The sequence below is a fragment of the Bradyrhizobium genosp. L genome, assembly GCF_015624485.1.
Taxonomy (GTDB): domain Bacteria; phylum Pseudomonadota; class Alphaproteobacteria; order Rhizobiales; family Xanthobacteraceae; genus Bradyrhizobium.
On sequence record NZ_CP061378.1, the window covers coordinates 7,226,129 to 7,282,081 of the forward strand.

Genomic DNA, 55,953 nt, shown 5'->3' on the forward strand with positions numbered 1-55,953 from the left:
AGCGCCAGGATGATCTCGCTGACTTCGGCCGCATGGGCGCGCGCCACCAGTTGATCGATGGTGAGATCCTGCGGGCCGACGCCGTCGAGCGGCGACAAGGTCGCGCCCAGCACGTGATAGCGGCCATTGGTCGCATTGGCGCGTTCCAGCGCCCAGAGGTCGGCGACATCGGCGACCACGACGATGATCGAGGGATCGCGGCGCGGATCGGTGCACACCGTGCAGGGGTTTTGCGTATCGATGTTGCCGCAGGTCTTGCAGACCTGGATCTTCTCGATCGCCACCTGCAACGCCGCGGTCAGCGGCGTCATCAGCGCTTCGCGTTTCTTGATCAGATGCAGCGCCGCGCGGCGGGCCGAGCGCGGGCCGAGCCCGGGCAGCCGCGCCAACAGCTGGATCAGCCGTTCGATCTCGGGACCGGCGACGCTTGCAGCCATTTACAAACCAAACCCGGGCGGCAGGCCGAGCCCGCCGGTCAGCGCCGCCATCTTCTCCTGCATCGCGGTCTCCGCCTTGCGGCGGGCGTCGCCATGCGCAGTGACCAGCAGGTCCTCGAGCACCTCGCGCTCTTCTTCCTTCATCAGCGAGGGATCGATCTTGACGCCCTTCACCTCCATCTTCGCGGTCATCCGCACCGCGACCAGCCCGCCGCCGGAAATGCCCTCGACCTCGACGTTGCCGAGCTCTTCCTGCATCGCCTGCATCTTGGATTGCAGCTGCGCTGCCTGCTTCATCATGCCGAGAAAATCAGCCATGCGTATGTCCTTGTGGCCAGATCAATCGTCGTCGCTGTCGGGAGGTTCGATCGGGTCTTCACCGGTGGCATCCGACGCCGGCAGCTCGGCGGCGAGACGGCGCACCTCGACGACCCGCGTGCCGGGAAACCGCGCCAGCACTTCCTGCACGCGCGGATCGGCCTCGGCGGTGCGCTGGTGCTCGTTGCGCGCCAGCTCGTTCTGCGAGCGCACCGTCGGCTGACCGGCCTCGTTGGAAATGATCACGGTCCAGCGCCGGCCGGTCCATGATTCGAGCTTGCGCGAGAGATCGGTGACGAGGCCGCGCGAGGCCTTCGGCTCGAGCGCGATCTCGAGCTGGCCGTCCTCGATGCGGACCAGCCGCACGTCGGACTCCAGCGCGCCCTTGGTCAGGACGTCGCGCTTCTCGCCGGCGAGCGCGATCAGCTGCGGAAAGCTCGTGATGCGCAGCGCCGGCGCGGCGTTCGCTGCCGGCGCCACCATCTGCGGACGCGCGGCGACATCGGCGCGCGGCGCACCCTGCGGGGCGCGGAATGATGTGGGCGGCATCGCGGACATCGTCGATGTCGGCGCGCCGCGCGACGCAGCCGAGCCGCCCGACGTCGCCGGCGCGTTGCCACCGCCATTCTGCTCGATCATCCGGATCGCCTCGTCGGGCGTCGGCAAGTCGGCGACATAGGCGATCCGCACCAGCACCATTTCGGCCGCGGCGGCCGGGCGTGTCGCGGTCTGCACCTCGGTAATGCCCTTGAGCAGCATCTGCCACATCCGCGACAGCACCCGCATCGAAAGTTTCGCCGCGAACTCGCGCGCGCGCACGCGCTCGGTCTCGCCGAACGCGACATTGTCAGCGGTGGCCGGCACCACCTTCACGCGGGTGACGAAATTGACGAACTCGGCGAGGTCGGACAGCACGACGACCGGATCGGCGCCGACGTCATACTGCGCGCGGAACTCGGCGAACGCCGCGGCCAGATCGCCGCGCGCCAGCTGTTCGAAGAGATCGATGACCCGGGTGCGGTCGGCGAGGCCGAGCATCTGCCTGACGGCATCGGCCTTCACGTCGCCTGCGGCATGCGCGATCGCCTGGTCGAACAGCGACAGCGAATCGCGCACCGAGCCTTCGGCGGCGCGCGCGATGATGCCGAGCGCCTCGGGCTCGACCGCGACGCCTTCGTTGATCGCGATGTTGCCGAGATGCTTCATCAGCACGTCGGCCTCGACGCGGCGCAGGTCGAAGCGCTGGCAGCGCGACAAGACGGTGATCGGCACCTTGCGGATTTCGGTGGTGGCGAACACGAACTTGGCGTGCTCCGGCGGCTCCTCCAGCGTCTTCAGGAAGGCGTTGAAGGCCGCGGTCGACAGCATGTGGACTTCGTCGATGATGTAGACCTTGTAGCGCGCGCTGGCCGGCGCGTAGCGCACGCTGTCATTGATCTGGCGGACATCGTCGACGCCGGTGTGGGAGGCGGCGTCCATCTCCAGCACGTCCATGTGCCGGCTTTCCATGATCGCCTGGCAGTGCACACCGAGATCGGGCATGTGGATGGTCGGGCCCGGCACCGAGCCGTCGGCCTTCTCGTAGTTCAGCGCGCGGGCGAGGATGCGCGCGGTCGTGGTCTTGCCGACCCCGCGCACGCCGGTCAGGATCCAGGCCTGCGGAATCCGCCCGGTCTCGAACGCGTTCGAGACGGTGCGCACCATGGCCTCCTGGCCGATCAGGTGCTCGAAGCTGGACGGGCGGTATTTGCGGGCGAGGACGCGGTAGGGTTTTGCGGCATCCGGAGCCCCGCCGAGATCGAAGCCGCTCTGGCCGGCGCCGTCGGACGGATTCGAGGGGTCGCCAGCGTCATTCATGCGTCGATCCGCAACTTGATCTCTTTCGGCAGCCGGCGTGCGGATGGGAGCCAAAATCGAGCGTGCACAAGAACTGCCCAGCCGCGGGGACCGCCGATCCAGCGCGATTCGCTCGGAAAAAACAGGTAGGAGACTGACGAGCGACCCGATCCGGACCTCGTTAGGGCTGCTTCCTTCCGGACCTGACCCGGTTGGCGAGTGGCTCGTCCACCGCCAATCTCCCGGTCCCTATTTGGGGCCAAAAGCGCCGGAAAGCAAGCGCTCCGACCCAGGTTATAAGGTTGGGTTTGTGGGACTTGTACGGGAACGCGGAAAGGCATTACTTGCCCCTCATGCCCGCCTCAGACTGGACGCTGCATTCGCAGCTCAAGAAAGACACGATCGACATCGGCGACCTGCCGCTGTGCAAGGTGCTGGTGATCAAGGATGCGCATTATCCCTGGCTCCTGCTGGTGCCCCGGCGCGCCGACGCGGTCGAGATCATCGATCTCGACGAGGTCGAGCAGGCGCAGCTGATGACCGAGGTCTCGCGCGTCGCGCGGGCCCTGAAAGAGATCACCAAATGCGACAAGCTGAACATCGCAGCGCTCGGCAACCTGGTGCCGCAGCTTCACGTCCATGTCATCGCCCGCCGCACCAGTGACGCTGCATGGCCGCGTCCCGTTTGGGGCGTGATGCCGCCGCTGGCGCATGATGCCGAGGAAGTGCAGAATTTCATCAGCGCGCTTCGCCGCAAGATCTGGTTGGGTTGAAATTTCATGTCAGCATTCGATTCCTTTCCGCTCGGCCAGCCGGCCTTCGTCACCCATGCGCTGGATCGCGCGGCGCATCTGCGCAGCAATGATGAAAAGCTGTTCGCGCTGGAGGGCCATCGTGAGGCTAGAGCCTATGTGGTCTATCGCGACTCGCTGGTGGTGAAGCAGGAGGATGGCGGCGCCCGCGCGCTGCTCTCGCTGGACGAGGCCCGCGGCTACGGCGCCAACCCCGGCACGATCTTCCTGGGGCTGCGCGACAGCGCGCCGATTTTCGGCATGGGCATCGCGCCGCAGGCGGCGGAGAAGCTGGTCGGGCGCGGCGACGTCGCGGTCACCGAATTGCGCGGCATGGCGATGCAGGGCGCGGTGCCGGCGGAACAGCTCTCGGCGATCGCGATGGCGAAGTCGATGGTGAGCTGGCACCAGCGCCACGGCTTCTGCGCCAATTGCGGCACCCGCACCGCGATGAAGGACGGCGGCTGGAAGCGCGAATGCCCGAGCTGCAAGGCCGAGCATTTTCCGCGCACCGATCCGGTCGTGATCATGCTGGTCACCCATGGCGACAGGGTGCTGATGGGCCGCCAGAAGCAGTTCATGCCCGGCATGTATTCCTGCCTCGCCGGCTTCGTCGAGGCGGCCGAGACCATCGAGGACGCGGTCCGCCGCGAGATCTTCGAGGAGTCGGGCATCCGCTGCACCGACGTCGCCTATTACATGACGCAGCCCTGGCCCTATCCGTCCTCGCTGATGATCGGCTGCACCGCGCGGGCGATCAACGAGGACATCGTGGTCGACCGCACCGAGCTCGAGGACGCCCGCTGGTTCGACCGCCATGAGGCGACCCTGATGCTCAAGCGCCAGCATCCCGACGGCCTGGCGGGGCCGCATCCCTTTGCAATTGCCCATCATTTGCTCGGACGATGGGTGCACGGAAATGCCGCTGACAAATAGCGGAACCGGACTTGATCCTGCCGATTAAATCTGGACACAGGTTCTGGCAGATCACGGAACCAGCATGGTGGATTCTGCATGAATTTTCAGACCGGCGCCCCCAAGATCGCCCCCCGCATCCTCTGCATCGGCCTCCCGGTGCGGGACCTGACCTTCCGCGTCAACGTTCCTGCGCGCGGCTCCAAGACGCATGCGACGCATTTTGAGGAGATTTGCGGCGGCAACGCCCTGAATGCCGCGATCGGCATCGTCCGGCTGGGCGGCCGCGCCTCGATGTGCGGCCCGATGGGCGATTCCCGGGAAACCTCGAGCCGCTACATGTTCGACAAGCTCGCGGAAGAGGGCATCGAGACCAACCATCTCATCCACTTGCCGAACCTGGTGACGCCGATCTCGGCGATCATGATCGACGACACCGGCGAGCGCACCATCGTCACCTTCCGCGATCCGGAATTGTGGAAAGTGCGGCTGCCGCCGACCGAGCTGCTGCTGGAGGATTGCGCGGCGATCCTGACCGAGAGCCGTTGCGCGCCGTTCTGCACCGAGCTGTGCGCCGAGGCCGTCAAGCGCGGCATTCCCGTGATCGTCGACGTCGATCGCGCGATGTCGATGAGCGAGGGCCTGCTGACCGCCTCCTCGCATCTGGTATTCTCCAGCGAGCCGCTGCAGGAGACCGCTGACGTCACCGACGACGGCCAGGCGTTGCAGAAGCTCGCCAGGCTCACCCCTTCCTTCCTGGCCGGGACGCGCGGGCCGCGGGGCACGATCTGGCTCAACGAGCAGGGAGGGTTCGAAGAAACCCCCGCCTTCCCGGTCCATACCGTCGATACGCTCGGGGCCGGCGACGTCTTCCACGGGGCGTTCGCGCTGGCGGTCACCGAGGGGCAGGAGCTGCGCGAGGCGCTGCGCTTCGCCTCGGCCGCCGCAGCGCTGAAATGCACCCGCTTCGGGGGCGCCTATGCCGCACCGCAACGTGCTGAAGTTGAAGAGTTTTTGGGCCAGCACGCCGAGGCCCGGTAGGTCTGGCGGGTCACGAACCGCTTGCACGAGAAGATTTTTCTCTATATGAGGGATATCAGCCCTTCATATGGAACATTCTTCTATGTCCGACGTCGCCGTTCAGCTTCACGACAATAGCCGCCGCCTCGACGCCATCGATCGCAAGATCCTGACCGTGTTGCAGGAGGACGCCTCGCTCTCCGTCGCCGAGATCGGCGACCGGGTCGGGCTGTCGTCGACGCCGTGCTGGAAGCGCATCCAGCGGCTGGAAGCCGACGGCGTGATCCTGCGCCGGGTGGCGCTGGTCGACCAGAACAAGATCGGGCTCGGCATCTCGGTGTTCGTCTCGGTCGAGAGCGCCGATCATTCGGAAGCCTGGCTGCGCAAATTCGCCGACGCCGTCAGCGCCATGCCCGAGGTGATGGAGTTCTACCGGATGGCCGGCGACGTCGACTACATGCTGCGCGTCGTGGTCGCCGACATGCAGGCCTATGACGTGTTCTACAAGAAGCTGATCAGTGCCGTGCCGCTGAAGAACGTCACCTCGCGCTTCGCGATGGAGAAGATCAAGTCGGTCACCGCGTTGCCGGTGCCGGCGGCGTAACCTTTCTGTCGTCGCCCGCGCAGGCGGGCGACCCAGTATTCCAGAGACAGTCGTTTTCAGTCGAGAGGCCGCGGCGTACTGGGTCACCCGCCTGCGCGGGTGACGACAGCGTTATTGCGGCGGTCGCCACGCTCAGATCTTCTGATTATACTCGCCGACTTCGGGATGCGTGCGCAGCACGGAATCCATCGCCTCGAACATGTCGCGCATGCGCTGCTCGGCGACCGGGCTTTCGACCACGACAACGAGCTCCGGCTTGTTCGAGGACGCCCGCACCAGGCCCCAGCTGCCGTCCTCGACGGTGACGCGCACGCCGTTGACGGTGACGAGATCGCGGATCTTCTGCCCTGCGACCTTGCCGTCTTTCTGCTGCAACGCCTCGAAATGCTTCACCACGGCATCGACCACGCCGTATTTCGTCTCATCGGCGCAGTGCGGCGACATGGTCGGCGACGACCAGGTCTTCGGCAGCGCGTCCTTCAGGTCGGCCATCGACTTGCCGGGCGCGCGGTCGAGCATCTCGCAGATCGAGATCGCCGACACCAGGCCGTCGTCATAGCCGCGGCCGAACGGCTTGTTGAAGAAGAAGTGGCCGGACTTCTCGAAGCCGGCGAGCGCGCCCATCTCGTTGGTGCGGCGCTTCATGTAGGAATGGCCGGTCTTCCAGTACGCCGTCTTCGCACCCTGCTTTTGCAGCACGGGATCGGTGACGAACAGCCCGGTCGACTTCACGTCGACCACGAACTGCGCATCCTTGTGGATCGCCGACATGTCGCGCGCCAGCATCACGCCGACCTTGTCGGCAAAGATCTCCTCGCCGGTGTTGTCGACCACGCCGCAGCGGTCGCCGTCGCCGTCGAAACCGAGCCCGACATCGGCCTTGTGCGCCAGCACGGCGTCGCGGATCGCGTGCAGCATCTCCATGTCTTCGGGATTCGGATTGTATTTCGGGAAGGTGTGATCGAGCTCGGTGTCGAGCGGAATCACCTCGCAGCCGATCGCCTCCAGCACCTGCGGTGCGAATGCGCCCGCGGTGCCGTTGCCGCAGGCGGCCACCACCTTGAGCTTGCGCTTCAGCTTCGGCCGGTTGGTAAGGTCGGCGATGTAGCGCGCCGGATAGTTCTCGTGGAACTGGTAGGAACCGCCGGCCTTGTTGTTGAATTCGGCGTTGAGCACGATCTGCTTCAAGCGCGTCATCTCGTCGGGACCGAAGGTCAGCGGACGGTTGGCGCCCATCTTCACGCCGGTCCAGCCATTGTCGTTATGCGAGGCGGTGACCATCGCGACGCAGGGCACGTCGAGATCGAACTGCGCAAAGTATGACATCGGGGTGACGGCCAATCCGATATCGTGCACCTTGCAGCCGGCCGCCATCAGGCCGGAGATCAGCGCGTATTTGATCGAGGCCGAATAGCCGCGGAAATCGTGGCCGGTGACGATCTCCTGCTTGACGCCGAGTTCCGAAATCAGCGCACCGAGCCCCATGCCCAGCGCCTGCACGCCCATCAGGTTGATTTCCTTGTTGAACAGCCAGCGCGCGTCATATTCGCGAAACCCGGTCGGTTTCACCATCGGCTCGGATTCGAAGGCATAGGTGTTCGGAACCAGCACGGGTTTCGGCTTGGGAAACATCAGGAATGGCCTCGTGGAGATGCGGAGGAACTATGCCGCTGGCTTTAGCGAATGCATCGCCGCGGTGGAAGGCAGGATTGATGGCTTGTGGCTGATAATTGCGGCAGATTTGGCGTCGGCGAAATACTGGTTTTCGGCAGGGGGGCGCCAAGGCATGGACAGGATTGCCGTGCGGTTGCTATTTCAACCGCTCCCGGCGCTCCGCAATCTGCGCGTCGAACAAATCTGCGCGTCGAATAGTGTCGATAGTTGACACGTCGGGCAACTCACCGATCCATTTTCATCATCGCAACAATTTAGCCCGCACCGGAAAATCCGCTGCGGGCTTTTTGAATCAGACAGGCCGCTGTCGGCCAATCCACCGCCGAGCGCGCCGAAATTGGCCACCGCAGCGAACCGAACCGGCTGACAGCCAGGGCCCCTTGCTTGAACATGGTAAGATTGACAGCTATTTTTCGCTAGAAACTCGACTGGCACCCCGCCAGAGGGCCCTCAGGTTACTACTGCCAACCGTAATCTCACAATCACTGCCACTGATAACGCCAGATCCACGAATTTCGGTGGGGTTTATGGACATACGCTAACGTTCTCAGAACCCGGCAGCAATAATTTGAGAATAATCACCGCTACCGACCCAACTGGTTTGTTGGTGGCGACCCCGGTTGAAGGGAATCCAAACCTCCTGAGTGTCAGAGAGTACAAGGGCTATTGAATAACCGCGGTCGAGGTCGTCCCCGCAAGCGCGCCTCGCAGCCTTTTGGGCAGCATCGGTTGATGGCGGTCCATTCAAATCGCCAAGTTCGCACCGCATGATTCGAGGCTTCGTTCTGAAACTTGGATCACGCTTCTGGAAGCGCCATCAAATGGTCCGTAGCACAGCCTTCAACGCGAGGAATTTTCTTTCGCTTTCGGCGCAATAGTGACGTGGTCCGAATTTCTGCCGATCTGGGGACATGGTCCGCATCACAGGGGAAGACGTGGAGAGGTCTTATGAAGCTTCTGAAGACCGGGATACTCGTACTTTCGCTAACCGTGACGGCGAACGTTGGGCTGGCTGCGGATTACGAAATTTGCGCTGAGTTTGCGACTGTGGAGACTGGTGTAAACCATTATGCTGTCGAACGCCTCGACAACAAGAACCATAAGCTTCATCACTGCACCGCAATCCTCGACGCCGAGACTAAGCAATTAACCGGTCAATGCACCGAGAGGCCCGGCTTTCCGGAGAAACCGATCGGCAAAGGACCTAACGTACAGGGAGGGGTTTCAAACATTTTTGGCGGATTGCCAGTGTTAGGCTCTTGGAAAATCGACCAGATTACCGGGAAAACTGAGTTCTGTATTTCAGACCCCGCTCAGTGCGTGGATGTAACTCCACAATAGACATTTACGAAAAATGCCAAGCTGGCCCAGTCAAAGCCGCAAGGCCCGCCGCAGCAATAGCCAGCAACGGGAACCGGTCAGCCCGATGCCGGTGCGCCCGCTGCAGGCGACGGTGTCGACCGCACCGGAAGTGCCCCAACCCGGATCAAGGCGCAGCCAAAGCTGCTCCCTTTGGTGGCTACGCTAATCCGACGCCAACGGCGTCTCTCGTCAATCAGGCCAAGACGGATGATCCGTCGGCCCTCACGCGTCAGAAAATAGTCGAAGCGGCACAGAAGCAAATTGGATCGGGGGATTGGCATTTCCCGGAAGCGACACTTCCGCGTCCTCGCGCAAGCCATCCTTCAAACACGTGCCTTCAAACATCTAAAGCCAACCCAGCCCTCTCCGCGAGGTGCGGTCACGCACGGGCTCACCCGAAGGGCGTCCGCAATATCTGTAGGTAATGATCAATGCCTAATTACTCCCTGGTGCCGGTGGACCATCAGCCGGATTTCGATGACTACTCGCTCCTTCCCGTTGACCACGATCCGTTCGCCGCGGATGGCGTAACTCAACCGGTGCAGATTCAACAGCCGCCGACACCGACTCAACTAGCGCAAACGCAGCTGCAGCAGCCAGCGACGGAAGCGGGACAGCCCGGCGTCAACGGGCCGGCGACTGGCAACAGCCCCAGCGGATCGGGTGGCGTCGCTGGCGTCAAGCGCTTTGGCGGCGCCGAAGGTGGCGACTATCCGAGCCGCAATACAGGGATCGGTTTCGAGAGCGCGGAGCGCGCATGGGATGCTGCCCTCAAGGAAATGAGAGACCTTGGTGCCCAGCATTACCCGGAAGAGACCAAGAGCAGGGGCTTTATCCCGGAACTGGGCGTGGAAATCTACAAGCGCAACGGACTATATTACTACGATCAGATCGCGCGGGGATTCCAAGACGGAGCGCTAGCCGGTGGTGTGGGGCTTGGCGATAATGGTGCGGTCGCACGTGGGCACATGCACTGGGATAATCAGCTCGAGAGTGATGGAGATATAAACAATGCGAAGGCTTACTCCCAGAAAACTCCCGATTATCGAGCGTGGGTTGGATCTTGGGATGGGAGCTATTTGTATTGGCGACACGGCAAGCCAACAGGAGCGAGAATGCCTGATTGGAATCGATACAAATATTGAGTCAGGCCCATGAAAATGTTCGCGCTCGCGGGAGCCTTATGCCTTCTGCTCTCCAGTTCAACGGCATGCAAAGCAAACTCCGGCCCCTGGTGTAAGCCGGATGTCGTGACTTGGACTTTCAAAAATCAACAAGGTGGGGATCTTGCGAGGATCGAACTTCGCACCCTCAAGGCAGTTTGCGACCGAAACCCGGAAAAGAAAGGTTTTGGGGTAGGCCTGGAACGGTCGATGCGCATTGAACACAATGGGCAATGGACCGATGTGCCGAAAGAGTGTCTGTCCGTTTTTCCTTTTGGGGAAGATGAGGTGTCGCTATCGGGTGACGGTGCCGGTCTAGGCATAGCCATTATTGGGAAACCGACGGAGAAAGGCGATCGTTTAAAAGTCACGATATTCAAACACGGGGACGAAGTACTTTGCTATCAGGTCGTGCGCTGCCCGAATGTCGACGATCCGCCCGACTATATTAGAGAATGCAGCAGGGATTTACGGTGAGTACGCCGGGAGACCGGCAAGGAACAGGCGGCGGAAGCCCACTGTGATGAAGGACTAACGACCTTGGTGGCCTCCGGCAGGGGCTGCTTCAGTGTAAAATGCCGCTTACTGCTCCAGCACCAGCTTGCCGCCGGTGTATTCGAAGCGCTTGAGCTTCGACAGGAACGACAGGCCGAGCAGGTTTTCGGACAGCGCTTCGTCCGGCAGCACCATGACGTCGACGTCGCGCACGATGAGGCCGCCGAGCTCGATCATCGCGATACGAGAGCGCGCGGCCTTGATGGTGCCGTTGGCGGTGGAGATGCGCAGCTTGTAGTCGCCCGGCGTCGGACGCAGGCCGAAGCGGGCGGCGGACTTCTCGTTCAGCGCAACCAGCGACGCGCCGGTGTCGACCATGAAGTCGAGACGCTGGCCGTCGATGCGGCCGTCGGTCGCGAAATGACCGCGAGGATCGGGTGCAATGGTCAGCGTGCGGGCGCTGGCCTGCGCCACGGTGATCGCGGGAGCTGCAGTCTGCTTGACCGGGGTCGCGGCGGCAGGGGCCATCTTGCTCGCAAGCTGGGACATGCCGGTGCCGAGCCCGACCAGGATGGCTGCGAGGATGATCAGGTTACGCATGACGCCACACTCGGAAAACCGGACACGCAATTTCACCACGCCGCGCGTCTTGTCGCGAGCGCGCGCGAGGCCGCGAGCCCGCCATTTTGCCGAAAAGGATGAGCGAAGGGTTAATGCAGGCGCACAGATGCGGGCGAAGCGGACCGAACGACATCGGCCGCTTCGTTCCGGATGCCTATCCGGGCGTTCAGGCGGTCTTCGCGACCGGGCTCGGCATCGCCATCCGCAGCGCGTAGTAGACCGCGCCGGCGATCCCGACGCCGAAGAACCAGCCATAGACCGCCCACCACGCCGGCAGCAGCGAGGTGAAGTTCGGCAGGATCGACGAGAACAGCGCGCCGATCGCCGCCGCGATCAGCGCGCTAACGTTCCAGCCGCCCTGGAAACGGTACTCGCCATCCTCCTGATACAGCGCCGGCACGTTCACCCGCCCCTTCGCGATCAGATAGTAATCGACCATCATGATGCCGAACACCGGCCCCATGGTCGCGCCGATCAGTCCGACGAACGACGCGGCGTTGCCCTCCCAGGGCGCGAACGGATACAGCACCAGCGCGATCAGCGCCGCGATATAGCCGCCCTTCTTGAAGTCGATATGGCGCGGAAACACATTGGAGAAATCGAACGCCGGCGAGACGAAATTGGCGACGACGTTGATGCCGAGCGTCGCCACCGCGAAGGTGACCGCGGCCAGCAGTGCCAGGAACCAGCTGTCGAACTTCGCCGAGATCTGGTCGGGATGCAGCAGCACCTCGTGATAGACGTTGAACGCGGCGATGGTGGTGACGCCGGCGACCAGCGAGAACAGGATCAGATTGACCGGCAGGCCCCAGATATTGCCCTTGCGCACCGCGGCCGGGTCCGGCGCATAGCGCGAGAAGTCGCAGAAGTTGAGATAGAGCGCGGCAAAGTAGGTGATCCAGGTCGCAGCGACGGCGCAGAGAGCCGGGAATGTGCCGGGCTCGCCGGGAACGCCGGCTTCCTTGGTCTTCTCGAGCAGCACATCCTGCGGGATCGGCGCGGTCAGCGAGATGCCGCCGGCCTGGACGCAGAGATAGATCGCGAGCACCAGCATCATCAGCCACACCGCGGGGCCGGCCCAGTCCTGGAAGCGGCGCACCGTCTCCATGCCGCGCTGGATGATCAGGAGTTGCAGCGCCCAGATCACCACGAAGCAGATCACCTCGAGCGTGGAATGGCCGAGCATATGGGAGGACTGGTGGAAGGCCTTGAACGAGTCCATCCGGGTCAGCAGCGCGACGATCGCGCCCGAGGCGGCCGCGGTCTGCGCGCCGTACCAGAAGCAGGCGACGATGGCCCGCACCAGCGCCGGGATGTTGGCGCCCCAGACCCCGAACGAGGCGCGCGCCAGCACCGGATAGGGCACGCCGGTTCGCACGCCGGCATTGCCGATCAGGCTCATCAGCACGAAGATCACCAGCGAGCCGACGCCGATCGCCAGGATGAAGTTGATGAAGCTGCCGCAGAGCAGGAACAGGCTGGCGGCGAGATAATAGCCCCACAGGCTATGCACGTCCGAGGTCCAGACGTTGAAAATGCTGAACGCGCCCCAATTGCGTTCCTTGGCCGGCGCCAGATCCTCATTGTACAACGACGGCGATGCGTTCTTGATCTCCAAGCGAGCCTCCCCAAAGTGCGAGCCCGTGATCCCGGCCCGCAAATCTAATCACTCTTTGGAGACGCTCGCCAGCGCAACTTACCCAGTTCGTCATGCCCGGCCTTGTGCCGGGCATGACGACAGAGAGCCGTTCTCAGACGTCGGACACTCACGTGCCGCGCGGTTTCACCCGCCTTGTCGGCATCGCGCTCGCGGGATCCTCCGGCCAGGGGTGGCGCGGATAGCGGCCGCGCAGGTCGGAACGGACCGCGGCGTAGCTGCCGCGCCAAAAGCCGGGGAGATCGCGGGTGACCTGCACCGGCCGCTGCGCCGGCGACAGCAGTTCCAGCACCAGCGGCACCGCGCCCCTGGCAATCGAGGGATGGGTGTTGAGCCCGAACAGTTCCTGCAGCCGAACCGCAATCGTCGGCCCCTGCTCGGCCTCGTAGTCGATCGCAAGCTGGGTCCCGGTCGGCGCCTCGAAATGCGTCGGCGCCTCGCGGTCGAGCCGCGCGCGCAGCTCCCAGGGCAACAGCGCCGTCAGCGCGTCAGACAGATCGCCGGCGGAAAAATCCTTCAGCGCGCTCTTGTCGACCAGCGCCGGCACCAGCCAGTCGTCGGCGCGGGCGGCGAGTGCGGTGTCGGACAGATCGGGCCAGCTCTCGCCCTCGGCCTTGCGCAGGAACATGACGCGGTCGCGCCATTGCCCGGCATGCTTCGACCAGGGCAGCCGGTCGAGTCCCGCGGCGATCAGGCCCGCGGCGAAGATCCGCGCAGTCTCCGCCGACGGCGACAGCGGCATCGGCGCATCCGCGAACGTGATCGCGTGCAACGAACGCCGGCGCCGCGCGCGCAGCGCCATCGCGCTCCGGTCGAACGTCACCTCTTCGACGGTCTCGATCTGATCGGCAAAGCGCTGCTCGATCTCCTCCTGGCTGATCGGCGCCGCCAGCAGGATGCGGCCGCTCGCCGCCGTGCCGGTCAGCTCGCCGACCGCGATATAGGGTGCCCGCGCCAGGCTTGCGGTCTGCTCGACGGCGGCGCCGCGGCCATTGGCCAGCACGAAGCTGCCATTGCCGCGGTTCCTGGCGACGCGATCCGGGAAGGCGAAGGCCAGCATCACGCCGGTGGAGAGGTCCTTCTGCTCGGTCACGGGTGCCTTCACCTGCGCAGCCCAGCGCTCGGCCATGCTGCGCGCGCTCGATGCGCGCTGCGAGCGGTCGCGGCGGAACTGGTCGAGCCTGACGTCGAGGTCGACGCTGTCGCCGCCGAGCCCGCGTTCGCTGAGGATAGCGGCAATCTCGGCCGCCTGCTCCGCGGCGCCGAAGCGGGCCGAATCCACGATCATGCGCGCCAACCGCGGTGGCAGCGCCAGCGCACGCAGGCTCTTGCCCTCTGCGGTGAGGCGGCCATCGCCGTCGAGCGCGCCGAGTTCGGATAGCAGCGACCTTGCTTCCTTCAGCGCCGGCGCCGGCGGCGGATCGAGAAAGGCGAGAGCGGAGGGATCGCTGACGCCCCATTGCGCGAGGTCGAGCACCAGCGAGGACAAGTCGGCGGCGAGGATCTCCGGCGCGGCGTAGGCGGCCAGCGAGGCGGTCTGCGGCTCGTCCCAGAGGCGGTAGCAAACGCCGGGCTCGGTGCGTCCGGCGCGGCCGCGGCGCTGATCGACGGCCGCGCGCGAGGCCCGCACCGTCTCGAGCCGGGTCAGCGCGATGCCAGGCTCGTAGCGCGGCACCCGCGCCAGGCCGCAATCCACCACGATGCGGACGCCCTCGATGGTCAGTGAGGTCTCGGCAATGGAGGTCGCCAACACCACCTTGCGCATGCCCTTCGGTGCCGGCGAAATGGCGCGGTCCTGCACGGATGCATCAAGCGCGCCGAACAGCGGCACGATCTCGACCGACGGATCCTGCACGCGCTCGGCCAGGAAATTCTGCGTGCGGCGGATCTCGGCCGCGCCGGGCAGGAAGGCCAGCACCGAACCGGAATCGGCACGAAGCGTGGCCGCTATCGTGTCGGCCATCTGCCGCTCCAGCGGCGCGTCGACCTTGCGGCCGACATAACGGGTCTCGACCGGGAAGGCGCGGCCCTCGCTTTCGACCACCGGTGCATCGCCAAGCAGTCTGGCGACCCGCGCGCCGTCGAGCGTCGCGGACATCACGAGGATGCGCAAATCCTCGCGCAACCCGGTCTGCGCGTCGCGCGCCAGTGCCAGTCCGAGATCGGCGTCGAGCGAGCGCTCGTGGAATTCATCGAACAGCACCGCGGCAACGCCGGTGAGCTCGGGATCATCGAGAATCTGGCGCGAGAAGATGCCCTCGGTGACCACCTCGATCCGTGTCGCGCGCGACACCTTTGAGCCGAAGCGGACGCGATAGCCGACGGTCTCGCCGGCGCGCTCGCCGAGCGTCTTCGCCATTCGCTCGGCGCTGGCGCGCGCCGCGATGCGGCGCGGCTCCAGCACGATGATCTTCCTCCCCCTGGCCCAGGGGGCATCGAGCAGCGCCAGCGGCACGCGCGTGGTCTTGCCGGCGCCGGGCGGCGCGACCAGCACCGCGGCGTTGTGGCCGTCCAGCGTGCGGTCGAGATCGTCGAGCACGGCGTCGATGGGGAGGGGCGTATCGAACTTGCGGGGCAAATACTTTCACCACGTCGTCATGCCCGGGCCTGTCCCGGGCATCCACGTCTTCCCGGCAGGAAACAAGACGTGGATGGCCGGGACATCTTACGCGAAGACGCGCTTCGCGCTCTAGCCCGGCCATGACGGAAATGACGTATTTAGGCCTTCGTCACCGGCGCGCGGCCGATGCTGTCATAGGCGAAGCCGTGGGCCGCCATGTCCTCGGGGCGGTAGACGTTGCGCAGGTCGACCACGACCGGCTGCTTCATCTCGGCCTTCAGCCGCTCCAGATCGAGCGTGCGGTACTGCACCCATTCGGTGACGACCACCATCGCGTCGGCGCCCTTCACGCAGTCATAGGGATCGTCGCAATACTCGATCTCGGGCAGTTCCTTGCGGGCCTGCTCGATGCCGACCGGGTCATGCGCGCGGACCTTGGCGCCGAGGTCGAGCAGCCCGGTGACGATCGGGATCGACGGCGACTCGCGCATGTCGTCGGTGTCGGGCTTGAAGGTCAGGCCGAGCACCGCAACGGTCTTGCCGCGCAGATTGCCGCCGGAGAGGTTGGCGACCTTGCGCGCCATCGCGCGCTTGCGGTTGTCGTTGACGCCGAGCACGGCTTCGACGATGCGCAGTTGCACGTCGTAATCCTGCGCGATCTTGATCAGCGCACGGGTGTCCTTCGGGAAGCAGGAGCCGCCGAAGCCCGGCCCCGCATGCAGGAATTTGGAGCCGATGCGGTTGTCGAGGCCGATGCCGCGCGCAACCTCCTGGACGTCGGCGCCGACCTTTTCGGAGAGATCGGCGATCTCGTTGATGAAGGTGATCTTGGTGGCGAGGAAGGCATTAGCCGCATACTTGATGAGCTCCGCGGTGCGTCGCGCAGTGAACATCAGCGGCGCCTGGTTCAGCGACAGCGGCCGGTAGATGTCGCCGAGCACCTTGCGTCCGCGCTCGTCCGAGGTGCCGACCACGATGCGATCGGGGAATTTGAAGTCGCGGATCGCGGCGCCCTCGCGCAGGAATTCCGGATTGGAGGCGACCACCACGTCGGCCGCGGGATTGGTCTCGTGGATCAGACGCTCGACCTCGTCGCCGGTGCCGACCGGCACGGTCGACTTGGTGACGACGACGGTGAAGCGCTTCAGCGCCGCCGCGATCTCGCGCGCGGCGCCATAGACATAGGTGAGGTCGGCATGGCCGTCGCCGCGCCGCGACGGCGTGCCGACGGCGATGAACACCGCGTCGGCCTCGGCAACCGCTGGCGCCAGATCGGTGGTGAATTCGAGCCGCTTGGCCTTCACATTGGCCTCAACCAGCGCATCGAGGCCGGGCTCGAAGATCGGGATCTCACCGCGATGCAGAGCGGCGATCTTGCCGGCATCCTTGTCGACGCAGATCACATGGTGACCGAAATCCGAAAAGCAGGCGCCCGACACCAGCCCCACATAACCCGTGCCAATCATGGCGATGCGCATGAAACAACCCGTTTCCTATTGGTTAACGACCCCTGGATTGGTGCGCCTCTTAGAACATTTGCCGCCTCAGGGAAATGCGGAAAACGGCGGCTTCGGCGGCATGTCGTTTGTATGAATAAAGGGGAAAGCAACAGATCGGGCCGATGATGGGCGCGATCCCGCCGAAACAGGACAGAGATGACCACAAACGGCACAGCCGCCGCCACAGATCGTTCCGCCGCAAGCGGCGGACGCGTGGATTGGGTCGACTATGCCAAGGGCATCTGCATCGTCATGGTGGTGATGATGCATTCGGTGCTGGGGGTCGAGAAGGCCGCCGACCAGACCGGCTTCATGCATTATGTGGTGATGTTCGCAAAGCCGTTCCGGATGCCCGACTTCTTCATGATATCAGGGCTTTTCCTCGCGGTCGTGATCAACAGAGACTGGCGCACCTATCTCGACCGCAAGGTGATGCACTTCGCCTATTTCTATGTGCTGTGGGTGACCATCCAGTTCGGCTTCAAGGCGCCATCGCTGGCCGAGAACATCGGCTGGGGTCAGACCGGGCTGTTGTACCTGGAATCCTTCATCGACCCGTTCGGTACGCTCTGGTTCATCTATCTGCTGCCGATCTTCTTCGTCGTCACCAAACTGACACGCAACGTTCACCCGCTCGTCATCTGGCTGATCGCGGCGGCGCTCGAAACGATGCACGTGGCGACCGGCTGGACCGTGATCGACGAATTCAGCGCGCGCTTCGTCTACTTCTTCACCGGCTATGTCATGGCCGATGCCGTGTTCGCGCTGTCGAACCGCGCACGGGCGCGGCCACCGCTTGCACTTCTCGGGCTCGGGCTGTGGGCGCTGGTCAATGGCGGGCTGGTCTCGCTCGGGTGGAGCGAATTGCCAATTGTTTCGCTCGGGCTCGGATTTGCCGGTGCCTGTGCGATCGTCGTCATCGGCACGTTGCTGGCACGCGCGCGCTGGCTCGACGGCTTGCGCTTCTGCGGCGAGCATTCGATCGTGATCTATCTCGCCTTCTTCCTGCCGATGGCGGCGACGCGCACGGTGCTGCTGCGCAGCGACCTGATCCACGACATCGGCCTGATCTCGCTGATCGTGACCGCGGTCGGCGTCGCCGGTTCCCTCGTGATCTGGCGGCTGGCGCTGGCGGCACGGGCCAATTTCCTGTTCGAACGGCCCGACACGTTCTGGATTGCCCCGAAAAAGGCAGCGCCCACGCTGCAGGCGGCTGAGTAAGCCCGCCAGACGCCAACAGCGCCTTCGGGCGAAGACGGGATTACAGTGCCAAAAGTCATGACCCGGATTCGTTCCATCCAGGTCGTCATCGGCCTGCAGAATTCCCGTCCATTGAAATTATTGGATTTTTGATCCCGAATGTTTCGTCGCGGCGGCAGCGACGAAACAATTCTCCCGCTCATGAAACCATTTTCCGCTTTTGGCGCAGACATCCAGAAACCGGCCGTAACTAACAATTCTCCCAACGAACCGCCGCCCAACGGCGAACTGGGAGCCTGTCATGTCGAACGTCATCGCCATCAACGCCGCAGCCAAGCAGCACATTGCCACTGCCCGCGCGACCTCGGATGAAATGCTGCTCGAGAGTATCGGCGGTGGCGACCGCACCGCGATGCACGTGCTCTATTCCCGGCACAACGTCCGGGTCTACCGGTTCGTGCTGCGGATGGTGCGCGACACCACGATGGCCGAGGACCTGGTCAGCCAGGTGTTCCTGGACGTCTGGCGCACCGCGACCCAGTTCGAGGGCCGCTCCCAGGTTTCGACCTGGCTGCTGTCGATCGCCCGCTTCAAGGCGCTGACCGCACTGCGCCAGCGCAAGCACGAGGATATCGACCAGGACGACGTGCTGGAGATCGCCGACGGCGCCGACACGCCGGAAACCTCGCTGGACCGTGCCACCACCAGCCAGATCCTGCGCGCCTGCGTCGCCAAGCTGTCGCCGGCGCACCGCGAGATCATCAACCTGGTCTACTACCATGAGAAGTCGGTCGAGGAGGCCGGGCTGATCATCGGCATCCCGCAGAGCACGGTGAAGACCCGGATGTTCTATGCCCGCAAGCAGCTCGCCGACCTCCTGAAGGGCGCTGGCGTGGACAGTGTCGCGGCATAAACATAATAAATTCAATTACTTAAATAGAGATCGCGCAATCCCGGCAGTTGTCCACGAAGCCAATAAAGTCCGACGACGAAACAATTGAAACAGACGACGACATCACCCGGAAAAACGCAGCCTCTAAACCTCCAGCCAACGACGCAACGCCAACCGCCGAACAGGAGAGAGAAATGTTGAAGCCTTCCCTTCGCTTTTTCATCGTCCCGCTCGGCGCGGTCGCTACCCTGGCCTCGCTGTCCAGCCAGCAGATTGCCCCTCGCGGTCACCGCGACGGCACCATGCAGGTCCGCGAGCAGGTGGTCGACTGCAGCACCAAGACATCTGCGGAGGTCTGCGTGATCTCCACCAGCGGAGCCCGCTGACCGAATTTCGAGACCATCTACGTTCCAACCTCCCAAGTGACCTCCAGCGACCCGGCCGGGATGCCCCCCAGCCGGGTCGTTCTCTATTTGGCGGGCTAACGCGCGATAAGGTTGGCTTGGTCCGGCCGGCATCGGAAGTGCCACCTCTCCCTTGGGAGAGGTGAAGCGAACCTATGCTCTAGAAGCTCCAGCCTTTCGAGGTGGCCCAGTCCAGCATGAACTGCTCGGTCTCCTGGCCGGCGTCGGCGAGCCAAGCGGTGAAGTCGGCGATCGCCGCCGCACTCTCGTTGTCGGCGAGGTAGAACGAGCGGTACTCGCGCTTGCGCAGGCCGAGATCGCCGAACGGCAGGCAGAGCTGGCCGGCCATCAACTCGTCGATCACCAGGAACAGCGGAAACAGCCCGATGCCGATCCGCTCGATCGTCGCCTGCAGCGCAAAGAACATCTGCTCGAACCGCAGCGTCTCCTGGTCCGCGCTCATCTCGGCACCGGCCTGGGCGAGCCAGCGCGGCCAGTCATAGGGCTCGGTGAGATAGGTGATCAGGGTATGGTGCCTGAGGTCATCGGGGGTGACGAGCCGCCCGCGCGTCAGCAAATCGACGTGGCAGACCGGCGCGATCATCTCGGTCATGAAATGCTGCGACACCCAGCCGACGGGCTCACCGACATTGCCGCGGATCGCGACGTCGAACGAGCGGTCGTTGACGTTGAGCGGCCCGATCGAGGTCAACAGCCGCAACTCGACGTCGGCGCGGATGCGCTGGAACGAGGCGATGCGCCGGATCAGCCAGCGCATCGCAAAGGTCGGCGGCGCGCTGACGCGCAGCACCGACGGCGTGCCGTATTGCTTCATGTCCATCGACGCCAGCGCCAGCCGATCCAGGATCGCCGTGACCTCGCGATAATAGATTTGCCCGGCGGCGGTCAGCGTCAGCTGCGAGGGTGCGCGGCGGAACAGCTTGACGCCGAACCACTCCTCGAGAAGCGCGACCTGGCGGCTGACGGCGCCGTGGGTGACGAGCAGCTCTTCCGCGGCCTTGGTGAAGCTCACATGCCGCGCGGCTGCCTCGAATGTCCGCACCGCGTTGAGCGGTGGCAACTTCCTCATGGTGGTGTCGCGTCTCCGGAAGGATCAGGAGGATAGCGTGGAGGCGTCCGGATTGTCGAGGGCGCGGGCGAACTGGGCGCGGTCGAGATCGCCTTCCCAGCGCGACACCACCACGGTCGCCACCGCCGTGCCGATGAAGTTGGTCAGCGCACGCGCTTCCGACATGAAGCGGTCGATGCCGAGCAGCAGCGCGATGCTTGCGACGGGCACATGGCCGATCGAGCCCAATGTCGCGGCCAGCACGATGAAGCCGCTGCCCGGCACGGCGGCGGCGCCCTTCGACGTCAAGAGGCAGACCACGACGAGGCCGATCTGCTGCATCAGCGACATCGGCGTGTCGGTGGCCTGGGCGAGGAACACGGCGGCCATGGTGAGGTAGATGCAGGTGCCGTCGAGATTGAAGGTGTAGCCGGTCGGAATCACGAGGCCGACGGTCGATTCCGCGCAGCCGGCCGCCTTCATCTTGTCGATGAACCGCGGCATCACCGATTCCGAACCTGACAGGCCGAACACCAGCAGCAGCTCTTCCCGGAGATAGCGGATCAGCTTGAAGATGCTGAAGCCTGCGAGGCGCGACACGATGCCGAGGCCGACGATGATGAACAGGAGGCACGTGAGATAGAACACCAGCATGAAGTGCGACAATGCGACGATCGAGCCGGCGCCGTACTTGCCGATGGTGAAGGCCATGGCGCCGAACGCGCCGATCGGCGCGATCCGCATGATCATGCCGATCAGGATGAAGAGGATCTTCGACAGCTTCTCGATCGCCACCAGCACCGGCTTGCCGTTCTCGCCATAGCGCTGCAGCGCGATGCCAAAGAACACGGCGAAAAACAGCACCTGGAGCGTATCGCCGCTGGTGAACGCGCCGCCGATGGTCGACGGGATCACGTTCATCAGGAAACCGACCACGGACTGGTCGTGCGACTGGGTCACGTAGGAGGCGACCAGGCGGGAATCGAGCGAGGCCGCCGAGACGTGCATGCCCTCGCCCGGCCGCGCCAGATTGATGACGATGAGGCCGAGGATCAGCGCCGCGGTGGTGGCGACCTCGAAATACAGGATGGTCTTCAGTCCGATCCGGCCGGCCTTGCGCATGTCGCCGAGGCTCGCAATGCCGTCCACCACGGTGAGGAAGACGATCGGCGCAATCGCCATCTTGATCATCTTGATCAGCGCGTCACCGAGCGGCTTCAGCGCCGCGCCGACATCGGGCCAGAGATAACCGACGAGCGCGCCCAGCGCGATGCCGACCAGCACCTGCACATAGAGACGCGCATGCCAGGGCGTCGCGACGGCATCGAGACGGGTGGCGCCGTCATTGGTGATCGTGGACATGGGCGTCGATCCTCGGATGTCTTGCTGTTGGCCGCGCGGGCGAAATCATCGGCAAACGCCGATCCGGCAGCGCTTGAACGTTGGCGAGCGATCGCGCAAAGCGCAAACGAGTTAAGCTCAGGCAGCGTGACCTCAGCTCACAGGCTGACGCAGGCCGAAACGACGCGATCGGCGACAGAGGCAGTCTTGTGCGGCGCGACAATCACTGTGGCGCAGAGTTCTCGACGAGCCGCGTGAGCCCACCTCACGCTCCGTCAGCATTACTCGTTTGCGGGTGCGGCCGGCTTTGAACGACAAAGGCGGGGAAGCCGGTCGCCAAACCGGCCAAGCTGTGAGGAACGACAATGAGCAGACTTTCAGTGGCGGTGATCGGCGCCGGCATGGGCGGGCTTGCCTCCGCCGCGGCCCTGAGCCGCGCAGGCGTCGATGTCACCGTGTACGAGCAGGCCCAGCGCTTCACCCGGCTCGGCGCCGGCATCCAGATCGGCTGCAACGCCATGAAGGTGATGCGGGCCTGGGATCTGGAGCCGCTGCTGCGCCGCCAGGCGTTCTATCCGCGCTCCTGGAACAACAAGGAGTACGACACCGGCGAGGTGCGCTTCGACATGGTGTTCGGCCCCTCCGCCGAGGAGCGTTACGGTGCGCCTTATCTGCTCGGGCATCGCGGCGATTTGCATGCGGCGCTCGCCAGCGCCGTGCCTGACGATCTCGTTCGCCTCGATCACAAGCTGACCGCGATCGAACAGCGCGCGGACGGTTCGGTCGCGCTGGCCTTCGCCAACGGCCACACCGCGACCGTCGACGCCCTGGTCGCGGCGGACGGCGTGCATTCCTTGGTCAAGGAGCGTCTGTTCGGCCGCAACGAACCGAACTTTACCGGCCGCATCGCCTATCGCACCGTCTTCCCCGCGTCGCTGCTGAACGGCTATCCGATCGACGACTGCACCAAATGGTGGGGGCCGGATCGCCACATCGTCATCTATTACGTCAAGCCCGACCGCAGCGAGGTCTACTTCGTCACCAGCCAGCCGGAGCCGGGGTTTACCGTGGAATCCTGGTCGGCGACCGGCGACGTGCGCGAATTGCGCAAGGCGTTCGAAGACTTCCATCCCCAGGTTCGTCACGTGCTGGACGCCTGCCCATCGGTGCACAAATGGGCGCTGGTCGACCGCGATCCGCTGCCGCGCTGGAGCGAGGGCAACATCACGCTGCTCGGCGACGCCTGCCATCCAATGACGCCCTACATGGCGCAGGGCGCGGCGATGGCGATCGAGGATGCCGCGGTGCTGTCGCGCTGCCTGACCGGCGTCGACCGCGATGGTGTCTCTGATGCCTTCCGCCGCTTCGAGGCGACGCGCAAGCCGCGAACCTCGCGCGTGCAGGGGAGTTCACGGACCAACACCTGGCTGAAGAACCCGACCGATCCGGCCTGGGTCTACGGCTACGACGCCTGGAACACGCCGCTCGCCTAGCCGGCGCTGGCCTGACCTCACTTCAAACGGAGACGATGATGACCGACGCAAATCCCCGCGGCGAGAAATTCGAGCGCGGGTTGCAGACCCGCCGCAGCGTGCTCGGCGACGCCTATGTCGAGCGCTCGCTGAAGGCGGCCGATGATTTCAACTGGCCGATCCAGAAGCTCGCGACCGAATATTGCTGGGATGAGATCTGGAACAGGCCGGACCTCGACAAGCGCAGCCGCAGCCTGCTCAACCTCGGCATGATCGCGGCGCTCAACCGGCCGCACGAGCTCAAGGTGCATATCCGCGGCGCGCTCAACAACGGACTGAGCAAGGCCGAGCTGCGCGAGGTGTTCCTGCAGATCGCGGTCTATTGCGGCATGCCCGCCGGGCTCGACAGTTTCCGCATCGCCAAGGATGTTTTTGCGGAGATGGGTCTTGTCGACTGAACCGGCCCCGATCGTTACCGCCGCATGGCACGGCTTTGTCCGGCAAGATGTACTGGGCAAGGCCGGGCGGCTCAGCCTGCGCATCGGCGGCCCTGAGCAAGGCAAGCCGGTGTTGCTCTGCCATTCGATCCTGACCAGCAGCGCGATCTGGCACCGTCAGGCGATCGCGCTCGCCGCCCGCGGCCACCGCGTGCTCGCGCTCGACAGCCGTGGCCACGGACAATCCGAGGCGCCGCGCGGTCCCTACAGCATGGACGACCTGGTGGCGGATGCGGTCGCCGTGCTCGATCATTTCAGCATCGCAAAGGCTCACGTGATCGGCGTCTCGCAGGGCGGCATGACGGCGTTCGGGCTCGGCGTGCGCCATCCCGACCGCGTGCTCAGCCTGTGCGTGCTCGCCGCACGCGCCGATGCGCCGCCGCCCTTCGCCGCCGCATGGGACGACCGGATCGCGCTGGTGCGCGAGCGCGGCATTGCGCCGCTGGCGGCGCCTACCGCCGAGCGCTGGTTCGGACAGCCCTTTCTCGAGGCGCATCCTGCGATCGCGACCGCATTGCTCGACTGTATCAACGAGACCGATCCCGAGGGCTTCATCGGCTGTGCCCGCGCGATCCAGGGGCTCGCCTATCTCGACGGCGTCAAGCAGCTGAAGGTGCCGCTGACGATGATCGTGGGCGCGCTCGATACGTTGCTGGTGCAGCCGATGCGAGACCTGGCGACGATGCTCGGCTGCCCGCTGGTGACCATTCCCGACGCCGGGCACCTGCCCCAGGTGGATCATCCGGACGAGGTCGATGCCGCGATCAACCAACACCTCCGCGCGTTCGCGTGAAACCGGACACGGCCGGCCTCACGCGGACGTGACGCCGCTCGGGCCCCGATCACCGTAACGGCCCAGGCCAGCTCGCGAAGAACATCACATGCACCTGGCGCGGCCGCTTGGCGCGCTTGGGTCTTTGATGGACGGATCGCGATGCTCAGCCTTGCCCTTGCCCTGCTTGCCGGTGTTGCGACCGTCGCCGCCCCCTGCACCCTGCCGATGCTGCCGATCCTGCTCGGGGCATCGATAGGCCAGACCCGCAAGGCGCGGCCCGCGATGATCGCGCTCGGCTTCGTGATGTCGTTCTCTGTCGTGGCATTGCTGCTGAGCGCGATCACGCGCGCCTTCGATTTCGATCCGAATCTGCTGCGCACCGGGGCCGCCATCCTGCTCGCCGGCTTCGGCCTGCTGATGCTCTGGCCGGCGCCGTTCGAATGGCTGGCGATCCGCCTCACCGGCGCCGCGGGCGGGGCCGGCAGCGCCGCGCCGTCGCAAAGCCTGTTCGGCGGCTTCGTGCTCGGCAGCACGCTCGGCCTGGTCTGGACGCCTTGCGCGGGTCCCGTGCTCGGCTCGATCCTGACCATCGTCGCGACCTCGAAGGATACCGCATGGGCGAGCCTGCAGCTCGTCATCTACGCGATCGGCGCCGCGATCCCGATGCTCGCGATCGCCTATGGCGGCCAGGCCGTCACCACTCGCGTCCGCAGCATCGCGCGTTTCGCGCCACGCCTGCAGCAGGGCTTCGGCGTCGTGATCATCGCCTTCGCGGCGCTGTCCTATCTGCAATACGACACGCTGATCGTGGCGTGGCTGACCCAATTCTATCCCAACGGCCAGATCGGCCTGTGAGCCCCTCGCAAGGAGGTATCGATGTCCAAACGCCTGTTCGCCGTATCCGCCCTCGTCGCCGCTCTCGGCATCGGCGGCGCCGTTATCCCGGGTCTTTGCTCGGAGGCCGATGCGCCGGCGCGGCCGGTGACCTTTGCCGCGGCGGCCACGGCCGGGCAAAGCCAGACCGCGCCCGATTTCGTCGGCATCAGCAACTGGTTCAACTCGCAGCCGCTGAAGCTTGCCGATCTGCGCGGCAAGGTCGTGGTGGTCGATTTCTGGACCTATGGCTGCGTCAACTGCGTCAACACGCTGCCGCATGTCACCGAACTTTACTCAAAGTATCGGGATCGCGGCCTCGTCGTGATCGGCGTGCACACGCCGGAATTCCCGTTCGAGCACTCCGCCTCCAACGTCCAGGCGGCGCTGAAGCGCCACGGCATCCTCTATCCGGTGGCGCAGGACAACAGCTCCAAAACCTGGGACGCTTACCGCAACCAGTATTGGCCGGCACAATACATCATCGACCAGAACGGCAAGATCGTCTTTCAGCATGCCGGCGAAGGCCAGTATGACGAGATCGACCGCACCGTCGCACGGCTGCTGAACGCCAACAGTTGATTTGGACAATCCGCCCCGTATTGTCGTCATCCCCGGCGTGGTAGGCTCCGCGCCGGGTCGACAACAGATGGTGCGTGATGTTCGGAGGCTGGGATGCCGTCGCGCTCGCCCGGGCGCAGTTCGCTTTCACGATGTCGTTTCACATCGTGTTTCCCGCATTCTCGATCGGGCTTGCGAGTTTTCTCGCGGTGCTCGAAGCGCTGTGGCTGATCACCAAGCGCGAAGTCTTCATCAGCCTGTTCCAATACTGGCTGAAGATCTTTGCGGTCGCCTTCGGCATGGGCGTGGTGTCGGGCATCGTGATGTCCTACCAGTTCGGCACCAACTGGGCGGCCTTCGCCGACAAGACCGGGCCGGTGATCGGCCCTCTGATGGCCTATGAGGTCTTGACCGCGTTCTTCCTCGAGGCCGGCTTCCTCGGGGTGATGCTGTTCGGGCTGGAGCGCGTCGGTCCCAGGCTGCATTTCGTCGCGACATTGATGGTCGCGACCGGCACGCTGATCTCGGCGTTCTGGATCCTGTCGGCCAATTCATGGATGCAGACGCCGACGGGCTATGCCGTGAATGCCGACGGGCAGTTCGTCGCCGCCGACTGGCTGAAGCTGATCTTCAATCCGTCCTTCCCTTACCGACTCGTGCACATGGTGCTGGCGGCCTATCTCACGACGTCGCTGGTCGTCGGCGCAGTCGGTGCCTGGCATCTCCTGCGTGATCCGCACCTCGCCGGTCCCCGCGTGATGTTCTCGATGGCGATGTGGATGGCCACGCTGGTGGCGCCGATCCAGATCCTGGCCGGCGATCAGCACGGGCTCAACACGCTGGAGCATCAGCCGGCCAAGGTGATGGCGATGGAAGGCCACTTCCAGAGCCACCCGAACGGCGCGCCGCTGGTGCTGTTCGGCTGGCCCGACATGGCGGACGCCAAGGTGAAATACGCCATCGAGGTGCCGAAGCTGTCGTCGCTGATCCTCAAGCATGACATCGACGCGCCGCTGAAGGGTCTCGACACCGTGCCGCGGGAAAACTGGCCGCCGGTGCCGATCACCTTCTGGGCATTCCGTATCATGGTCGGGCTCGGCTTCCTGATCATGGGGCTCGGCCTGCTCAGCCTGCTGATGCGCGTGCGCGGAAAACTGTATCAGTCCGAGCTGCTGCACCGCTTCGCGGTCGCGATGGGGCCGGCCGGCTTCATCGCGGTGCTCGCGGGCTGGATCACCACGGAGACCGGACGGCAGCCGTTCACGGTCTACGGCGTGTTGCGCACCGCCGACTCCGTCTCGCCGCTGGCCGCGCCCGCGGTCGCCTCCTCGCTGATCGCCTTCATCATCGTCTATTTCACCGTCTTCATCGCCGGCGTGGTCTACATCCTCCGGCTGATGGCGCAGCCGCCGCAGCCCGGCGAGCAAGGCCCGCCGACCACCATCCCTGCCCGCGCCGCCGGTATCACGCCGGCGCCGGCCGCAGCCGCAGCGGAGGCCACGCAATGAGCCTTCCCGTCGACCTCGCCACGCTCTGGGCCTTCATCATCGCGTTTGCCGTGTTCGTCTATGTCGTGATGGACGGTTTCGATCTCGGCCTCGGCATCCTGTTTCCGCTGTTCCCGCAAAAGGCCGACCGCGACGTCATCATGAACACGGTGGCGCCGGTGTGGGACGGCAACGAGACCTGGCTGGTGCTCGGCGGCGGCGGCATGATGGCGGCGTTTCCGCTGGCCTATGCGGTGCTGATGCCGGCGCTCTACACGCCGATCATTGCAATGCTGCTCGGCCTCGTGTTCCGCGGCGTCGCCTTCGAATTCCGCTGGCGGACGCGCAAGACCAGCAACACCAACAAATGGGACATCGCCTTTACCGGCGGCTCGCTGGTCGCGACATTGGCGCAGGGCATTGCGCTCGGCGCCGTCCTGCAAGGCGTTCATGTCGAAGGGCGGCACTACGGTGGCGGCTGGTGGGACTGGCTGACCCCGTTCAGCATCCTGACCGGCGTCGCGCTGGTGATCGGCTATGCGCTGTTGGGTGCGACCTGGCTGGTGATGAAGACCGAAGGCGGATTGCGTGAGCGTTCCTACGTGTTGAGCTGGGTGCTGCTGATCGCGATGCTGTGCGCGATCGGCGTGGTCAGCCTGGCGACTCCGTTCCTCGCCGTGCAGTACACCCATCGCTGGTTCGCCTGGCCGAACATCATCCTGACCGCGCCGGTGCCGATCGCGGTCGCCGCCGTCACGGCGCTGCTGCTGCGGGCGCTCAGCAACCGCTACGATTTGCAGCCGTTCTTCCTGACGCTCCTGCTGTTCGCGCTGTCCTATGCCGGGCTCGGCATCAGCATGTATCCCTACATCGTGCCGCAGAGCATCACGATCTGGCAGGCGGCGGCTCCCGAGAACAGCCAGGTCTTCATGCTGTTCGGGGTCTCGGTGCTGATCCCGCTGATCCTCGGCTACACCGGCTGGGCCTATTGGGTGTTCCGCGGCAAGGTGCGGCCCGGCCACGGGTATCACTGATGCCGCCGGATCCGCCGCTGCGCCCGCTCGGCCAGCGCCTGCTGTGGTTTGTCGCGCTGTGGCTCGGCGGGGTCGGGACCGTGACCTTGGTCTCATTCATCTTGCGGCTCTGGATTGCGCCGAAATGAGTCGCATGACATCGGCGCCGGTGACAAAAAATCAAAGTATTCCCAGTGATATACTGGCCGAGCCCGCCCCAAACTTGCCATCAAGCTGCCGCTGAGATTTGATGCTGCCGTGATTTGGGCGGGGCAAGCATTGGCGACGCCAACAAGGAGAGCTTTGCAATGACGAAACTTCGTCACCTGGTCTGGATGTTGATCGCTGCGTTCTCGCTCGTGCTATCGACATCGCAAGGCTTTGCGCAGAGCCGCCCTGATGCCGACGAGCCCGGACTGGTCCCCGACGCGAACTACCAGCTCGATCCGGAATGGCAGAAGCAGGTGGTGTACTACCGCACCAACGAGGCGCCGGGCACCATCATCATCTCGACGGCCGAACGCCATCTCTACCTCGTGGAGGGCAACGGCCGGGCGCTCCGCTACGGCATCGGCGTCGGCCGCGACGGCTTTCAGTGGCAGGGCCTGGTGAACATCACCCGCAAGGCGGAATGGCCCGACTGGACGCCGCCGCCGGAAATGATCGCGCGCCAGCCCTATCTGCCCCGCTTCATGGCCGGCGGCCCGGGCAATCCGCTCGGCGCCCGCGCCATGTATCTCGGCACCACCGTCTACCGCATCCACGGCACCAACCAGCCCGACACCATCGGTACCGCGATCTCCTCCGGCTGCTTCCGCCTGGTCAACGCCGACGTGGCCGACCTCTATGACCGCGTCCCGGTCGGCACCAAGGTGATCATCCGGCAGAAACCGCAACTCTAGCCGCAAGCCCGCTTCGAGAGCCCTCCCTTTTCCCGATCCATCGCGAGAGAGAACCCATGCGTACATTTCGAGGCGGCCTGACGATCGGGCTCGCGGTCGCCGTGCTGATCGCGGCCGCTGCCATCACCTATGAGCGCTACGACACAAGGACGCTGAAGCGCACCATCCGCCGCGGCGAGGTGCTGTGCGGCGTCAACAAGGGCCTGCCGGGCTTCTCGATTCCGGACGACAAGGGCAACTGGAGCGGCTTCGACGTCGACTTCTGCCGCGCCGTGGCCTCCGCGATCTTCGACGACCCGACCAAAGCGAAATTCGTCCCGCTCGACGCCAGCGAGCGCTTCAAGGAGCTGCAAGCCCGCAAGGTCGACATCCTCTCGCGCAACTCCACCTGGAGCATGTCGCGCGAGGTCAATTACGACCTGTATTTCCCGGCGGTCGCCTATTATGACGGCCAGGGCTTCATGATCCCGCGCGGGCGTAACATCGATACCGCGCTCGGTCTCGACGGCAGCAAGGTCTGCGTGCAGTCCAACACCACGACCCAGCTCAACCTCGCCGACTATTTCCGTGCCAACAACATGAAGTACACGGAGATGAAGTTCGACAAGCTCGACGACGTCGTGAAAGCCTATGATTCCGGCCAGTGCGACACGCTGACCTCGGATGCCTCCCAGCTCTACGCGCTCCGCCTCAACCTCTCGAAGCCGAGCGATCACATGATCCTGGCCGACATCATCTCCAAGGAGCCCCTGGCACCGGTGGTGCGGCTGCGCGACGACGACTGGATGATGATCGTGAAGTGGACGCTCTACGCCATGATCAACGCGGAAGAGCTCGGCATCACCTCGAAGAACATCGACGAGGCGCTGAAGTCGAAGAAGCCCGAAGTGATGCGGCTGGTCGGCACCGAAGGCACCTATGGCGAGGACCTCGGCCTGACCAAGGACTGGGCGGTGCGCATCATCCGGCATGTCGGCAATTACGGCGAGGTCTACGACCGCAACGTCGGCGCCGACTCCAAGCTCAAGATCCCGCGCGGCATGAACCAGTTGTGGAATGCCGGCGGCGTGCAATACGCGCCGCCGATCAGATAAAAATCACCACTGTCGTCCTCCGCGAAAGCGGGGGACCCAGTATTCCAGAGACAGTTATCCTTGAGCCGATAGGCCTCGGCGTACTGGGTCGCCCGGTCAAGCCGGGCGATGACACCGCGTTTGTGGCCGGCTGCGTGGACCTCAATACCCCTTGCCGCGCGCCAATTGATCCGCGTGGAAATTGGCATCGCCGAACAGTTCCTGGCAGACCCGGGCGCGCTTCATGAAGAAGCCGATGTCGAACTGGTCGGTCATACCCATGCCGCCATGCATCTGCACGCCCTCCTGCACCGCCCGCGTCGCCGTGGTGCCGGCGCGTGCCTTGGCGACCGACACCGCATTCGCGGCCTTCTCGACATCGGCATCGAGCGCCTGCAGCGCCTTCAGCACGGCCGCGCGCGTGATCTCGATGTCGATATAGAGCTCGGCGGCGCGATGCTGCAGCGCCTGGAATTCGCCGATCGCCTTGCCGAACTGCTTGCGTTCCTTGAGATAGGTCACGGTGCGGCCGAACACCTCCTCGCTCAGGCCGACCATTTCGGAAGCGACCGCGCCGCGGCCGATATTGAGCACGCCTTCGAGCAGTCCGAAGCCCTGGTCGACCTCGCCGAGCACGCTGTCGGCATCAACCTCGACATTGTCGAACACGATGCGCGCCGCATTGTGCGAATCGACCATCGCGGTGTGCTCGACGGCGAGCCCCTTCGCCTTCGGATCGACCAGGAAAAGGGTCAACCCGTTGCTATCGCCGGCGCCGCCTGCCGTGCGCGCCGCGACGATCAAGAGATCGGCCGTGTGGCCGTCGACGACAAACGCCTTGTCGCCCGAGAGCTTGAACCCGTTGCCGGCGCGCGCGGCCTGCAACTTGGTTTGCAGCGGGCGGTGCTTTGCGCCCTCGTCGACCGCGAACGCCGCAAGCAATGAGCCGTCTGAAATGCCAGGCAAATACTGCGCCTGCTGCGCCTCGCTGCCGCCGCGCGCCAGCGCCGATGCCGCGACCACCGAGGTCGCAAGGAACGGCGACGGCATCAGGGTGCGGCCGATCTCCTCCATCACGATGCCGGCCTCGACACAGCCGAGCCCGCTGCCGCCGAATTTTTCCGGCACCAGCAGGCCGGAGAAGCCCATCTCGGCGAAGGTCTTCCAGAGCTCGCGGGAGAAGCCGGTGGCATCCTTGCCGTCGCGCAGCGCGCGTAGATGCGACACCGGCGCCTTGTCGCTGATGAGGCCGCGCGCACTGTCGCGCAGCATGGTTTGTTCTTCGGTGAGGACGAGGGCCATGGATGGGTTCCGCTCTTCGATAGTTCAGACGATGTTGAATGCGTCATTCCGGGATGGCCCGAAGGGCCAGGCCCGGAATCCATACCCCCGATCGTGGTTATGGATTCCGGGCTCGCGACTGCGTCGCGCCCCGGAATGACGCATGGTGAAATTGCGCTTCACGCCCCCGGCAGATCCAGGATGCGTTTCGCCACGATGCCGAGCATCACCTCCGACGTGCCGCCCTCGATCGAGTTGGCCTTGGTGCGCAGCCAGGCGCGCGGGCGGGCGCCGCCGCGGGAGCGGTCGCTCTCCCATTCCAGCGCGTCGATGCCGCCGGCCGACATCAGGATCTCGTAGCGGCGCTTGTTGAGCTCGGTGCCGTAATATTTCATCGCCGAGGAGAACGCCGGATGCGACTGGCCCGCCTTGGCAAGATCGACCGCTCGCTCCGCAGCCGCGGCAAGCGCGGCCTCGTCGACCTCGAAGCTCGCGATCTGGCTGCGCAGCTGCGCATCGTCGAGCCTGCCTTGCGCATCCGCACCGACCGAGTCGGCCGCGATCTGGCCGAGCGGCCGGCCGACGCCGCGCTCGCCCATGCCCGAGATCATCGCGCGCTCATGCTGCAGCAGGTATTTCGCGACATCCCAGCCGCGATTGACGGTGCCCACGACATGCGACTTCGGCACGCGAACGTTATCGAAGAAGGTTTCGCAGAACGGCGAATAGCCGGAGATCAGGAGAATCGGCTTGGTCGACACGCCTTTCGAGGCCATGTCGAACAGAATGAAACTGATGCCGTCATGCTTCTTCGCGGCCGGATCGGTCCGCACCAGGCAGAAGATCCAGTCGGCATAGTTGGCATAGGAGGTCCAGATCTTCTGGCCGTTGATGACGTAGTCGTCGCCGTCGCCGACCGCGCGGGTCTGCAGCGAGGCGAGATCGGAGCCGGCGTTCGGCTCGGAATAGCCCTGGCACCAGCGGATCAGGCCCGCGGTGATCTTGGGCAAATGCTCCTTCTTCTGCTCCTCGGTGCCGTATTTCAGCAGCGCCGGCCCGAGCATCGAGATGCCGAACGAGGTCAGCGGCTGCCGCGCGCCCATTGCGGCCATCTCCTGGCGCACGATCTTGGCCTCCTCGCCGTCGAGGCCGCCGCCGCCATATTCCCTGGGCCAGTGCGGCACGGTCCAGCCCTTGTCGCGCATCCGCTCGAACCAGACGCGCTGCGCGTCGGACGAAAATTTGGTGTTGCGGCCGCCCCAGAAGGTGTCGCCATCCGAGGTCATCGGTTTGCGCATCTCGGGAGGGCAGTTCTGCTCGAGCCAGGCGCGGGTCTCGCTGCGGAATCTTTCGAGGTCAGCCATGGTGCGTTTCCGGTCAAATCGACGAATTGGGAATCGACCTTAGCCACCACCTCGTGGAATTCAATATGTCTCGCGGCCGCGCCATGCTCTGGCGCCGGTGGTCACCGCGCACCATCGGGTGTATCGGCGAGGTGGGGTAACGATTGAAAAACAAGAGGAAACGGACATGCGGCTGAAGCTCCTTCCGCCTGGCGAAATGAACGCCGCACAAAAAGAAACCTACGACGAATCGATCGCCGGCAAACGCGGCGCCCCGCCGGCGCCAATGATGGCCTGGCTCAACAGTCCCGAGATGGCGCGGCACGCGACGCGGCTCGGCGAGGTGCTGCGCTTCGACACCGTATTTCCGGCCAAGCTTTCGGAGATCGCGATCCTCGTCACCGCGCGGCACTGGACCGCGCATTACGAATGGTACGCCCACAAGCGGCTCGCGCTGAAGGGCGGCCTCGATCCAAAAATCATCGAGGACATCCGCGTCCGCCGCACGCCGACTTTCGACGACCACAAGGCCAAAGTGATCTACGACGTCGCCAAAGCGCTGCACGAGGGCCACGGCCTGCCCAAGGCGCTCTATGACGAGGCCGTCGAAGTGCTGAGCCTGCGCGGCCTGGTCGAAATCATCGGCCTCTGCGGCTACTACACGATGGTGTCGATGACGCTGAACACCTTCGAGTTCGAGCTGCCCGGCGGGGAGTTGTCGGAGCTGGCGTAGCTCCACCGATCAGGTTGCGTCCGGAAACGCTGCGTTTCAGGATCGATGGCTCGGGTGGCGGCCAATCCGGACTATATCAGCGCGAGAGGCCTGCCGTGACGGCAAGGCACTGACGCGAACGGAGCCGTGGGCATGTCGCAAAATCCACCCATCATCGCGGGCACGCGGATCGGGCATGTCCACCTCAAGGTCGCCGATCTCGACCGCGCGCTCGGCTTCTATTGCGGCGTGCTCGGCTTCGAATTGCAGCAGCGCATGGGCTCGGGTGCCGCGTTCATTTCGGCCGGCGGCTATCACCACCACATCGGGCTCAACACCTGGGAGAGCAAGGGCGGCCGTCCCCCTCCATCAGGCACTACCGGCCTGTTCCACACCGCGATCCTCTATCCGACGCGCTCCTCGCTCGCCGACGCGCTGCACCGGGTGCTATCGGCCGGCATCGAGCTCGACGGCGCCAGCGACCATGGCGTCAGCCAGGCACTTTATCTGCGCGATCCCGACGAGAACGGCGTCGAGCTCTATTGGGATCGTCCCGAGGCCGAATGGCCGCGCGACGCCAACGGCGGGCTGGCGATGGTCACGCGGCGGCTGGACGTCGAGGACCTGCTGAAGCAGCGCGAGGCGTAATTCCCTATCCCGGATTACGCTGTGCTCCATCCGGGCTAGGCGCGCCCGCGAACCATGATCGTCAGTGCCGCGATCAACTCGAGCCCGATGCAGCCGTAGAACGGCAGCGCGTAGCTGCCCGAGACATCGTGCAGCAGCCCGATCACGCCTGGACCGAACGCATAGGTGATCTGGTTGATCGCGGTGATCAGGCTGACCAGGACGCCGAACGCGCGCGGGTCGAACTCGCGCTGGATGATCAGCGACGGCAGCGTGATCAGATTGCCGACCGAGAAGCCGAACAGCGCGCAGGCGGCGATCTGCGCGATGTCGTTGTGCACGTTGATGATGACGGCAAGGGCGACCGCCTGGCTGACGAACGACAGTGCCGAGGCCACGCGCTGGTTGAGCTGGTCGATCACGAAGGAGAACGAGACGCGGCCGACCACGGCCATCGCGGTCAGCAGCGCCATCGCCACGGTCGCGCGCTCGCGGCCGATCACCTGATCGAGATAGGCGATCAGGTGGACGATGAAGCCGACCTGCGCGAACAGCACCAGCGCGAATGCGATCGAGACCGACAGAAACTTGATATCGCGCAACGCCCGCGCACGGAGCTGCGTTGCCGACGGCGCATCCGCGGCCGCCGCAGTGACCGCATGCAGATGCACCGGCGGCCGGCCGACGAAGATCAGGATCACCGGCAGCATCACCACGACCAGCAGCGCGGCAGCCGCGCTCATCGCGCCCGGGAAGCCGAAGGCGCCGATGCCAGTGACCAGCAGCGGCACGCCGACGATGCCGCCAAAGCTCGCGCCGTTCAGCGCCAGGCTGATCGCCATGCCGCGCTTCTTGTCGAACCACAGGCCGAGCGTGTTGGTGATGATGCCGAGGCTGGTGCCGGCCCAGCCGAATGCCAGCAGCGCATCGGCGAGATAGAGCTGCCACGGCTCGCGCACCTCGCCGATCGCGACGCCGGCCAGCGCCATCGCGAGCGTGCCTGCGATCAGACAGGCCCGCGCGCCGAAGGCCTTGATCGCCTCGCTGACGAAGGCGACCAGCGCCGCGCCGAACAGATAGAAGAACGTGGTGCCCGACGAGATCAGCGAGGCCGGCCAGCCGTGCAGCCGCTGCAACTCGGCGACATAGACGCTCTGCCCATAGAAGCCGAGCCCCCAGCCGAAGGTCGCAAGCAGGAAGCAGACGGCGACGATGCGCCAGCCCTCGTAGCTGAGCGCGCTTTCGTCGGGCGTGGTAGATGAGGATGCGTCCAATAGGTTCTCTTTACGTCGTCATGGCCGGGCTTGTCCTGGCCATCCACGTCTTCACCTTCAACGGAAAGAAGGACGTGGATGGCCGGGACGAGCCCGGGCATGACGGCATTGTATTGGGCGGGGCGAGTCAATCAATTCGATTGCAGTCGAACTGTCAGCACATGGCAGCAGACGGTCAGAGGCTCGGATCGGGAATTTCATCCACCGCGCGCAATTTCGCCCGTCGCCGCGCAAATGATGCGAGCGACAGCACGATGAGGCCGAGCACGACCGGCGGGAACACCACCATGTTGACGGCGTCCCAGCCGTAATGGGCGAGCAATTGACCGGACGAGAACGAGCCGATCGCCATCATGCCGAAGACGAGAAAGTCGTTGAAGGCCTGTACCTTGTTGCGCTCCTGCGGCCGGTGCGTCTCCAGCACGAGGGCGGACGCGCCGACGAAAGCGAAATTCCAGCCGACGCCGAGCACGAACAGCGTGGCCCAGAAATGCAGTGCGGTGATACCCGACAGCCCGATCGTCGCAGCCGCCGCCTCCAGCGCCAGCCCGAGCGCGACGACGCGCGGCGCGCCCAACCGCGCGATCAGCGAGCCCGTGAAGAAGCTCGGGCCGTACATCGCCACGATGTGCCACTGAATGCCGAAATTGGAATCGCTGACCGTAAGCCCGCACATCTTCATGGCGAGCGGCGCCGAGGTCATCACCAGGTTCATCATCGGATAGGAGATCACGCCGCACAGTGCAGCCGCGATGAAGCGCGGTTGCCGTGCGATCTCGAGCAGCGGGCGACCGCCATGCAGGTCGGCAGCCGCGGGCTTCGGCGCGTCGACGCCCGACAGCACCGCCATCGCCACCAGTGCGACCACCGCCTGCATCACGAAGGAGAACGCGAACAGATAGGGCGGCCAGACGTCCATGGTCCATTGCACGAGCTGCGGCCCGAGCACGCCGGCGAACACGCCGCCGGCCATCACCCAGGACACCGCCTTGGGCCGGAACGACGCACTCGCGCCATCGGCTGCGGCGAAGCGATAGGACTGCGCCACCGAGCCGTAGAGCCCGCCAAGGAAAGTCGCGGCGCAGAACAGCCAGAACGCGGAGTGCAGGATTGCCCAGGCGCCGAGCGCGCCGGTGAGCGTGCCGCAGAAGGTGCCGATGATGAAGGCCGTGCGCCGGCCATAGGCGCGCGAGATCGCACCGGTCGGCAGCGTGCCGGCGGCCATCCCGAGCACGTACATCGAAAGCGGCACGGTCGCGAGCGAGACCGACGGTGCCAGCGTCGCGCCGACGATCGAGCCGGTGGCGAAGATGACGGCCGAATTGGCGCCGGTCAGCGCCTGCGCCGCCGCGAGCCGCCACACATTGCCGCGCGCTCGCGCGTCGTCGGCCGTCCCGTCAGAAGCAGTCACGTCGATCATCGGTGGTCCCGTTGAAGCCCCGGCGGGAGCCCCGTCTGGCGGGCACTATGGAGAGGCGGGCTGTGCCGATCAACCGATGCAAACGGACGAAGGCCATGCGACGAGCGCACGAGGGATGGGCTGGTCGACGACGCGCGCTCCGGCGTCGTCCTGGCTTTCGCCAGGACGACATCGCGGGTGTCGCACCGCGCATCACCTATCGCGTCCCCTTCCCGCCCGGCCGCTTCTCGGCGCGCAGCGCGCCGGTCTTGTGCACCTTGGAGCGCGGCCCGACCGGGGCGCCGCGCGGAAAGCCGCCGGGCCACTCGAGCGCGAGCGAGCTTGCGAAACCGAAGAAGCTCGAGCGGCTCATGCCGAGCTCGGCGGCGCGCTTGTCGATCCGCGTGATCAGGCTCTTCGGCAGGTAGACGTTGACGCGCTCGGAGGGATCGGGCGGATCGACGCCGACCATGAAGAAGGCGGCAACGTCGGATCCCTTCGGCGGCACGATGCGCTCGATCGGCGTCGGCTCCGGCAGCGCGTGGCCCTGCTCGACCCAGCCGTCGACCGCCTGCGCCAGCGCATGCTCGGCGCGCTCGATCGCCTCCTCCTGCGACCTGCCGCCGGCGACACAGCCCGGGAAGTCCGGGAACCAGGCGCCGAACGCCCCGCGCGACCCGCGCTCCAGCACGGCCGGATAAAGCCGCCTCTTCATTCTGGCCTCCGTCGTTGAGGTATGCTATTTCACACACGTGAGTGTGTCAAATAACACATCATGAGGCAGATTACACGGCGGTGGATGAGGCCTACGGCGATCCGGCCTACGATTTTCGTGCGAACATCAGGATCATGTTGTTGGCGGGCAGATCGAACGTGCCTGCCAGTTTCAGCTCGACGCGATCCGCCAGCTTCTCGATATCGGCGATATCGCGCACGCCCCATTCGGCATCGCGGTCGCGCAGCGAGGTGTCGAACACGGCATTGCTGAGCGCGGTGTGCTTGCCGTCGCGCTTGAAGGGGCCGTAGAGAAACAGCCGACCATCGGCACGCAAATGCCGCGCGGCACCGGCGAACAGGCCCTCGGCGACCTGCCATGGCGCGATGTGGATGACATTGGCGCAGAAGATCGCGAGCAGTTTGTCCGGACCTTTGCCGTCCGGCAGCGCCGCCGACCATGTCGGATCGGAGAGATCGATCCGCTGCGGCGGCTGGATGTTGGCAACGCCGGCATGCGCGCGCCAGGCCTCGATGCTGCGCAGATGCGCGGCATGAAGATCGCTCGGCCACCAGGTGATGTCAGGTGTATGACCGGCGAAATGCACGACATGCTGGCCGGTGCCGCTGCCGGCCTCCAGCACGTCGCCGGACTGCCCGGCGAGGAAGCCGTTCAGGACCGCCCAGATCGGCTGATGGTTGCGGTGGTACGCGGCTGCGTCGAGCCGCCCGTCCGCCTCGACCGGGCTGCCATCCTTGCCGAACTCGACGACAAATTCCGCCACTGCACTCTCCTGTCGACCGCTCGTAGACACGATACGCGGGTGATGACACTGAGCAAGCCCGCTTGCCACACCCATTCTCCACATTGCCAGCCGATGGCCTTTGTGCTTTCCACTCTTTATATTGCGATGGGATCATCGAGATTGAAGCCTGGGAAACGTCCTTGATCGCCACCTCCTTCAAGCCAGCCCTCGTCCTGGCGCTGCTCGCAGGCGCCGCAATGGCTGCGCCGGCGCAGGCCCAGTCCGCCGCCGAGGGCCAAAAACTCGCCTTCGACCGCGGCAAGGGCAATTGCCTGACCTGCCATGTCATCAAGGGCGGCGAGCTGCCCGGCACGATCGGCCCCGAGCTGACCGGCCTGAAGGCAAGATACAGCCGCGACGAGCTGATCGCGATCGTCACCGACGAGACCAAGCGCAACCCGCTGACCGTGATGCCGCCGTTCGGCCGCAACCGGATCCTGTCCGAGAAGGAGATCAACGCGGTGGTCGATTTCCTGCAGACGCTGTGACGCCGCCGTCGCTTTGGGAGATGACGTGATGAACACCACGAGCCACGAATTTTCGCCGACACGCCGCCTGGTGCTCAAGGGCGCCGGCGTCGCCGCGCTGTTCGGCCTCGGCGCCGTTCCATTCGGCGCGCCGCCGGCGCTCGCCGCCAACGACCCGTATCCAGCCGAGGCGTTCAAGCAGAAGAATGAGGCCGACGCGATCAAGGCACTCTACGGCAAGACGCCCGAGGTCTCGGACAAGGTCAAGATGGACGCCCCCGAGATCGCCGAGAACGGTGCGGTGGTGCCGATCTCCGCCACCACGACGCTGGCCGACGTCACCTCGATCTCGTTTTTGGTCAGCGAGAACCCGATCGCGCTGGTGGCCTCCTACAAGATCCCGGCGGGCACGCTGCCGAGCGTCGCCAACCGCATCAAGATGGCGAAGACCAGCAACGTCACCGTGATCGTCGAGGCCGGCGGCAAGCTCTACAGCGCGGTCAAGGAAATCAAGGTCACCGTCGGCGGCTGCGGCGGCTGATCATCAACAACAGGAAACAGACCGATGGCATCGAGCATTCGCGTGCGCGCCACCGCAAACGGCGACACCACCGAGGTGCAGGCGCTGATCCAGCACCCGATGGATTCCGGCTTCGTCAAGGACGCCAAGGGCGAGATCATTCCGCCGCATTTCATCCAGCAACTGACCTTCGAATATGACGGCAAGCCGGTATTCCTCGCCGATTGGGGCGGCGGCGTCTCCAAGGACCCCTACGTCAAGTTCGCCTTCAAGGGCGGCAAGAAGGGCGATGACCTGAAGGTGAGCTGGACCGACAACAAGGGCGCCTCCGACAGCACCACGGCGAAGATTCAATGACGGCGCGCCTCGCACTCCGCGCGGCCGCGGGGCTTGCACTGGGCGTGCTCGCGTTCGCGCCGGCTGCGCGCGCGGCTGACAACATCGACCCCGTCGCCGACAAGGCCGCATTCCAGAAATTCTTCACCAGCAAATTCCCCAAGCTGAAGCTGGAGGATTTCGTCAACGGTCCCTATTCGATGAACGAGGACCTGCACAAGCAGTGGGAAGAGAAGGAGCAGTTTCCGCCCTACGAGTTCTCGCTCGAGGACGGCAAGCAGATGTTCGCGGCGCCGTTCAGGAACGGCAAGAGCTATGCCGACTGCTTCCCGAACGGCGGCGTCGGCATCCGCCAGAACTATCCTTACTTCGACGAGAAGGAGGGCAAGGTCGTCACCCTTGAACTCGCCTTGAACCGCTGCCGCGAGGCCAATGGCGAGGCGGCGATCTCCTATGTGAAGGACGAGATGGCGGCGCTGACCGCCTACATGGCCTTCACCTCGCGCGGCAAGCCGATGGACATCAAGATCCCGAACGATCCGCGCGCGCTCGAGGCCTATCAGAAGGGCAAGGAATATTTCTACACCCGCCGCGGCCAGCTCAACTTCTCCTGCGCCACTTGCCATGTGCAGAGCCCCGGCGAGCGTATCCGCGCCGAAGTGCTGGCGCCGGCGCTGGGTATCCTGAACGCGATGCCGATCTACCGTTCGGAATGGTCGGGCATGGGCACCACCAGCCGCCGCTTCACCACCTGCAACAGCCAGATCCGCGGCGTGCCGCTCAATCCGCAGGACGACGAGTATCGCAACCTCGAATACTATCTGTCATATGTCAGCAACGGCCTGCCGATCTCCGGCCCGGGAGCGCGGCCATGAGAACGATCCTCGCAGCATCCGCCCTGCTGATCGCGACTGCCACTGCCGCTTTCGCGGCATCGGAAGCCGACTACAAGGCGGCCTACGCCGCAGCCGAAGCCGCCAACAAGGAAGCGGGCAGCTTGCGCAACCAGTGGACCACGACAGCGTCTACTCTCGCGGCAGCGAAGAAAGCCGGCGACGCCGGCGATTTCGACAGCGCGATCGCGCAGGCCAAAGAGGCCGAAGCGCTGGCAAAGGCATCGATCTTCCAGGCCACCAGCGAAAAGGAACGCTGGAAGGACATGGAAATTCACTGACGGGCCATGACGAAGCACTATTCACGCGAGCAGGAGTCAGGGGGCCACCGGCGGAAGGGTTCCCTCCCCCCTTGCGGGGGAGGGTTAGGGAGAGGGGTAAGCAGCACGGGCGGTGTTCGCGGCTCACCCCTCTCTCCAACTCTCCCCCGCAAGGGGGGAGAGAGCCCGACCACCGCCCGCGTGGCTTTAGTGGAGTGCGCGATCCGACCTTCCCCGCAAGCGGGAGAGGTTGGGAGCGCCGCGCGGAGAGACCGATGACCGTCCGCCGCCGCGATTTCCTGAAAGCATCCGCCGCCGTCTCGCTCACGGCCGGCCTGCCGCGGCTTGCGCGCGGCGTCGACACGGCAAGCGTCTACGACCTCGACCGCTTCGGCAACGCGCGCATCCTGCACATGACGGATACGCATGCGCAGCTCAAGCCGGTGTTCTTCCGCGAGCCCAGCGTCAATATCGGCGTCGGCACGATGGCCGGCCAGCCGCCGCATCTGGTCGGCAAGGCCTTCCTCGACCGCTTCGGCATCCGACCCGACAGCGCCGATGCTTATGCCTTCACCTGCGTCGAGTTCGAGAAGGCGGCCGGCCGCTTCGGCAAGCTCGGCGGCTTCGCGCATCTGAAGACGCTGATCGACAAGCTGCGCGCCGATGTCGGCGAAAAGCGCTCGATCCTGCTCGACGGCGGCGATCTCTGGCAGGGCACCGGCTTCGCCAACGCCCTGAAGGGCACCGACATGGTGGAGGCGGCCAACCTGCTCGGCATCGAGGCGATGACCGGGCATTGGGAATTCACCTATGGCGAGCAGGCGCTGCGCGACAATCTCGCCCGCTTCAAGGGCGAGTTCCTGGCGCAGAACGTGTTCCTGACCGAGGAAGCCGCGTTCAATGACGCCAAGGCGTTCGATCCCGCCTCGGGGCGCGTGTTCAAGCCGTCCACCATCAAGGAGATCGGCGGCCACCGGATCGCGATTATCGGGCAAGCGTTTCCCTATGTGCCGATCGCGCACCCGAAGCGGTTCACGCCGGACTGGACGTTCGGCATCCGCGACGACGAGCTGCAAAAGCTGGTCGACGGCCATCGCAACAACGATCACGTCGATGCGGTGATCCTGCTGTCGCATAACGGCATGGATGTCGACCTGAAGCTTGCGAGCCGCGTCACCGGCATCGACGTCATCCTCGGCGGCCACACCCATGACGCGATCCCGCTGCCGATCACGGTGACCAATGCCGGCGGCGTCACGCTGGTGACCAATGCCGGCTCCAACGCCAAGTTCATCGGCGTGCTCGATCTCGATCTCGCCAAGGGCAAGGTTGCCAATGTGCGCTATCGGCTGCTGCCTGTTTTCGCCGAACTGTTGAAGCCGGATCCGGCAATGCAGGCGCTGATCGACAAGACGCGCCAGCCCTATGCGGACGATTGGGACGACAAGCTCGCCGCCGCCGACCGCCTGCTCTACCGCCGCGGCAATTTCTCCGGCACCATGGACCAGCTGATCTGCGATGCGCTGCTCGCCGAGCTCGATGCCGAGATCGCGCTGTCGCCGGGCTTCCGCTGGGGCCTCACCACGCTCGCGAACCAGCCGCTGACCATGGAAGACGTGCTGTCGGAAACCGCGATCACCTATCCCGAGACCTACACGGCGACGATGACCGGCGCGCAGATCAAGGACGTGCTGGAGGACGTCTGCGACAATCTGTTCAACGCCGATCCCTATTACCAGCAGGGCGGCGACATGGTCCGCGTCGGCGGCCTCGCCTACACCTGCACGCCGGCGGAATCCGTCGGCAAGCGCATCTCTGAGCTGAAGCTCGGCAATGGCCGGCATCTGGAAGCCGAAAGGCACTACAAGGTGGCGGGCTGGGCCTCGGTCAACCAGCAGAGCGGCGCCCCGGTCTGGGACGTCGTCGCAAAGCATCTGCGCGCCGGCCGGCCGCCGAACCGCGACGCACCGGGCGTGACGCTGAAAGGCGTCGAGGACAATCCGGGCATGACGGGGCTCGGCTGATGCGGCGCCCGATCATCGCGATGCTGTGCTTCGCGGCGCTCACGCTCGCGACACCTCTCGTCCGCGCCCAGCTCGCGCCGCTGCAGGACAAGCCGTTCGCCGAGCACAAAATCGTGCTGCAACTCTCCGACAACGATCCGAAGAAGCAGGGCCTCGTCATCAGCGTCGCCAACAATCTGATGAAGCACTACGACCCCGACAAGGTCGCGGTCGAGATCGTCGCCTTCGGCCCGGGCATCGATCTGCTCAAATCAGACAATCCGAACCGCAAGCTGGTGGAAAGCCTGGTCGCGCAGGGCGCGCGGGTCGATATCTGCCTCAACACCGTCGACACCATCGAACGCGACACCGGCAAGCGGCCCGATTACATCAGCGCCGCCACGCCGGTGCAGGTCGGCGTCGCGCAGATCCTGCTGCTGACCGAAAACGGATACACGTTGGTTCGGCCTTGAGGAGTTTTGCCATGCTTCGCCGTCTTGCTGCCATCGCAGCTCTCTCGGTCGCGCTCGCGACCGGCGCCCTCGCCGCCGACAAGCCGCACCGCATCGCGACCCAGGTCGACCAGAACGACCCGCAGATCATGAATCTCGCGCTCAACAACGCGACCAACGTCATCGAATATTACCGCGCCAAGAACGAGGACGTGGAGATCGACATCGTCACCTACGGCCCCGGCCTCAACATGCTGCGCAGCGACACCTCGCCGGTGCAGGATCGCATCAAGCGGCTGAAGGACCAGGTCTTCCCCGGCAAGATCCAGTTCTCCGCCTGCAACAACACCAAGCAGGGCATGGAGAAGGCGGAGGGCCACGCGATCTCGGTGGTCCCGGACGCCACCATCGTGCCGTCGGGCGTGGTGCATCTGATGGAGTTGCAGGAGCAGGGCTGGAGCTACGTGCGGCCGTAGGCATCCCGTGTTGTCCTGGCTTTCGCCAGGACGACGTGATGGAGAGGACCTGCCTCAAGGGATGGATTTACTTTGAACAGCCCCCATCTATGGAATAATCTCCTCCCGGAGAGTCGGTCCATAGAATAGGTAAGCCGTCATGATCTTTCGCCAGCTGTTCGACAGCGTGTCCGGCACCTACAGCTATCTGCTCGCGAGCCGCGCCGGTGGCGAGGCGCTGATCCTCGATCCGGTGCTGGAGAAGGCCGACCGCTACTGCAAGCTTCTGCAGGAACTCGATCTCAGGCTGGTCAAGGCGGTCGACACGCACCTGCATGCGGATCACGTCACGGGGCTGGCCGAGCTGCGCGACCGCACCCAGTGCATCACCATCATGGGCGAGCAGAGCAAAGCCGACGTGGTGTCGATGCGCGTCGCCGACGGCGACAAAGTGACGATCGAGGGCCTCTGCCTCGAGGCGATGTATACGCCCGGCCACACCGACGATTCCTACAGCTATCTGATGGGCGACCGCGTCTTCACCGGCGACACGCTGTTGATCCGCGGCACCGGCCGCACCGATTTCCAGAACGGCAGCGCGCGGGCGCAGTATGATTCGATCTTCAATCGGCTGTTGAAGCTGCCCGAGGAAACCATGGTGTTCCCCGCGCATGACTACAAGGGCGACACCGTTTCCACCATCGGCGAGGAGAAGCGCTACAATCCGCGGCTGCAGGTGAAATCGATCGACGACTATGTCGAGCTGATGAACAACCTCAATCTGCCGAACCCGAAGCTGATGGATGTGGTGCTGCCCGCCAACATGCATGTCGGCCTGCACCAGGATGAACTCGCGAAGCAAGGCCTTTCGCTGTCCGCATGCGACGCCATCGCAAGCCTCGGCCGACCCGACATCCTTCTGGTGGATCTGCGCGAGAGCGGCGAGCGCAGCAAGCACGGCATGCTCGCCGGCGCCCTGCATGCGCCCTATCCCGCGATCTCAGACAATCTCAAACCGGGCGGCATGCTGCGGGAAGTCGCGGCCGCGACCGGCCGTCGCATCGTGTTCTTCTGCGCCTTTGGCGAGCGCTCGGCGATGGCGGTGGCGGCCGCGAAGAAGGCCGGGCTGGCGAATACCGCCCACATCGAAGGCGGCATCGACGCGTGGAAGAAAGCCGGTGGGCCTGTCGCTCTCGGATAGATCCATCCGGGCTACATGACCACCGCGCAGAGCGCTCAGTTCGAAACCGGCCGGCCACGCCCAAACGGGTTGAGCAACCGCACGATCTCGCAGGCTGCGACCAGCCCGATCAGCCACAGGACATTGAGCCCGCCGATGCGGGCCATGATGGCGGTGGTGAAGGCGCCGGCGCCGCCGAGCACCGGCGTGGCAGCCAGCAGAACGAGCTCGTATGCGGCGTAGGCGCAGACCAGGCTGATGGCCAGCATCAGCGGCGTTCGGTTCGCCGGCAACGATCTGAGCACGGCCGACGATACGGCCGTCGCGGCCAGCGCCGCCGCACCGATCACCAAGCCCCAGGCGATCGTCGAAGCATCGATCGGATAATGAAGCGCAGCAAAGCCAATTCCCTGATTGACGAGCCATGCGCCGGCGACGACGAGCAGCGCCGGACGCTGCGGCAGCATCGCTGCCGCGACGACGGCGAACGCGGCAAACGGCGTTGCGCAGGCCAGCGCGAAGCTCGCCAGCGCACACGACACCGTGAGCAGCGCAAAACCGAACATTGGCGCATGACGCGGTGCCACCGGATGCAGACGAAAACCGTCCGCGGTGGGCGGCAAGATGTTGAGAGCCATGAGTGATCTCCTTGGATCGATTTTAGCGTAATTTTCCGGTCGATGACAGCCCTTGCCGGCTCGAGGCTCTCCAGGTCACTGCATCAATCCTGCGTTACGCGCGCTCATGAACAGGAGTAGAATTTCCCGCAATCGATCCGTTGCGCAGGGGAAACGCATGGGCAAGCCCGGAAGGAACACCAAAGGCGCCGCCAAGTCCGACGACAAATCGAAGAAGCCTCCGCCGCCGACGCCACCGCAGGACGACGAGTTTTACGAAGACGGCGACATCGCCACGCCGAAGCTCGATCGCTACGGCAATGATGATGAGCCGTTGTAGTAGGCTGTCGTCCCGGCGAAGGCCGGGACCCATGACCACAGGGGCGCATCGTTGAAGCGAGCTGCGGCCCAGCACCGCGTAACAACAGCTATTGGTGGTTATGGGTCCCGGCCTTCGCCGGGACGACGTGTTGAAATATCCTGCAAGAAATCCCCGCTCTCGATCGCAGCGGCACTCTCCCGATCCAGCAGATGCGCGCCGAAGCCGCCGCGCGCCAGCGGCGTGGCGAGCTGCGGCGAGGTCAGCAGCAGCGCGGCGGTCATCGCGAGCGGCACGGCGCTCGGCCAATCGAGCCGCACTGGCGTCAGCTCCTCGCTGCTGCCGCGATAGGCGCCCTTGCCCGCTGCGATGCGGCCGCATTCCCGGATCAGATCGCGCCTGGTGCCGTCGCGCGAGGCGCTGCCGAGCAGCGCCTGCATCGCCAGATGCGTGCGCACGCCGTCACGGCTCTCAGCGAGCGGCGTCGACGTCTCGCCGAGCGAGACGCGCAGCAGGAGGTCGACGAGATCGGCGCCGGCGCGGTACGCATTGAAAGGCTCGACCAGCCGCGGATTGCAATCGATCAACAGCGGCGTTGCACTGTCGAGCGGCATCATCACGTCGACCGACAGGGCGCCGTGCCAACCGAGATGCGCACCCAATGTCTCTAGCTGGCTGCCGATCGCGGGACGGCTGACGCTCTCCTTGATCGCCTCGCCGCCGCCGATGCCGGGCGCGACCTGCCGATAGGCATGGAAGCCCAGCAACCTGCCGCGGCAAAACACCGACTGCGCCTTCTCGACAGTGCCGGTGATGAGGTCCTGCACCAGCACCTCGCCGGCAAAATCGCCGGCCGACTCGAGATCGTACAGCGCGCGATTGAGATCGCCCGTATCGCGCACGAACCAGATACCGCGGCTGGCGGTGCCGATCGAGGTCTTGACCACGGACGGAAACCGGATCGCCTCGCGCAATTCGTCGGCCGAGCCCACGATCCGGGTCGGCGGTTGCGGCAAGCCGAGCCGGTCGAGCAGCCTACTGAAGCCGGCCTTGCCGTGCACGGTGCGGTAGGCGGCAAAATCCGGCAAAGCGAGACCGGCGCGCGGCATCAGGCGCGCGGCGGCTCGGGCGAACAAAAAACCCTGCTCATGCGTCGGCAGCAGCACGTCGAAATGCTGCGCCGCCAATAGCCGTTCGACAAAGCGCAGGAAGCCGAAGGGGTCGCTGCGCAAGCCCGGACAATGATGGAATTTGCGGACAAAGCGCGAATAGCGCGCCAGGCACCAGCGCGAGGGATCGCAGACCTCGACATGATGGCCGGCCATTCCCAGGATCGTCACCGCCTCGCGGCCGGAGGTGCTGGATCCCTCCGGCAGCAGCACCCGCAGCGGCTTTTTGACGTCGATCATGGCCGATCATCCTCGCGGCGCCGCATTTTGTCGCCGCCTTTAATGCCGCATGTGTCGATCCGGCACGCCCATGCCGGGGGCAGCCATGCAGCCGCGTTGATGGACAATTAGCGGCCAGCCTCTATTTTCCCCCGGCCTGCCGGGGCTTGTTAAAAATAGGATTTCTCAGGAATGGTCGACGTTCTGGCCGCACCGCAGCAAGCGAAAGCCGATAGCGCCGTCCGCACGCTGACGGGAATCTCGGTCGCGCATTGGGTCAGCCACTTCCACATCTTCGTGCTGCCGATGCTGATCCCGTTCCTCAAAGCGCAGCTCGGCGTCGGCTATGTCGAGCTCGGCTTCGCGCTCACGGTGTTTGCCGTCACCTCCGGGCTGACCCAGGCGCCGATCGGCTACCTCGCCGACCATATCGGTGCGCGCAAGATCCTGCTGATCGGACTCACGCTCGGCGGCTGCGCGCTGATCGCGCTCGGGCTGCACCTGAGCTACACGTCGCTGATCGTCTGCGCCGTGCTGCTGGGGTTCGCCAACAGCGTCTATCATCCGGCCGATTACGCCATCCTCTCGGCGCATATGGACGAGGCGCGGATGGGCCGCGCCTTCTCGATCCACACCTTCGCCGGCTTCCTCGGTGGCGCGGTGGCGCCGGCGATCATGGCGGCGCTGGTCGCCACCATCGGCGGCCACGGCGCGCTGATTGTCGCCGGCGCGATCGGCCCGCTGGTCGCGCTGTTCCTGATCGTGCTCGGCATTCCCGATGCCGGCGCCAACAAGAACAAGGCGAAGAGCGATGCGGCACCGAAGGCCAGCGTGATCACACCGGCTCTGATGGTGCTGACCGTGTTCTTCACCCTGCTCAGCCTGTCGACCTCGGGCATCAACAATTTCGGCGTGGTGGCGCTGATGGGCGGCTATGGCGCCTCGTTCTCGACCGCCAACGTCGCGCTGACCGCGTTCCTCGGCGCCAGCGCCGTCGGCGTGCTCGCCGGCGGCTATCTCGCCGACTGGACCGACCGCCATAGCCAGGTCGCCGCGGCCTGCTTCGCGGCCAATGCCGTCCTCGTGCTGCTGATCGCGCTGGTCAATCTGCCGTCCGCGGCGCTGACCCTGGCGATGGGGCTTGCCGGCTTCCTCGGCGGCGTGATCGCGCCCTCCCGCGACATGATGGTGCGCAACGCCGCACCAGCCGGCGCCGCCGGCCGGGCGTTCGGCATCGTCTCCACCGGCTTCAATTTCGGCGGCATCGTCAGCCCGCTACTGTTCGGCTGGATCATGGATCAGCACATGCCGCACTGGGTGTTCGGCGCCTCCGTGATCTTCATGGTGCTGACCGTGCTGCTGACGCTGGCGACCGAACGCAAGCCGGCGCAAATTGCCGCGGCGGCATAGCCGCAGCGGACGCATTCACTCCGCCCGTGGGGCCAGCACCTGCTTCAGCAGCGGCTCGATCCGCGACAGCTCATCGAGATGGACCGCCGAGAGCTGGGCGAGATGCGCGGCCGCGCGATCGGTTAGCCTGAGCAGGACCCTGCGCTGGTCGGCCGGATCGAGCACACGCTCGACCAGATCGGCTTCGGACAGCCGATCGACCAGCTCGACCGTGGTGTGGTGGCGCAGCCGCAGCCGCTCGGCCAGGTCGCCGATCGCAACCGGGCGGCCGCCCGGAAATCCCTTGATCGCCAGCAGCGCCTGGTGCTGGCGCGGGGTCAGCCCCTCAGCCTTGGCGGCATCCTGGCTGAACTCCAGAAAGCACCGGATCAGATAGCGAAATTGCGACAGCGTCTCGTAATCGGCCTGGCTCGGAACCCGCTTTGGGGGGCGGGCCGGCGATTTCGGGGGTTTTTTCAACGCTGCCATTCGATGTCTCCTGCTTGTAATTATATCGCAATGCGATATGACGCCGGCCAAAGTCAACTGATCCGGGCCCATCGCCGACCATGAGCGTCATTTCCACCAAATCGAGCGCCTCCGCCAAAGCCAGCCACAAGGCGAGCCACCTGTTGAGCGACTTCACGACCGATCCGCGCGTCGTGATCATCTCGGCGATCGCGGTGTTTGTCGCCAGCGCCGGCGTGCTGGCCGGGGCCGGGCTGCTGCAACTGATCAAGCTTGCCACCAACATCGCCTATTTCGGCCGGTTCAGCTTCGCCGATCTGAAGCTGCAGGATTCGCCGCTCGGCCTGTGGACGGTGCTGGTCCCCGTCGCGGGTTCGCTGATCATCGGCCTGATGGCGCGTTTCGGCAGCGAGAAGATCCGCGGCCACGGCATTCCGGAAGCCATCGAAGCCATCCTGCTCGGCCGGTCCCGGCTCGACCCCAAGGTGGCGATCCTGAAGCCGTTGTCGTCGGCGATATCGATCGGCACCGGCGGCCCGTTCGGCGCCGAGGGTCCGATCATCATGACCGGCGGCGCGATCGGCTCGCTGATCGCACAGATGCTCCCGGTCAGCGACAATGAGCGCAAGACACTGCTGGTGGCGGGCGCCGCCGCCGGCATGACCACCGTGTTCGGAACGCCGATCGCCGCGATCATGCTCGCGGTCGAGCTCCTGCTGTTCGAATGGACGCCGCGCAGCTTCATCCCCGTCACCGTCGCCGCCGTGGTGGCCGCGGTCGAGCGCAGCCTGCTGCACATGCCGGCGCCGCTGTTCCCGTTCGCCGGCGGCGTCGACATCTCCGTGCTCCAGCTCGGCGCCTGGATGCTGATCGGAATCCTCTCCGGGCTGTTGTCGGGCGTGCTGACCCAGCTCGTCTATGGCTGCGAGGACTTCTTCCTGAAGCTGCCGATCCACTGGATGTGGTGGCCGCTGATCGGCGGCCTGGTGGTCGGCCTCGGCGGGCTGATCGAGCCGCAGGCGCTCGGTGTCGGCTACGACAATCTCGCTTCGATGCTGCGCGGCGACGTGGTGCTGAAGGCCGCGCTGCTGCTGCTCGTGGTGAAGGCCGTGATCTGGTCGGTCGCGCTCGGCTCAGGCACCTCGGGCGGCGTGCTGGCGCCGCTGTTGATCATGGGCGGCGCGATGGGCACGGCGCTGAGCGGCTATCTGCCGGACGCGAGCCCCGGATTCTGGGCGCTCCTGGCGATGGCGGCGACGATGGGCGGCACGATGCGCTCGCCCCTGACCGCGACCTTCTTCGCCGTTGAGCTCACCGGCAACACCCACGTGCTGCTGCCGCTGATCGCGGCTTGCGGCACCGCGCATGGCGTCACGGTGCTGCTGATGCGGCGCTCGATCCTCACCGAGAAGGTCGCGCGGCGTGGCCACCATCTGGTGCGCGAATATCGCGTCGATCCCTTTGCGTTGACGCGGGTGCGCGACGTCATGACCAAGGCGGTCGAGAGCGTCTCCGATACCATGACGCTGCATGGCGCGGCCGCCTTCCTGACCAATCCGAAGACCGGACATCCGAGCTTCCCGGTGGTCGATGCCAACCATCACGTGCTCGGGGTGATCGATCCGCCGTCGGTGCTGCGCTGGCGCCGCGCCGGCAAGCACCGCACCGCGACGCTCAAGCAGCTGTTGGCGGGCAGCAAGATCTCCGTCGCCTATCCCGATGAATTCCTCGATCGGCTCGCCGACCGCCTGATGCAGGTCAACATCTCGCATCTGCCGGTGATCTCGCGCGAGGATCAGCGCCTCGTCGGCTACATCGGCTGGAAGGATCTGATGCGCGTGCGTGCCAGGTCGCAGGCGCAGGAAACCCAGAAGACAGCCTTCTTCGGCGCACGGCAAGCCTGAGCGGGTTTCCCGGCGGAACGAATTTCCGCCGGGCGGACGGACGTGCTCGCTGCTCGAAAACGCCACAGGCGCATCCCAGAGCCTCACCCGCGGCGGTTGACAGCATCAGGGGGTCACCCATGATGCCGCCAACCAAGAACAGCCACGGGATGAAGTGCCATGACCTCGACCCCCGACCTCGTGATCCGCGGCGGCACAATCGCCGACGGCAAGGGTGGCGACCTCTATGAAGCCGATGTCGCCATCAGCGGCGGCAAGATCAGCGAAGTCGGCAAGGTGCAGGCCAAAGGCAAGGAAGAGATCGACGCGCGCGGCAAGCTCGTCACGCCCGGCTTCGTCGACGTCCACACCCATTACGACGGCCAGGTGACCTGGAGCCAGGACATCACGCCGTCATCGCAGAACGGCGTCACCACCGCGATCATGGGCAATTGCGGCGTCGGCTTCGCGCCGTGCCGGCCGAGCGATCACGTCCGGCTGATCCAGTTGATGGAAGGCGTCGAGGACATCCCGGAGCCGGTGCTCAATGCCGGCATTCCCTGGGCCTGGGAAAGCTTCCCCGACTACATGGAATGGCTGTCGAAGCGCGATTTCGACATCGATATCGGCGCGCAACTGCCACATGCCGCGCTGCGGGTCTATGTGATGGGCGAGCGCGGCGCACGCCGCGATCCGGCTACGGCGGAGGACAACCTCGCGATGGCGAAACTCGCCGGCGACGCGGTGCGATCCGGTGCGCTCGGCTTCTCGACCTCGCGCACCCTCAATCACCGCACCTCGACCGGCGATTACACACCGACGCTGAAAGCTGGTGAAGATGAGCTGACCGCGATCGCCGGCGCGATGCACGGCGTCGGCCGCAGCGTGCTGCAATTCGTGCTCGACCAGAGCACCGTGCACGAGGACCTGCCGATGATGCTGCGGGTTGCCGAGAACACCAAATGTCCGATCTCGTTCTCGGTGGCGCAGGCCGACAAGGCGCCGCGTCGCTGGCGTCAGACCATGGACACCATCAACGAGGCCGCCGGTCGCGGCCTGTCGATCACCACCCAGATCGCCGCGCGCCCGGTCGGGCTGCTGCTTGGACTGGAATTGTCGCGCAATCCCTTCCAGACCCATCCGACCTATCGTGCGATCGCAAAACTGCCGCTGGCCGAGCGAATTGTGCAATTGCGCAAGCCCGAAGTCCGCGCTGCGATCCTGAATGAAACGCCGACCTCGACCGACGATCCGCTGTTCTTCCGTCCGAACTACGACAAGATGTATTTGCTCGGCGATCCTCCGGACTACGAACAGCCGCCGGAAAACGCGCTCGGCGCGCAGGCGCGTCGTCAGGGTCGCCGACCGGAAGAACTCGCCTACGACGCGATGCTGACCGACGAAGGCCGCGGCATGCTCTATGTGCCGTTCCTCAATTACGCCGATGGCAATCTCGATGCGGTGCGCGAAATGTTGCGTGAGCCGAGCGCAGTGCCGGGCCTCTCCGACGGCGGCGCGCATTGCGGCATCATCTGCGACGCCAGCTTCCCGACCTATCTGCTGACGCACTGGACCCGCGACCGCAGCCGCGGTGAAAAGCTGTCGATCCCGTTCGTGGTCGCGGCGCAGTCGCGCAAGACCGCGCTGTCGGTCGGGCTCACCGATCGCGGCGTGATCGCACCCGGCTTCAAGGCCGACGTCAACGTGATCGACTACGACCGACTGCATTTGCATCCGCCCAAGGTGCATTACGACCTCCCGGTCGGCGGCCGCCGCCTGCTGCAGCAGGTCGACGGCTACGATGCGACGATCGTGTCGGGCGTCGTCACCCGCCGCGGCGGCCAGGCCACCGGCGCAAGGCCGGGCAAGCTCGTGCGCGGCGCGCAGGGATTGCATTAGAACAACGCCGCTGCCACGAACTCCCGCCTCTCCTCCCGCAGGAGGGGCGAAGTCGAGCAAGCGGTTAGCGCATAGCGATCAGAACGGCCTTCTATCGGCGCATCGTGCGCCGCAGATCCGAGCCAACCGGCATCAGCTCATACGGCGGCTTCCAGCCGGGCAGCGCGGCGATACGCTCGCGCCAAGCATCGAGCGACGGAAAATCCGTCGCGATGTCGAAGCCGGTCTCCTCCTTGGGGTAGTACACATAGCCTGCCATCGAGAAATCCACGATGGTCGGGCTGTCGCCGAGCATGAAGGCACGATCGCGGAGATGCCTGTCGGCGATCGCAAAGCTCGCCTCGGTGCGTGCGCGCAGGAACGACAGGATCGCTGGATGCACCGGCTCCGGCATGAACGAACTCTGAAACCGGTGCATCGCATGATTGTTGGTGAACTTGTGATTATCGAACATGATCCAGCGCAGGGCTTCGTAGCGCTGGTCGTCGGTCGGCGCGAACTTGCCGGTGGTTTCCGCAAGCCAGACCAGGATCGCGCCTGACTGCGACATCAGCTGGCCGTCGACATCCAGCACCGGCACCTCGCCCATGGCGTTGGTGCTGGCGCGCCAGGCTGGATCGCGGGTCTGGCCGCCGGCAAAGTCGACCCCGACCGGCTCCCAGTCGAGACCGGCGCAATTCAGATAGAGCGCCAGCTTGTAGGAATTGCCGGACGCACCGATGCAATGGAGTCTGTAGCGGGTCATCGCGCTCCCGCAAATTTGGGCTGTGCGTCCGCCCGCCCGGTCAGTCTGGCGCGCTCGGTGTTGGGCCACAGCAGCAGCAAGCCGAGCACGCCGGAGCCGGCCATGATCGCCGCATTGATGGTGAAGCCGGTCATGTAGCCTTCGATCGGCGTCGCCGCATGCTGGATCACGCCACCCATCACCATCGGCGCCAAAATGCCGGAGATCGTGTAGAGCGCGCCGTAGATCGCGATCACGGCGCCGCGCTGCGACACCGGCGTGAACTCGCCGAGCATCGGCGGACAGACCACATAGATCGAGCCGCACAAGCCGGAGCCGATCACCAGCAGCGCGATCATCAGCCCACCGGGCGCTACATGCGGCAGCGTGGCAAGAATGCAGCCGCCGACGATCAACGGCACCGAACCGAGCACGCCGCGCGCGCCACGGGTGGTGAAACCGCGCGCCAGCATCAACTGCGAAATCCAGCCGGTGAGGATCACGATCGTTGCACCGAATATCCAAGGCAAGATCGAGACGAAGCCGGCCTGCTGCTGGCTGAAGCCGAGTCCTTCGATGATGAAGGAGGTGAACCAGGTGAGCCCGAGCGACAAGGCCCAATAGGCGCCGAAGGTCGCGATCACGCAGCCGATGAAGGTGCGCGAGGTCAGAAGCTTCCAATACGGGATTCGCGCCTCGCTGGCGGCGATCGCAGCGGCAGGCACCAGCGGCCCCTCCTTGCCGAGCGCGAACCAGGCGAAAGTCCAGAGCAAGCCTGCGACGCCGAGCGCCCCGAACGCATAATGCCAGCTGTGATTGACGATGATCCAGTTCAGCGCCGGCACAGCGAGGATCACGCCGAACGCCGAGCCCTGCGACAGGATCGCGGTCGGCAGCGTGCGCTTCTCATCCGGGAACCATTTGTAGATGGCATGCGCGGCAACCGAAAAGCCGGGCCCCTCGCCGGCGCCGAGGATGATGCGGCAGATCATCAACGTGGTGAAGCTGACGGTGCCGAGCATCGGAAACTGCGCCAGCGACCAGATCAGCGCCAGGATCAACAGCACCCAGCGGGTCTGCACGCTGTTGACGATAAAGCCGACCACAATCGCCGAGATCGCGAACAGGTAGAAGAAGGACGAACCGAGCGTCCCGAACTGCTCCTGGGTGAGGCCCATCTCGGTCTTGATCGGCACGCCGGCAAGCCCAACCACGATCTTGTCCGCAAAATTCACCACCATGAACAGGAACAGGAGGAAGGTGATCTTCCAGGCGCCCTCGGGCGTTGCCCTGGGCGTCGGTTGCGTCGTCATGTCTGGCTCCCCGCGTCGTTTTTGGTTCTGTGAGATCGGCCCCTGCCGGCGATGCTAGCCACGCCTTGCGGCGCAACGCAACTGCGCATTTCCCGGGGTCTGTGGCCCCGTGCGACGCCATCCCGCGTCGCGCATTGCACACCGGCGATCCGATCACGATCGCGTCGCCACGGCATTGCAGCGATGATCTGTCATGCGCCCGCTGTTATGTTCGGGAGCCATCACAGCCGGGATTATTTCATGAACAGATCGATCCGTCGCGCGGCCTTCAGCACCGCGGTCGCGGCCGCCGCCCTGCTCGCCATCCAGGCCGTTCGCGCCGAGGACGCCGCCAATCCGGACTACGCGGCGATCGTCGCCGCGCCCGACCGCAGCGACGCCGACCGGCAGGTCGACCAGCGCCGCCAGCCCGCAAAAATGCTGGCCTTTGCCGGCGTCAAACCCGGCATGGCGATCCTCGACATGGAGGCGAGCGCTGGCTACAGCACCGAGCTGTTGGCGCGTACCGTCGGCCCTTCCGGCAAGATCTATGCGCAGGACTCGGCTGCGGTGCTCGAGCGCTTCGTCAAGGACAAGTTCGACACCCGCGCCCAGAAGGGCGCGATGAAGAACGTCGTGCATGTCGTGCGCAACTATGACGACCCGATCCCGCCCGAGGCCAAGAACCTCGACATGATCACCTTCTTCTTCGCCTATCACGACATCACCTATATGGAGGTC

Annotated in this window: 57 protein-coding genes and 1 other RNA gene (2 of these 58 only partly in view); 36 read left to right on the forward strand and 22 right to left on the reverse strand. The window is 65.1% G+C overall.

Annotated elements, in window-relative coordinates; translation table 11 throughout:
- The 4 genes from recR to ffs all read right to left on the reverse strand — a co-directional run.
- Positions 1–437 carry the 5' portion of a recombination mediator RecR gene (gene recR / locus IC762_RS34345; protein ID WP_194457093.1) on the reverse strand. The gene continues 169 nt to the left of window position 1, outside the view, so 437 of the gene's 606 nt are visible here — the first part of the coding sequence; it begins with the start codon at positions 435–437; its stop codon lies off the left edge, out of view.
- Positions 438–755 carry a YbaB/EbfC family nucleoid-associated protein gene (locus tag IC762_RS34350; RefSeq protein ID WP_195786489.1) on the reverse strand — a complete coding sequence of 106 codons (318 nt, stop codon included), beginning with the start codon at positions 753–755 and terminating at the stop codon, positions 438–440.
- Between the two features lie 21 nt (positions 756–776).
- Positions 777–2,612, reverse strand: a complete 1,836-nt coding sequence (locus tag IC762_RS34355) for a DNA polymerase III subunit gamma/tau (protein WP_195786490.1) — start codon at positions 2,610–2,612, stop codon at positions 777–779.
- A gap of 125 nt (positions 2,613–2,737) precedes the next feature.
- An RNA gene (ffs, locus tag IC762_RS34360) (signal recognition particle sRNA small type) lies at positions 2,738–2,834 on the reverse strand.
- A 110-nt stretch (positions 2,835–2,944) separates the two neighbouring features.
- On the opposite strand from ffs, the gene IC762_RS34365 reads away from it, so the two are divergent.
- The 4 genes from IC762_RS34365 (at position 2,945) to IC762_RS34380 (ending at position 5,921) form a co-directional block, all read left to right on the forward strand.
- A complete protein-coding gene (locus tag IC762_RS34365) occupies positions 2,945–3,364 on the forward strand; it encodes an HIT domain-containing protein (protein ID WP_195790417.1) in 420 nt (139 codons plus the stop codon).
- Positions 3,365–3,370: 6 nt separating this feature from the next.
- Positions 3,371–4,318, forward strand: a complete 948-nt coding sequence (nudC, locus tag IC762_RS34370) for an NAD(+) diphosphatase (RefSeq protein ID WP_195786491.1) — start codon at positions 3,371–3,373, stop codon at positions 4,316–4,318.
- A 78-nt stretch (positions 4,319–4,396) separates the two neighbouring features.
- Positions 4,397–5,338 carry a sugar kinase gene (locus tag IC762_RS34375; protein ID WP_195786492.1) on the forward strand — a complete coding sequence of 314 codons (942 nt, stop codon included), beginning with the start codon at positions 4,397–4,399 and terminating at the stop codon, positions 5,336–5,338.
- Between the two features lie 82 nt (positions 5,339–5,420).
- Complete coding sequence (locus tag IC762_RS34380) at positions 5,421–5,921, forward strand: Lrp/AsnC family transcriptional regulator (RefSeq protein ID WP_195786493.1); 501 nt, start codon at positions 5,421–5,423, stop codon at positions 5,919–5,921.
- A gap of 132 nt (positions 5,922–6,053) precedes the next feature.
- Here the strand turns inward: IC762_RS34380 and IC762_RS34385 are convergent, their stop codons facing one another.
- Positions 6,054–7,553 carry a phosphomannomutase/phosphoglucomutase gene (locus IC762_RS34385; protein ID WP_195786494.1) on the reverse strand — a complete coding sequence of 500 codons (1,500 nt, stop codon included), beginning with the start codon at positions 7,551–7,553 and terminating at the stop codon, positions 6,054–6,056.
- 990 nt (positions 7,554–8,543) lie between these two features.
- Between IC762_RS34385 and IC762_RS34390 the strand changes: the two genes are divergently transcribed.
- The 3 genes from IC762_RS34390 (at position 8,544) to IC762_RS34400 (ending at position 10,597) form a co-directional block, all read left to right on the forward strand.
- Positions 8,544–8,936, forward strand: a complete 393-nt coding sequence (locus IC762_RS34390) for a hypothetical protein (RefSeq protein WP_195786495.1) — start codon at positions 8,544–8,546, stop codon at positions 8,934–8,936.
- A 452-nt stretch (positions 8,937–9,388) separates the two neighbouring features.
- Positions 9,389–10,102, forward strand: a complete 714-nt coding sequence (locus IC762_RS34395) for a hypothetical protein (RefSeq protein WP_195786496.1) — start codon at positions 9,389–9,391, stop codon at positions 10,100–10,102.
- A gap of 9 nt (positions 10,103–10,111) precedes the next feature.
- The gene (locus IC762_RS34400) at positions 10,112–10,597 is read left to right on the forward strand and encodes a hypothetical protein (RefSeq protein ID WP_195786497.1); all 486 of its coding nucleotides are present in this window, start codon (positions 10,112–10,114) and stop codon (positions 10,595–10,597) included.
- A gap of 105 nt (positions 10,598–10,702) precedes the next feature.
- Here the strand turns inward: IC762_RS34400 and IC762_RS34405 are convergent, their stop codons facing one another.
- From IC762_RS34405 to IC762_RS34420, 4 genes are all read right to left on the reverse strand, one after another.
- Entirely contained in the window at positions 10,703–11,215 is a 513-nt protein-coding gene (locus IC762_RS34405) for a TIGR02281 family clan AA aspartic protease (RefSeq protein ID WP_195786498.1), read from the reverse strand.
- 187 nt (positions 11,216–11,402) lie between these two features.
- Positions 11,403–12,854: an NCS1 family nucleobase:cation symporter-1 gene (locus IC762_RS34410; protein ID WP_195786499.1), complete on the reverse strand. Its 1,452-nt coding sequence runs from the start codon at positions 12,852–12,854 to the stop codon at positions 11,403–11,405.
- Positions 12,855–13,002: 148 nt separating this feature from the next.
- Entirely contained in the window at positions 13,003–15,471 is a 2,469-nt protein-coding gene (gene hrpB / locus IC762_RS34415) for an ATP-dependent helicase HrpB (protein ID WP_195786500.1), read from the reverse strand.
- A gap of 140 nt (positions 15,472–15,611) precedes the next feature.
- Entirely contained in the window at positions 15,612–16,931 is a 1,320-nt protein-coding gene (locus IC762_RS34420; protein WP_195786501.1) for a UDP-glucose dehydrogenase family protein, read from the reverse strand.
- Positions 16,932–17,108: 177 nt separating this feature from the next.
- Between IC762_RS34420 and IC762_RS34425 the strand changes: the two genes are divergently transcribed.
- From IC762_RS34425 to IC762_RS34435, 3 genes are all read left to right on the forward strand, one after another.
- The gene (locus IC762_RS34425; protein ID WP_195786502.1) at positions 17,109–18,173 is read left to right on the forward strand and encodes an acyltransferase family protein; all 1,065 of its coding nucleotides are present in this window, start codon (positions 17,109–17,111) and stop codon (positions 18,171–18,173) included.
- Positions 18,174–18,453: 280 nt separating this feature from the next.
- Positions 18,454–19,065 (forward strand): sigma-70 family RNA polymerase sigma factor, encoded by a 612-nt coding sequence (locus tag IC762_RS34430; protein WP_195786503.1) that lies wholly within the window; start codon positions 18,454–18,456, stop codon positions 19,063–19,065.
- A 173-nt stretch (positions 19,066–19,238) separates the two neighbouring features.
- The gene (locus IC762_RS34435) at positions 19,239–19,430 is read left to right on the forward strand and encodes a hypothetical protein (protein WP_195786504.1); all 192 of its coding nucleotides are present in this window, start codon (positions 19,239–19,241) and stop codon (positions 19,428–19,430) included.
- Positions 19,431–19,608: 178 nt separating this feature from the next.
- On the opposite strand, the gene IC762_RS34440 is transcribed toward IC762_RS34435, so the two are convergent.
- Both IC762_RS34440 and IC762_RS34445 read right to left on the reverse strand, forming a co-directional pair.
- Entirely contained in the window at positions 19,609–20,538 is a 930-nt protein-coding gene (locus IC762_RS34440) for a LysR substrate-binding domain-containing protein (RefSeq protein ID WP_195786505.1), read from the reverse strand.
- Between the two features lie 24 nt (positions 20,539–20,562).
- Positions 20,563–21,879, reverse strand: a complete 1,317-nt coding sequence (locus IC762_RS34445; RefSeq protein ID WP_195786506.1) for a dicarboxylate/amino acid:cation symporter — start codon at positions 21,877–21,879, stop codon at positions 20,563–20,565.
- A gap of 344 nt (positions 21,880–22,223) precedes the next feature.
- On the opposite strand from IC762_RS34445, the gene IC762_RS34450 reads away from it, so the two are divergent.
- The 10 genes from IC762_RS34450 to IC762_RS34495 all read left to right on the forward strand — a co-directional run bounded on the left by IC762_RS34450 (position 22,224) and on the right by IC762_RS34495 (position 30,532).
- Positions 22,224–23,351, forward strand: coding sequence for an FAD-dependent monooxygenase (locus IC762_RS34450; protein ID WP_195786507.1), 1,128 nt, complete (start codon positions 22,224–22,226; stop codon positions 23,349–23,351).
- 38 nt (positions 23,352–23,389) lie between these two features.
- Positions 23,390–23,788, forward strand: a complete 399-nt coding sequence (locus tag IC762_RS34455) for a carboxymuconolactone decarboxylase family protein (RefSeq protein WP_210338408.1) — start codon at positions 23,390–23,392, stop codon at positions 23,786–23,788.
- A complete protein-coding gene (locus tag IC762_RS34460) occupies positions 23,778–24,620 on the forward strand; it encodes an alpha/beta fold hydrolase (RefSeq protein ID WP_195786509.1) in 843 nt (280 codons plus the stop codon). Before IC762_RS34455 ends, IC762_RS34460 begins: the two co-directional genes overlap by 11 nt.
- A gap of 141 nt (positions 24,621–24,761) precedes the next feature.
- Positions 24,762–25,457 carry a cytochrome c biogenesis CcdA family protein gene (locus IC762_RS34465; protein ID WP_195786510.1) on the forward strand — a complete coding sequence of 232 codons (696 nt, stop codon included), beginning with the start codon at positions 24,762–24,764 and terminating at the stop codon, positions 25,455–25,457.
- Positions 25,458–25,478: 21 nt separating this feature from the next.
- The gene (locus tag IC762_RS34470) at positions 25,479–26,057 is read left to right on the forward strand and encodes a thioredoxin family protein (RefSeq protein ID WP_195786511.1); all 579 of its coding nucleotides are present in this window, start codon (positions 25,479–25,481) and stop codon (positions 26,055–26,057) included.
- A gap of 77 nt (positions 26,058–26,134) precedes the next feature.
- Entirely contained in the window at positions 26,135–27,544 is a 1,410-nt protein-coding gene (locus IC762_RS34475) for a cytochrome ubiquinol oxidase subunit I (RefSeq protein WP_195786512.1), read from the forward strand.
- On the forward strand, positions 27,541–28,557 hold the full coding sequence (gene cydB / locus IC762_RS34480; protein ID WP_195786513.1) for a cytochrome d ubiquinol oxidase subunit II: 1,017 nt from the start codon (positions 27,541–27,543) through the stop codon (positions 28,555–28,557). Before IC762_RS34475 ends, cydB begins: the two co-directional genes overlap by 4 nt.
- A complete protein-coding gene (locus IC762_RS34485) occupies positions 28,557–28,685 on the forward strand; it encodes a DUF2474 domain-containing protein (protein WP_195786514.1) in 129 nt (42 codons plus the stop codon). The genes cydB and IC762_RS34485 overlap by 1 nt, the downstream gene beginning before the upstream one ends.
- 159 nt (positions 28,686–28,844) lie before the next feature.
- Positions 28,845–29,438, forward strand: coding sequence for a L,D-transpeptidase (locus IC762_RS34490; protein ID WP_195786515.1), 594 nt, complete (start codon positions 28,845–28,847; stop codon positions 29,436–29,438).
- Positions 29,439–29,494: 56 nt separating this feature from the next.
- Positions 29,495–30,532: an amino acid ABC transporter substrate-binding protein gene (locus IC762_RS34495; protein ID WP_195786516.1), complete on the forward strand. Its 1,038-nt coding sequence runs from the start codon at positions 29,495–29,497 to the stop codon at positions 30,530–30,532.
- Between the two features lie 141 nt (positions 30,533–30,673).
- Here IC762_RS34495 and IC762_RS34500 read toward each other — a convergent pair whose 3' ends face one another.
- Together IC762_RS34500 and IC762_RS34505 are read right to left on the reverse strand one after the other, a co-directional pair.
- Positions 30,674–31,813, reverse strand: a complete 1,140-nt coding sequence (locus IC762_RS34500; RefSeq protein WP_195786517.1) for an acyl-CoA dehydrogenase family protein — start codon at positions 31,811–31,813, stop codon at positions 30,674–30,676.
- 158 nt (positions 31,814–31,971) lie between these two features.
- Positions 31,972–33,156 (reverse strand): acyl-CoA dehydrogenase family protein, encoded by a 1,185-nt coding sequence (locus IC762_RS34505; RefSeq protein ID WP_195786518.1) that lies wholly within the window; start codon positions 33,154–33,156, stop codon positions 31,972–31,974.
- A gap of 166 nt (positions 33,157–33,322) precedes the next feature.
- On the opposite strand from IC762_RS34505, the gene IC762_RS34510 reads away from it, so the two are divergent.
- A complete protein-coding gene (locus IC762_RS34510; protein ID WP_195786519.1) occupies positions 33,323–33,868 on the forward strand; it encodes a carboxymuconolactone decarboxylase family protein in 546 nt (181 codons plus the stop codon).
- Between the two features lie 132 nt (positions 33,869–34,000).
- Positions 34,001–34,495: a VOC family protein gene (locus IC762_RS34515; RefSeq protein ID WP_195786520.1), complete on the forward strand. Its 495-nt coding sequence runs from the start codon at positions 34,001–34,003 to the stop codon at positions 34,493–34,495.
- A 35-nt stretch (positions 34,496–34,530) separates the two neighbouring features.
- Here the strand turns inward: IC762_RS34515 and IC762_RS34520 are convergent, their stop codons facing one another.
- The 4 genes from IC762_RS34520 to IC762_RS34535 all read right to left on the reverse strand — a co-directional run bounded on the left by IC762_RS34520 (position 34,531) and on the right by IC762_RS34535 (position 38,646).
- Complete coding sequence (locus IC762_RS34520; protein ID WP_195786521.1) at positions 34,531–35,748, reverse strand: MFS transporter; 1,218 nt, start codon at positions 35,746–35,748, stop codon at positions 34,531–34,533.
- Positions 35,749–35,923: 175 nt separating this feature from the next.
- Positions 35,924–37,168, reverse strand: a complete 1,245-nt coding sequence (locus tag IC762_RS34525) for an MFS transporter (RefSeq protein ID WP_195786522.1) — start codon at positions 37,166–37,168, stop codon at positions 35,924–35,926.
- 196 nt (positions 37,169–37,364) lie between these two features.
- A complete protein-coding gene (locus IC762_RS34530; protein WP_195786523.1) occupies positions 37,365–37,862 on the reverse strand; it encodes a type II toxin-antitoxin system HicB family antitoxin in 498 nt (165 codons plus the stop codon).
- A gap of 106 nt (positions 37,863–37,968) precedes the next feature.
- Positions 37,969–38,646 carry a DUF938 domain-containing protein gene (locus IC762_RS34535; protein ID WP_195786524.1) on the reverse strand — a complete coding sequence of 226 codons (678 nt, stop codon included), beginning with the start codon at positions 38,644–38,646 and terminating at the stop codon, positions 37,969–37,971.
- A gap of 218 nt (positions 38,647–38,864) precedes the next feature.
- Here IC762_RS34535 and soxX point away from each other — a divergent pair, with 218 nt between their 5' ends.
- The 9 genes from soxX (at position 38,865) to IC762_RS34580 (ending at position 45,254) form a co-directional block, all read left to right on the forward strand.
- Complete coding sequence (gene soxX, locus IC762_RS34540; protein ID WP_195790418.1) at positions 38,865–39,155, forward strand: sulfur oxidation c-type cytochrome SoxX; 291 nt, start codon at positions 38,865–38,867, stop codon at positions 39,153–39,155.
- A gap of 28 nt (positions 39,156–39,183) precedes the next feature.
- Positions 39,184–39,675, forward strand: a complete 492-nt coding sequence (soxY, locus tag IC762_RS34545; RefSeq protein ID WP_195786525.1) for a thiosulfate oxidation carrier protein SoxY — start codon at positions 39,184–39,186, stop codon at positions 39,673–39,675.
- Positions 39,676–39,699: 24 nt separating this feature from the next.
- The gene (gene soxZ / locus IC762_RS34550; protein WP_195786526.1) at positions 39,700–40,011 is read left to right on the forward strand and encodes a thiosulfate oxidation carrier complex protein SoxZ; all 312 of its coding nucleotides are present in this window, start codon (positions 39,700–39,702) and stop codon (positions 40,009–40,011) included.
- Positions 40,008–40,865 (forward strand): sulfur oxidation c-type cytochrome SoxA, encoded by an 858-nt coding sequence (gene soxA / locus IC762_RS34555; RefSeq protein ID WP_195786527.1) that lies wholly within the window; start codon positions 40,008–40,010, stop codon positions 40,863–40,865. Before soxZ ends, soxA begins: the two co-directional genes overlap by 4 nt.
- Positions 40,862–41,164, forward strand: a complete 303-nt coding sequence (locus IC762_RS34560; protein ID WP_195786528.1) for a hypothetical protein — start codon at positions 40,862–40,864, stop codon at positions 41,162–41,164. The genes soxA and IC762_RS34560 overlap by 4 nt, the downstream gene beginning before the upstream one ends.
- A gap of 254 nt (positions 41,165–41,418) precedes the next feature.
- Entirely contained in the window at positions 41,419–43,167 is a 1,749-nt protein-coding gene (gene soxB / locus IC762_RS34565) for a thiosulfohydrolase SoxB (RefSeq protein WP_195786529.1), read from the forward strand.
- On the forward strand, positions 43,164–43,619 hold the full coding sequence (locus tag IC762_RS34570) for a hypothetical protein (protein ID WP_195790419.1): 456 nt from the start codon (positions 43,164–43,166) through the stop codon (positions 43,617–43,619). The genes soxB and IC762_RS34570 overlap by 4 nt, the downstream gene beginning before the upstream one ends.
- A gap of 11 nt (positions 43,620–43,630) precedes the next feature.
- Complete coding sequence (locus IC762_RS34575; RefSeq protein ID WP_195786530.1) at positions 43,631–44,074, forward strand: DsrE family protein; 444 nt, start codon at positions 43,631–43,633, stop codon at positions 44,072–44,074.
- A gap of 139 nt (positions 44,075–44,213) precedes the next feature.
- Complete coding sequence (locus IC762_RS34580) at positions 44,214–45,254, forward strand: MBL fold metallo-hydrolase (RefSeq protein WP_195786531.1); 1,041 nt, start codon at positions 44,214–44,216, stop codon at positions 45,252–45,254.
- 35 nt (positions 45,255–45,289) lie between these two features.
- On the opposite strand, the gene IC762_RS34585 is transcribed toward IC762_RS34580, so the two are convergent.
- Positions 45,290–45,871 (reverse strand): hypothetical protein, encoded by a 582-nt coding sequence (locus IC762_RS34585; RefSeq protein WP_195786532.1) that lies wholly within the window; start codon positions 45,869–45,871, stop codon positions 45,290–45,292.
- 157 nt (positions 45,872–46,028) lie between these two features.
- On the opposite strand from IC762_RS34585, the gene IC762_RS34590 reads away from it, so the two are divergent.
- Positions 46,029–46,190 (forward strand): hypothetical protein, encoded by a 162-nt coding sequence (locus IC762_RS34590; RefSeq protein WP_195786533.1) that lies wholly within the window; start codon positions 46,029–46,031, stop codon positions 46,188–46,190.
- 98 nt (positions 46,191–46,288) lie between these two features.
- Here the strand turns inward: IC762_RS34590 and IC762_RS34595 are convergent, their stop codons facing one another.
- Complete coding sequence (locus IC762_RS34595) at positions 46,289–47,578, reverse strand: hypothetical protein (protein WP_195786534.1); 1,290 nt, start codon at positions 47,576–47,578, stop codon at positions 46,289–46,291.
- A 171-nt stretch (positions 47,579–47,749) separates the two neighbouring features.
- On the opposite strand from IC762_RS34595, the gene IC762_RS34600 reads away from it, so the two are divergent.
- Positions 47,750–48,967, forward strand: coding sequence for an MFS transporter (locus tag IC762_RS34600; RefSeq protein WP_195786535.1), 1,218 nt, complete (start codon positions 47,750–47,752; stop codon positions 48,965–48,967).
- Between the two features lie 15 nt (positions 48,968–48,982).
- Here the strand turns inward: IC762_RS34600 and IC762_RS34605 are convergent, their stop codons facing one another.
- Entirely contained in the window at positions 48,983–49,435 is a 453-nt protein-coding gene (locus IC762_RS34605; RefSeq protein ID WP_195786536.1) for a MarR family winged helix-turn-helix transcriptional regulator, read from the reverse strand.
- Between the two features lie 80 nt (positions 49,436–49,515).
- Here IC762_RS34605 and IC762_RS34610 point away from each other — a divergent pair, with 80 nt between their 5' ends.
- Together IC762_RS34610 and IC762_RS34615 are read left to right on the forward strand one after the other, a co-directional pair.
- Positions 49,516–51,318 (forward strand): chloride channel protein, encoded by a 1,803-nt coding sequence (locus IC762_RS34610; protein ID WP_195786537.1) that lies wholly within the window; start codon positions 49,516–49,518, stop codon positions 51,316–51,318.
- Positions 51,319–51,477: 159 nt separating this feature from the next.
- On the forward strand, positions 51,478–53,196 hold the full coding sequence (locus IC762_RS34615) for an N-acyl-D-amino-acid deacylase family protein (RefSeq protein WP_195786538.1): 1,719 nt from the start codon (positions 51,478–51,480) through the stop codon (positions 53,194–53,196).
- A 91-nt stretch (positions 53,197–53,287) separates the two neighbouring features.
- On the opposite strand, the gene IC762_RS34620 is transcribed toward IC762_RS34615, so the two are convergent.
- A complete protein-coding gene (locus IC762_RS34620) occupies positions 53,288–53,941 on the reverse strand; it encodes a glutathione S-transferase family protein (RefSeq protein ID WP_195786539.1) in 654 nt (217 codons plus the stop codon).
- Positions 53,938–55,233 (reverse strand): MFS transporter, encoded by a 1,296-nt coding sequence (locus tag IC762_RS34625; protein WP_195786540.1) that lies wholly within the window; start codon positions 55,231–55,233, stop codon positions 53,938–53,940. Before IC762_RS34625 ends, IC762_RS34620 begins: the two co-directional genes overlap by 4 nt.
- Positions 55,234–55,473: 240 nt before the next feature.
- On the opposite strand from IC762_RS34625, the gene IC762_RS34630 reads away from it, so the two are divergent.
- A protein-coding gene (locus IC762_RS34630; protein WP_195786541.1) for a class I SAM-dependent methyltransferase crosses the window boundary here: on the forward strand, positions 55,474–55,953 show its 5' portion. It continues 282 nt past the right edge of the window; 480 of the gene's 762 nt are visible here — the first part of the coding sequence; it begins with the start codon at positions 55,474–55,476; the stop codon falls past the right edge of the window.

Coding starts and splice junctions, on each gene's coding strand:
- IC762_RS34390 (WP_195786495.1), top strand. CDS start 8,544: ATGAAGCTTCTGAAGACCGGGATACTCGTACTTTCGCTAACCGTGACG.
- IC762_RS34405 (WP_195786498.1), bottom strand. CDS start 11,215: ATGCGTAACCTGATCATCCTCGCAGCCATCCTGGTCGGGCTCGGCACC.
- IC762_RS34375 (WP_195786492.1), top strand. CDS start 4,397: ATGAATTTTCAGACCGGCGCCCCCAAGATCGCCCCCCGCATCCTCTGC.
- IC762_RS34385 (WP_195786494.1), bottom strand. CDS start 7,553: ATGTTTCCCAAGCCGAAACCCGTGCTGGTTCCGAACACCTATGCCTTC.
- soxX (WP_195790418.1), top strand. CDS start 38,865: ATGGCTGCGCCGGCGCAGGCCCAGTCCGCCGCCGAGGGCCAAAAACTC.
- IC762_RS34625 (WP_195786540.1), bottom strand. CDS start 55,233: ATGACGACGCAACCGACGCCCAGGGCAACGCCCGAGGGCGCCTGGAAG.
- IC762_RS34450 (WP_195786507.1), top strand. CDS start 22,224: ATGAGCAGACTTTCAGTGGCGGTGATCGGCGCCGGCATGGGCGGGCTT.
- IC762_RS34510 (WP_195786519.1), top strand. CDS start 33,323: ATGCGGCTGAAGCTCCTTCCGCCTGGCGAAATGAACGCCGCACAAAAA.
- IC762_RS34440 (WP_195786505.1), bottom strand. CDS start 20,538: ATGAGGAAGTTGCCACCGCTCAACGCGGTGCGGACATTCGAGGCAGCC.
- soxY (WP_195786525.1), top strand. CDS start 39,184: ATGAACACCACGAGCCACGAATTTTCGCCGACACGCCGCCTGGTGCTC.
- IC762_RS34445 (WP_195786506.1), bottom strand. CDS start 21,879: ATGTCCACGATCACCAATGACGGCGCCACCCGTCTCGATGCCGTCGCG.
- IC762_RS34355 (WP_195786490.1), bottom strand. CDS start 2,612: ATGAATGACGCTGGCGACCCCTCGAATCCGTCCGACGGCGCCGGCCAG.
- IC762_RS34615 (WP_195786538.1), top strand. CDS start 51,478: ATGACCTCGACCCCCGACCTCGTGATCCGCGGCGGCACAATCGCCGAC.
- IC762_RS34455 (WP_210338408.1), top strand. CDS start 23,390: ATGACCGACGCAAATCCCCGCGGCGAGAAATTCGAGCGCGGGTTGCAG.
- IC762_RS34580 (WP_195786531.1), top strand. CDS start 44,214: ATGATCTTTCGCCAGCTGTTCGACAGCGTGTCCGGCACCTACAGCTAT.
- IC762_RS34590 (WP_195786533.1), top strand. CDS start 46,029: ATGGGCAAGCCCGGAAGGAACACCAAAGGCGCCGCCAAGTCCGACGAC.
- IC762_RS34350 (WP_195786489.1), bottom strand. CDS start 755: ATGGCTGATTTTCTCGGCATGATGAAGCAGGCAGCGCAGCTGCAATCC.
- IC762_RS34605 (WP_195786536.1), bottom strand. CDS start 49,435: ATGGCAGCGTTGAAAAAACCCCCGAAATCGCCGGCCCGCCCCCCAAAG.
- IC762_RS34525 (WP_195786522.1), bottom strand. CDS start 37,168: ATGATCGACGTGACTGCTTCTGACGGGACGGCCGACGACGCGCGAGCG.
- IC762_RS34600 (WP_195786535.1), top strand. CDS start 47,750: ATGGTCGACGTTCTGGCCGCACCGCAGCAAGCGAAAGCCGATAGCGCC.
- IC762_RS34420 (WP_195786501.1), bottom strand. CDS start 16,931: ATGCGCATCGCCATGATTGGCACGGGTTATGTGGGGCTGGTGTCGGGC.
- IC762_RS34610 (WP_195786537.1), top strand. CDS start 49,516: ATGAGCGTCATTTCCACCAAATCGAGCGCCTCCGCCAAAGCCAGCCAC.
- IC762_RS34435 (WP_195786504.1), top strand. CDS start 19,239: ATGTTGAAGCCTTCCCTTCGCTTTTTCATCGTCCCGCTCGGCGCGGTC.
- IC762_RS34395 (WP_195786496.1), top strand. CDS start 9,389: ATGCCTAATTACTCCCTGGTGCCGGTGGACCATCAGCCGGATTTCGAT.
- IC762_RS34470 (WP_195786511.1), top strand. CDS start 25,479: ATGTCCAAACGCCTGTTCGCCGTATCCGCCCTCGTCGCCGCTCTCGGC.
- IC762_RS34430 (WP_195786503.1), top strand. CDS start 18,454: ATGTCGAACGTCATCGCCATCAACGCCGCAGCCAAGCAGCACATTGCC.
- IC762_RS34365 (WP_195790417.1), top strand. CDS start 2,945: ATGCCCGCCTCAGACTGGACGCTGCATTCGCAGCTCAAGAAAGACACG.
- cydB (WP_195786513.1), top strand. CDS start 27,541: ATGAGCCTTCCCGTCGACCTCGCCACGCTCTGGGCCTTCATCATCGCG.
- IC762_RS34425 (WP_195786502.1), top strand. CDS start 17,109: ATGACCACAAACGGCACAGCCGCCGCCACAGATCGTTCCGCCGCAAGC.
- IC762_RS34560 (WP_195786528.1), top strand. CDS start 40,862: ATGAGAACGATCCTCGCAGCATCCGCCCTGCTGATCGCGACTGCCACT.
- IC762_RS34380 (WP_195786493.1), top strand. CDS start 5,421: ATGTCCGACGTCGCCGTTCAGCTTCACGACAATAGCCGCCGCCTCGAC.
- IC762_RS34620 (WP_195786539.1), bottom strand. CDS start 53,941: ATGACCCGCTACAGACTCCATTGCATCGGTGCGTCCGGCAATTCCTAC.
- IC762_RS34595 (WP_195786534.1), bottom strand. CDS start 47,578: ATGATCGACGTCAAAAAGCCGCTGCGGGTGCTGCTGCCGGAGGGATCC.
- soxB (WP_195786529.1), top strand. CDS start 41,419: ATGACCGTCCGCCGCCGCGATTTCCTGAAAGCATCCGCCGCCGTCTCG.
- nudC (WP_195786491.1), top strand. CDS start 3,371: ATGTCAGCATTCGATTCCTTTCCGCTCGGCCAGCCGGCCTTCGTCACC.
- IC762_RS34530 (WP_195786523.1), bottom strand. CDS start 37,862: ATGAAGAGGCGGCTTTATCCGGCCGTGCTGGAGCGCGGGTCGCGCGGG.
- IC762_RS34485 (WP_195786514.1), top strand. CDS start 28,557: ATGCCGCCGGATCCGCCGCTGCGCCCGCTCGGCCAGCGCCTGCTGTGG.
- IC762_RS34465 (WP_195786510.1), top strand. CDS start 24,762: ATGCTCAGCCTTGCCCTTGCCCTGCTTGCCGGTGTTGCGACCGTCGCC.
- IC762_RS34475 (WP_195786512.1), top strand. CDS start 26,135: ATGTTCGGAGGCTGGGATGCCGTCGCGCTCGCCCGGGCGCAGTTCGCT.
- soxA (WP_195786527.1), top strand. CDS start 40,008: ATGACGGCGCGCCTCGCACTCCGCGCGGCCGCGGGGCTTGCACTGGGC.
- IC762_RS34585 (WP_195786532.1), bottom strand. CDS start 45,871: ATGGCTCTCAACATCTTGCCGCCCACCGCGGACGGTTTTCGTCTGCAT.
- IC762_RS34515 (WP_195786520.1), top strand. CDS start 34,001: ATGTCGCAAAATCCACCCATCATCGCGGGCACGCGGATCGGGCATGTC.
- IC762_RS34400 (WP_195786497.1), top strand. CDS start 10,112: ATGAAAATGTTCGCGCTCGCGGGAGCCTTATGCCTTCTGCTCTCCAGT.
- IC762_RS34505 (WP_195786518.1), bottom strand. CDS start 33,156: ATGGCTGACCTCGAAAGATTCCGCAGCGAGACCCGCGCCTGGCTCGAG.
- IC762_RS34495 (WP_195786516.1), top strand. CDS start 29,495: ATGCGTACATTTCGAGGCGGCCTGACGATCGGGCTCGCGGTCGCCGTG.
- IC762_RS34500 (WP_195786517.1), bottom strand. CDS start 31,813: ATGGCCCTCGTCCTCACCGAAGAACAAACCATGCTGCGCGACAGTGCG.
- IC762_RS34575 (WP_195786530.1), top strand. CDS start 43,631: ATGCTTCGCCGTCTTGCTGCCATCGCAGCTCTCTCGGTCGCGCTCGCG.
- soxZ (WP_195786526.1), top strand. CDS start 39,700: ATGGCATCGAGCATTCGCGTGCGCGCCACCGCAAACGGCGACACCACC.
- IC762_RS34490 (WP_195786515.1), top strand. CDS start 28,845: ATGACGAAACTTCGTCACCTGGTCTGGATGTTGATCGCTGCGTTCTCG.